58 protein-coding genes, 1 tRNA gene and 1 riboswitch (1 of these 60 cut by a window edge) are annotated in these 55,873 nt (G+C 63.8%); of the genes, 7 read left to right on the forward strand and 52 right to left on the reverse strand.

Annotation, left to right across the window (positions count from 1 at the left end; all coding sequences use genetic code 11):
* Positions 1-400: 400 nt before the first annotated feature.
* The 7 genes from NCR39_RS11960 to NCR39_RS11990 all read right to left on the reverse strand — a co-directional run bounded on the left by NCR39_RS11960 (position 401) and on the right by NCR39_RS11990 (position 5,524).
* Positions 401-476, reverse strand: a tRNA-Thr gene (locus NCR39_RS11960).
* An 18-nt stretch (positions 477-494) separates the two neighbouring features.
* Positions 495-1,010: a ClpXP protease specificity-enhancing factor gene (locus NCR39_RS11965; protein ID WP_250452386.1), complete on the reverse strand. Its 516-nt coding sequence runs from the start codon at positions 1,008-1,010 to the stop codon at positions 495-497.
* 62 nt (positions 1,011-1,072) lie between these two features.
* Positions 1,073-1,684, reverse strand: coding sequence for a glutathione S-transferase N-terminal domain-containing protein (locus tag NCR39_RS11970; RefSeq protein ID WP_008344155.1), 612 nt, complete (start codon positions 1,682-1,684; stop codon positions 1,073-1,075).
* Positions 1,685-1,778: 94 nt separating this feature from the next.
* On the reverse strand, positions 1,779-2,534 hold the full coding sequence (locus NCR39_RS11975) for a cytochrome c1 (RefSeq protein WP_250452387.1): 756 nt from the start codon (positions 2,532-2,534) through the stop codon (positions 1,779-1,781).
* 22 nt (positions 2,535-2,556) lie between these two features.
* Positions 2,557-3,939, reverse strand: a complete 1,383-nt coding sequence (locus NCR39_RS11980) for a cytochrome b (RefSeq protein WP_250452388.1) — start codon at positions 3,937-3,939, stop codon at positions 2,557-2,559.
* Positions 3,940-4,560 (reverse strand): ubiquinol-cytochrome c reductase iron-sulfur subunit, encoded by a 621-nt coding sequence (gene petA, locus NCR39_RS11985; protein ID WP_250452389.1) that lies wholly within the window; start codon positions 4,558-4,560, stop codon positions 3,940-3,942.
* A 217-nt stretch (positions 4,561-4,777) separates the two neighbouring features.
* Entirely contained in the window at positions 4,778-5,524 is a 747-nt protein-coding gene (locus NCR39_RS11990) for a Nif3-like dinuclear metal center hexameric protein (RefSeq protein ID WP_250452390.1), read from the reverse strand.
* 20 nt (positions 5,525-5,544) lie between these two features.
* Between NCR39_RS11990 and NCR39_RS11995 the strand changes: the two genes are divergently transcribed.
* Entirely contained in the window at positions 5,545-6,762 is a 1,218-nt protein-coding gene (locus NCR39_RS11995) for a S1C family serine protease (protein WP_250452391.1), read from the forward strand.
* 113 nt (positions 6,763-6,875) lie between these two features.
* Here NCR39_RS11995 and tatC read toward each other — a convergent pair whose 3' ends face one another.
* The 29 genes from tatC to NCR39_RS12140 all read right to left on the reverse strand — a co-directional run bounded on the left by tatC (position 6,876) and on the right by NCR39_RS12140 (position 28,396).
* Positions 6,876-7,652 (reverse strand): twin-arginine translocase subunit TatC, encoded by a 777-nt coding sequence (gene tatC, locus NCR39_RS12000; protein ID WP_250452392.1) that lies wholly within the window; start codon positions 7,650-7,652, stop codon positions 6,876-6,878.
* Positions 7,653-7,696: 44 nt separating this feature from the next.
* Positions 7,697-8,227 (reverse strand): Sec-independent protein translocase protein TatB, encoded by a 531-nt coding sequence (gene tatB, locus NCR39_RS12005; protein ID WP_250452393.1) that lies wholly within the window; start codon positions 8,225-8,227, stop codon positions 7,697-7,699.
* A 37-nt stretch (positions 8,228-8,264) separates the two neighbouring features.
* On the reverse strand, positions 8,265-8,498 hold the full coding sequence (gene tatA, locus NCR39_RS12010) for a Sec-independent protein translocase subunit TatA (protein ID WP_250452394.1): 234 nt from the start codon (positions 8,496-8,498) through the stop codon (positions 8,265-8,267).
* Positions 8,499-8,651: 153 nt separating this feature from the next.
* Positions 8,652-9,014 (reverse strand): histidine triad nucleotide-binding protein, encoded by a 363-nt coding sequence (locus NCR39_RS12015; RefSeq protein WP_250452395.1) that lies wholly within the window; start codon positions 9,012-9,014, stop codon positions 8,652-8,654.
* A gap of 34 nt (positions 9,015-9,048) precedes the next feature.
* Positions 9,049-9,441, reverse strand: a complete 393-nt coding sequence (locus NCR39_RS12020; RefSeq protein WP_250452396.1) for a DUF4870 family protein — start codon at positions 9,439-9,441, stop codon at positions 9,049-9,051.
* Between the two features lie 43 nt (positions 9,442-9,484).
* Positions 9,485-9,853 carry a phosphoribosyl-ATP diphosphatase gene (locus NCR39_RS12025; protein ID WP_250452397.1) on the reverse strand — a complete coding sequence of 123 codons (369 nt, stop codon included), beginning with the start codon at positions 9,851-9,853 and terminating at the stop codon, positions 9,485-9,487.
* Positions 9,850-10,254, reverse strand: coding sequence for a phosphoribosyl-AMP cyclohydrolase (gene hisI, locus NCR39_RS12030; RefSeq protein ID WP_040050412.1), 405 nt, complete (start codon positions 10,252-10,254; stop codon positions 9,850-9,852). The genes NCR39_RS12025 and hisI overlap by 4 nt, the downstream gene beginning before the upstream one ends.
* Before the next feature lie 2 nt (positions 10,255-10,256).
* The gene (gene hisF, locus NCR39_RS12035) at positions 10,257-11,030 is read right to left on the reverse strand and encodes an imidazole glycerol phosphate synthase subunit HisF (RefSeq protein WP_250452398.1); all 774 of its coding nucleotides are present in this window, start codon (positions 11,028-11,030) and stop codon (positions 10,257-10,259) included.
* An 89-nt stretch (positions 11,031-11,119) separates the two neighbouring features.
* Positions 11,120-11,872: a 1-(5-phosphoribosyl)-5-[(5-phosphoribosylamino)methylideneamino]imidazole-4-carboxamide isomerase gene (hisA, locus tag NCR39_RS12040; RefSeq protein WP_040050414.1), complete on the reverse strand. Its 753-nt coding sequence runs from the start codon at positions 11,870-11,872 to the stop codon at positions 11,120-11,122.
* A gap of 128 nt (positions 11,873-12,000) precedes the next feature.
* The gene (gene hisH, locus NCR39_RS12045; protein WP_250452399.1) at positions 12,001-12,642 is read right to left on the reverse strand and encodes an imidazole glycerol phosphate synthase subunit HisH; all 642 of its coding nucleotides are present in this window, start codon (positions 12,640-12,642) and stop codon (positions 12,001-12,003) included.
* Positions 12,639-13,259, reverse strand: a complete 621-nt coding sequence (locus tag NCR39_RS12050) for a MarC family protein (RefSeq protein WP_250452400.1) — start codon at positions 13,257-13,259, stop codon at positions 12,639-12,641. The genes hisH and NCR39_RS12050 overlap by 4 nt, the downstream gene beginning before the upstream one ends.
* 54 nt (positions 13,260-13,313) lie before the next feature.
* Positions 13,314-13,901, reverse strand: a complete 588-nt coding sequence (gene hisB, locus NCR39_RS12055; protein WP_040050417.1) for an imidazoleglycerol-phosphate dehydratase HisB — start codon at positions 13,899-13,901, stop codon at positions 13,314-13,316.
* Positions 13,902-13,934: 33 nt separating this feature from the next.
* Positions 13,935-15,008, reverse strand: coding sequence for a histidinol-phosphate transaminase (hisC, locus tag NCR39_RS12060; protein ID WP_250452401.1), 1,074 nt, complete (start codon positions 15,006-15,008; stop codon positions 13,935-13,937).
* 61 nt (positions 15,009-15,069) lie between these two features.
* Positions 15,070-16,392, reverse strand: a complete 1,323-nt coding sequence (gene hisD / locus NCR39_RS12065) for a histidinol dehydrogenase (protein ID WP_250452402.1) — start codon at positions 16,390-16,392, stop codon at positions 15,070-15,072.
* Between the two features lie 43 nt (positions 16,393-16,435).
* Positions 16,436-17,128 carry an ATP phosphoribosyltransferase gene (hisG, locus tag NCR39_RS12070; RefSeq protein WP_040050420.1) on the reverse strand — a complete coding sequence of 231 codons (693 nt, stop codon included), beginning with the start codon at positions 17,126-17,128 and terminating at the stop codon, positions 16,436-16,438.
* Positions 17,125-18,396 carry a UDP-N-acetylglucosamine 1-carboxyvinyltransferase gene (gene murA / locus NCR39_RS12075; RefSeq protein WP_250452403.1) on the reverse strand — a complete coding sequence of 424 codons (1,272 nt, stop codon included), beginning with the start codon at positions 18,394-18,396 and terminating at the stop codon, positions 17,125-17,127. The genes hisG and murA overlap by 4 nt, the downstream gene beginning before the upstream one ends.
* A 162-nt stretch (positions 18,397-18,558) precedes the next feature.
* Positions 18,559-18,798 (reverse strand): BolA family protein, encoded by a 240-nt coding sequence (locus tag NCR39_RS12080; RefSeq protein ID WP_035967676.1) that lies wholly within the window; start codon positions 18,796-18,798, stop codon positions 18,559-18,561.
* 20 nt (positions 18,799-18,818) lie between these two features.
* A complete protein-coding gene (locus tag NCR39_RS12085) occupies positions 18,819-19,574 on the reverse strand; it encodes an ABC transporter permease (protein WP_250452404.1) in 756 nt (251 codons plus the stop codon).
* A complete protein-coding gene (locus NCR39_RS12090) occupies positions 19,571-20,497 on the reverse strand; it encodes an ABC transporter ATP-binding protein (RefSeq protein WP_040050422.1) in 927 nt (308 codons plus the stop codon). Before NCR39_RS12090 ends, NCR39_RS12085 begins: the two co-directional genes overlap by 4 nt.
* Before the next feature lie 211 nt (positions 20,498-20,708).
* The gene (locus NCR39_RS12095; protein ID WP_250452405.1) at positions 20,709-20,996 is read right to left on the reverse strand and encodes an STAS domain-containing protein; all 288 of its coding nucleotides are present in this window, start codon (positions 20,994-20,996) and stop codon (positions 20,709-20,711) included.
* Complete coding sequence (locus tag NCR39_RS12100; RefSeq protein WP_250452406.1) at positions 20,993-21,625, reverse strand: MlaC/ttg2D family ABC transporter substrate-binding protein; 633 nt, start codon at positions 21,623-21,625, stop codon at positions 20,993-20,995. The genes NCR39_RS12095 and NCR39_RS12100 overlap by 4 nt, the downstream gene beginning before the upstream one ends.
* A gap of 124 nt (positions 21,626-21,749) precedes the next feature.
* A complete protein-coding gene (locus NCR39_RS12105; protein ID WP_250452407.1) occupies positions 21,750-22,742 on the reverse strand; it encodes an MlaA family lipoprotein in 993 nt (330 codons plus the stop codon).
* A gap of 10 nt (positions 22,743-22,752) precedes the next feature.
* Positions 22,753-23,349 (reverse strand): outer membrane lipid asymmetry maintenance protein MlaD, encoded by a 597-nt coding sequence (gene mlaD / locus NCR39_RS12110; protein ID WP_250452408.1) that lies wholly within the window; start codon positions 23,347-23,349, stop codon positions 22,753-22,755.
* 81 nt (positions 23,350-23,430) lie between these two features.
* A complete protein-coding gene (mlaE, locus tag NCR39_RS12115) occupies positions 23,431-24,198 on the reverse strand; it encodes a lipid asymmetry maintenance ABC transporter permease subunit MlaE (protein ID WP_250452409.1) in 768 nt (255 codons plus the stop codon).
* A complete protein-coding gene (locus NCR39_RS12120) occupies positions 24,195-25,010 on the reverse strand; it encodes an ABC transporter ATP-binding protein (protein WP_250452410.1) in 816 nt (271 codons plus the stop codon). The genes mlaE and NCR39_RS12120 overlap by 4 nt, the downstream gene beginning before the upstream one ends.
* Positions 25,011-25,108: 98 nt before the next feature.
* The gene (gene thiE / locus NCR39_RS12125; protein ID WP_250452411.1) at positions 25,109-26,194 is read right to left on the reverse strand and encodes a thiamine phosphate synthase; all 1,086 of its coding nucleotides are present in this window, start codon (positions 26,192-26,194) and stop codon (positions 25,109-25,111) included.
* Entirely contained in the window at positions 26,191-27,000 is an 810-nt protein-coding gene (locus NCR39_RS12130; RefSeq protein WP_250452412.1) for a thiazole synthase, read from the reverse strand. The genes thiE and NCR39_RS12130 overlap by 4 nt, the downstream gene beginning before the upstream one ends.
* A 21-nt stretch (positions 27,001-27,021) precedes the next feature.
* Positions 27,022-27,219, reverse strand: a complete 198-nt coding sequence (thiS, locus tag NCR39_RS12135; protein ID WP_040050430.1) for a sulfur carrier protein ThiS — start codon at positions 27,217-27,219, stop codon at positions 27,022-27,024.
* Positions 27,220-27,238: 19 nt separating this feature from the next.
* Positions 27,239-28,396: an FAD-dependent oxidoreductase gene (locus NCR39_RS12140; RefSeq protein ID WP_250452413.1), complete on the reverse strand. Its 1,158-nt coding sequence runs from the start codon at positions 28,394-28,396 to the stop codon at positions 27,239-27,241.
* Positions 28,397-28,564: 168 nt separating this feature from the next.
* Positions 28,565-28,677, reverse strand: a riboswitch (TPP riboswitch).
* Between the two features lie 272 nt (positions 28,678-28,949).
* Here NCR39_RS12140 and NCR39_RS12145 point away from each other — a divergent pair.
* From NCR39_RS12145 to NCR39_RS12155, 3 genes are all read left to right on the forward strand, one after another.
* Positions 28,950-30,692, forward strand: coding sequence for an ABC transporter ATP-binding protein/permease (locus NCR39_RS12145; RefSeq protein ID WP_250452414.1), 1,743 nt, complete (start codon positions 28,950-28,952; stop codon positions 30,690-30,692).
* 138 nt (positions 30,693-30,830) lie between these two features.
* The gene (locus tag NCR39_RS12150) at positions 30,831-31,313 is read left to right on the forward strand and encodes a hypothetical protein (protein WP_040050433.1); all 483 of its coding nucleotides are present in this window, start codon (positions 30,831-30,833) and stop codon (positions 31,311-31,313) included.
* 1 nt (position 31,314) lies between these two features.
* Positions 31,315-32,100 (forward strand): DUF1828 domain-containing protein, encoded by a 786-nt coding sequence (locus tag NCR39_RS12155; protein ID WP_250452415.1) that lies wholly within the window; start codon positions 31,315-31,317, stop codon positions 32,098-32,100.
* Positions 32,101-32,152: 52 nt separating this feature from the next.
* Here the strand turns inward: NCR39_RS12155 and NCR39_RS12160 are convergent, their stop codons facing one another.
* The 3 genes from NCR39_RS12160 to NCR39_RS12170 all read right to left on the reverse strand — a co-directional run bounded on the left by NCR39_RS12160 (position 32,153) and on the right by NCR39_RS12170 (position 39,423).
* On the reverse strand, positions 32,153-33,619 hold the full coding sequence (locus NCR39_RS12160) for a glutamate synthase subunit beta (RefSeq protein WP_250452416.1): 1,467 nt from the start codon (positions 33,617-33,619) through the stop codon (positions 32,153-32,155).
* Positions 33,620-33,695: 76 nt separating this feature from the next.
* Positions 33,696-38,399 carry a glutamate synthase-related protein gene (locus NCR39_RS12165; RefSeq protein WP_250452417.1) on the reverse strand — a complete coding sequence of 1,568 codons (4,704 nt, stop codon included), beginning with the start codon at positions 38,397-38,399 and terminating at the stop codon, positions 33,696-33,698.
* 316 nt (positions 38,400-38,715) lie between these two features.
* On the reverse strand, positions 38,716-39,423 hold the full coding sequence (locus NCR39_RS12170) for a transposase (protein WP_250452418.1): 708 nt from the start codon (positions 39,421-39,423) through the stop codon (positions 38,716-38,718).
* A 205-nt stretch (positions 39,424-39,628) separates the two neighbouring features.
* Here NCR39_RS12170 and NCR39_RS12175 point away from each other — a divergent pair, with 205 nt between their 5' ends.
* Both NCR39_RS12175 and NCR39_RS12180 read left to right on the forward strand, forming a co-directional pair.
* Entirely contained in the window at positions 39,629-40,354 is a 726-nt protein-coding gene (locus tag NCR39_RS12175) for an OmpW/AlkL family protein (protein ID WP_250452419.1), read from the forward strand.
* A 267-nt stretch (positions 40,355-40,621) separates the two neighbouring features.
* The gene (locus tag NCR39_RS12180) at positions 40,622-40,999 is read left to right on the forward strand and encodes an ElaB/YgaM/YqjD family protein (protein ID WP_250452420.1); all 378 of its coding nucleotides are present in this window, start codon (positions 40,622-40,624) and stop codon (positions 40,997-40,999) included.
* A 7-nt stretch (positions 41,000-41,006) separates the two neighbouring features.
* Here NCR39_RS12180 and ugpQ read toward each other — a convergent pair whose 3' ends face one another.
* The 12 genes from ugpQ to pilM form a co-directional block, all read right to left on the reverse strand.
* Entirely contained in the window at positions 41,007-41,762 is a 756-nt protein-coding gene (gene ugpQ / locus NCR39_RS12185) for a glycerophosphodiester phosphodiesterase (RefSeq protein WP_250452421.1), read from the reverse strand.
* A 13-nt stretch (positions 41,763-41,775) separates the two neighbouring features.
* On the reverse strand, positions 41,776-42,870 hold the full coding sequence (locus NCR39_RS12190) for a sn-glycerol-3-phosphate import ATP-binding protein UgpC (protein WP_250452422.1): 1,095 nt from the start codon (positions 42,868-42,870) through the stop codon (positions 41,776-41,778).
* 18 nt (positions 42,871-42,888) lie between these two features.
* The gene (ugpE, locus tag NCR39_RS12195) at positions 42,889-43,734 is read right to left on the reverse strand and encodes a sn-glycerol-3-phosphate ABC transporter permease UgpE (protein ID WP_250452423.1); all 846 of its coding nucleotides are present in this window, start codon (positions 43,732-43,734) and stop codon (positions 42,889-42,891) included.
* On the reverse strand, positions 43,731-44,615 hold the full coding sequence (gene ugpA, locus NCR39_RS12200) for a sn-glycerol-3-phosphate ABC transporter permease UgpA (RefSeq protein WP_250452424.1): 885 nt from the start codon (positions 44,613-44,615) through the stop codon (positions 43,731-43,733). Before ugpA ends, ugpE begins: the two co-directional genes overlap by 4 nt.
* 69 nt (positions 44,616-44,684) lie before the next feature.
* Positions 44,685-46,010 carry a sn-glycerol-3-phosphate ABC transporter substrate-binding protein UgpB gene (gene ugpB, locus NCR39_RS12205; protein ID WP_250452425.1) on the reverse strand — a complete coding sequence of 442 codons (1,326 nt, stop codon included), beginning with the start codon at positions 46,008-46,010 and terminating at the stop codon, positions 44,685-44,687.
* Positions 46,011-46,055: 45 nt separating this feature from the next.
* Entirely contained in the window at positions 46,056-47,270 is a 1,215-nt protein-coding gene (locus NCR39_RS12210) for a deoxyguanosinetriphosphate triphosphohydrolase (protein WP_250452426.1), read from the reverse strand.
* A 47-nt stretch (positions 47,271-47,317) separates the two neighbouring features.
* Entirely contained in the window at positions 47,318-48,415 is a 1,098-nt protein-coding gene (gene aroB / locus NCR39_RS12215; RefSeq protein WP_250452427.1) for a 3-dehydroquinate synthase, read from the reverse strand.
* Complete coding sequence (locus NCR39_RS12220) at positions 48,415-48,966, reverse strand: shikimate kinase (protein ID WP_250452428.1); 552 nt, start codon at positions 48,964-48,966, stop codon at positions 48,415-48,417. The genes aroB and NCR39_RS12220 overlap by 1 nt, the downstream gene beginning before the upstream one ends.
* 83 nt (positions 48,967-49,049) lie before the next feature.
* Complete coding sequence (locus NCR39_RS12225; protein WP_250452452.1) at positions 49,050-50,528, reverse strand: type IV pilus secretin PilQ; 1,479 nt, start codon at positions 50,526-50,528, stop codon at positions 49,050-49,052.
* 26 nt (positions 50,529-50,554) lie between these two features.
* Positions 50,555-51,436: a type 4a pilus biogenesis protein PilO gene (locus NCR39_RS12230; RefSeq protein ID WP_250452429.1), complete on the reverse strand. Its 882-nt coding sequence runs from the start codon at positions 51,434-51,436 to the stop codon at positions 50,555-50,557.
* Between the two features lie 128 nt (positions 51,437-51,564).
* Positions 51,565-52,122: a PilN domain-containing protein gene (locus NCR39_RS12235; protein WP_250452430.1), complete on the reverse strand. Its 558-nt coding sequence runs from the start codon at positions 52,120-52,122 to the stop codon at positions 51,565-51,567.
* On the reverse strand, positions 52,119-53,120 hold the full coding sequence (pilM, locus tag NCR39_RS12240) for a type IV pilus biogenesis protein PilM (protein WP_250452431.1): 1,002 nt from the start codon (positions 53,118-53,120) through the stop codon (positions 52,119-52,121). Before pilM ends, NCR39_RS12235 begins: the two co-directional genes overlap by 4 nt.
* 251 nt (positions 53,121-53,371) lie before the next feature.
* Between pilM and NCR39_RS12245 the strand changes: the two genes are divergently transcribed.
* Positions 53,372-55,783: a penicillin-binding protein 1A gene (locus NCR39_RS12245; protein ID WP_250452432.1), complete on the forward strand. Its 2,412-nt coding sequence runs from the start codon at positions 53,372-53,374 to the stop codon at positions 55,781-55,783.
* A gap of 23 nt (positions 55,784-55,806) precedes the next feature.
* Here the strand turns inward: NCR39_RS12245 and cyaY are convergent, their stop codons facing one another.
* On the reverse strand, positions 55,807-55,873 hold the 3' portion of the coding sequence (cyaY, locus tag NCR39_RS12250; RefSeq protein WP_040050451.1) for an iron donor protein CyaY. It continues 251 nt past the right edge of the window; only the last 67 of its 318 coding nucleotides appear in the window; its start codon lies beyond the right edge, outside the window; it ends in the stop codon at positions 55,807-55,809.

Raw genomic sequence — 55,873 nt, forward strand, 5'->3', positions numbered from 1 at the left:
TCAACGTACTGACGATGATTATTGTCCTAAGACAAAAACCTTCCTCTTAATACTTCGTGTGAGACTCTTGATTACTTTTGCTATTGCCGATTCCGAAGAACCGGTCGCACTCGCCATCAAGCGCCCACACTTATCGGCTGTTAGTTTTTAAAGAGCACATCGCCTGACTGCTTACCTCACCGCACCGAGCCTCTTGCTCAGCGCCGCTTCCGTCTGGCGTTTGCTGCGTCAGCAGCAGAGAAACGAGATTATGAACATCGCTTCGGAGTCTGTCAACAAGTTTTTTGCAGCATCTTGTTTGACTCGCCTTTCGGCACTCCTCCCAAGACTCGGATCACATTCCATCCGTTTGAAGTCAAACGGGTCGTGCGAACATCGCACGACCCGTTGACGCTAGTCTTGGTGCCGGCTGCAGGACTCGAACCCGCCACCTGATGATTACAAATCAACTGCTCTACCAGATGAGCTAAGCCGGCGAAGGACGAGATTCTACTCTACTTGACGACTTTGAGGTGCGATCTCACCGCAGATTTTGCGGCGTCCTCGTCGGATGAACCGAGCGCCGGCTCCTCACGAGACGAAGCATTCCCAGCACCCGTCCGCTCATCCGCGGCAGGCTCGGCCGGAGAACGCACGTCGCGCTCCGTGGATCGCGCAGCGCTCGATATACCCGCCGGCTCCATCGCCGAATGGGAAGCTGGCTCGACCGGGAATGCCATGCCCTGCCCGTTCTCTCGTGCGTAGATCGCGAGCACGTTCGCTACCTGCACCTCGATCTTGTGCGACTTGCCCGAGAATCGCGCGCTAAATTCGATCCATTCGTTGCCCATCTGCAGCTGGCTCGTCGCCTCGAAGCTGATGTTCAGCACGATTTCGTCGTTTCGCACGAACTGGCGCGGCACGCGCGTGGCCCCGTCGACCCGAACGGCGATGTGTGGCGTGAAGCCGTTATCCGTGCACCACTCGTAAAGCGCGCGCAGCAAATAAGGCTTGGTGGAAATTTCTTGCATCAACTTTCCTCTGCCGGAGCACGGCCGCACGAACTCGCGCCGCCATGCTCCGCTCTCGCAAACTATCGACGCATCACCTTTTCGGAAGGCGTGAGCGCTTCAATATAAGCCGGACGGCTGAAGATCCGTTCGGCGTACTTCATCAACGGTGCAGCGTTCTTCGACAGCTCGATCCCGTAATGATCCAGACGCCACAACAACGGTGCGATGGCCACGTCGAGCATCGAGAACTCTTCGCCCAGCATGTACTTGTTCTTCAGGAAGATCGGCGCGAGCTGCGTGAGACGGTCGCGGATTGCGCTGCGAGCCTTCTCATGATTCTTCTCCGCGGCCTTGCCCTTTTCGTTTTCGAGCGTGCCGACATGCACGAACAGTTCTTTTTCGAAGTTCAGCAGGAACAGGCGCGCACGCGCACGCTGCACCGGATCGGCCGGCATGAGTTGCGGATGCGGGAACCGCTCGTCGATATATTCGTTGATGATATTCGACTCGTACAGGATCAGGTCGCGCTCGACGAGAATCGGCACCTGTCCGTAAGGGTTCATCACCGCGATGTCTTCCGGCTTGTTGAACAGATCGACGTCGCGGATCTCGAAATCCATGCCCTTTTCGAACAACACCAGCCGGCAGCGCTGGGAGAACGGGCAAGTTGTGCCGGAATACAGAACCATCATGTTTTTAAATTCCCTTCAGTAAACTCGAAGGGCCGGCCGAGGCGGCTTTCCTGGGAAAGCGCCGTCGCACCGACCCACGCCGTCGATTGGCGTGCTATTTGATATCTCTCCAGTATGCCGCGTTCAGGCGCCATGCGAGGAAGCTCAGGAGCGCCAGGAACAGCAAAACCCAGACGCCGAGGCGTTTGCGGGTCTGCTGGGCGGGTTCGGACATCCACGAAAGGTACGAAACCAGATCGGCCACAGCTGAATCATAATCCACGTTCGACATGGCGCCAGGCGTCACCTGAGTGTAACCCACGAATCTCTTTACCTTTTCGCCCGTCTTTTCGTCCGTGTCCGTCGTGAACCGCGCGTCGCGGACGCCCTGCAGCATCCACAGCACGTGCGGCATGCCGACGTTCTCGTACACGCGGTTATTCCAGCCTGTCGGCCGCGTCGGGTCGCGGTAGAAGCTGCGCAGGTAGGTGTAGAGCCAGTCCCGCCCGCGCGCCCGCGCTTCCACCGACAAATCCGGCGGCGACGCACCGAACCACGCCTTGGCGTCGTCGGGACGCATGGCAATGCTCATCGTGTTGCCGATTTTGTCCGTCGTGAACAGCAGATTGTCCTGAATCTCCTTCGGACTGATGCCGAGATCGGTCAGCCGGTTGTAGCGCATCAGGTTCGCACTGTGACAGTTCAGGCAATAGTTTACAAACATTTGGGCGCCATGCTGCAACGACGCAAAATTGTCCGCGTTGTTCGGTGCGGCGTCGAGCACTGCCTCTTCCTGGGCGTGAGCCGGCGCGCCGCCGAATGCGAACATCGCGGCGCCGATCATCGCCATGATTGAGAGCCATTTTCTCATCGTGTTGTCTCCGGACGTGAGCTCAGTGCGGTTTGTAGTTCACTCGCTCGGGCGGCGTTTTGAATCTGCCGCGCGGCGTCCAGAAAGGCATGCCCAGGAAAAACGCGAAATAAATCAGCGCGCAAATCTGTGCGATCAGCGTCCCCGCCGGCGATGGCGGCCTCGTTCCCAGAAAGCCGAGCACGAGGAACGCAAATACGAATATCGCGTAGAAGACTTTGTGGAAAAGCGGTCGATAGCGAATCGATTTGACCGGACTGCGGTCGAGCCACGGCAGGAAAAATAGCGATACGACCGCCGTGCCCATTACCACCACGCCCCAGAATTTCGACTCGGTAAATGCCATGAATACGATCACGACGAGTGCCAGCACCGGCAGCGCAATCCGCCATTTACCGCGCGCCCGCAAGAGCGAAAACAAGCCGAGCAGCGCGATGATGATCATCAACACGATCTTGAACGGATCGGTGGTTGCGCGGAGCATGGCGTAGAACGCGGTGAAATACCAGACGGGCGCGATTTCCGGAGGCGTCTGCAGCGGATTGGCCGGAACGAAGTTATTCGCTTCGAGGAAATAGCCGCCCATTTCCGGCGCGAAGAAGATAATCGCGGCGAAAATCAGCAGGAACACGCACACGCCCATGAAGTCGTGCACCGAGTAATACGGGTGGAACGGAATGCCGTCGAGCGGAATGCCGTCTGCGTCCTTCTTCGCCTTGATTTCGATGCCGTCGGGATTATTCGATCCTACTTCATGCAGCGCGACCAAGTGAGCGACCACGAGTCCGATCAGCACGAGCGGAATGGCGATCACGTGAAACGCGAAAAAGCGGTTCAACGTGACATCCGACACCACATAATCGCCGCGAATCCAGAGCGACAAATCCGGTCCGATGAACGGAATCGCGGAAAACAGATTCACGATCACCTGCGCGCCCCAGAACGACATTTGGCCCCACGGCAGCAGATAGCCGAAGAACGCCTCGGCCATCAGACAGAGGAAAATCGCGCAGCCGAAAATCCACACGAGTTCGCGCGGTTTCCGGTACGAGCCGTAAATGAGCCCGCGGAACATATGCAGATAAACGACGACGAAGAACATCGACGCGCCCGTCGAATGCATATAGCGAATGAGCCAGCCCCACGGCACCTCCCGCATGATGTATTCGACCGATGCAAACGCGAGCGTCGCATCCGGCTTGTAGTTCATCACGAGAAAAATGCCCGTCACGATTTGAATGACGAGCACGAGCAACGCAAGCGAGCCGAAGAAATACCAGAAATTGAAGTTTTTCGGCGCGTAGTATTCGGAAACGTGTTTTTTCCAGGTTGCAGTCAGCGGAAACCGGCGGTCGATCCAGCCCGTCAGGCCCGTCGTCTCGACATCCTTGTCTGCGGTCGCCATTTAAGCCTCTCCCTTTTCGTCCCTGCCAATCACGAGTTGCGTCGCCGAAGTGAACATATACGGAGGTATGTCCAGATTCTGCGGCGCGGGCTTGTTCTTGAAGACGCGGCCCGCCAGGTCATAAGTCGAACCGTGGCATGGACAGAGAAAGCCGCCCGGCCAGTTATCGGGAAGATTGGGTTGAGGGCCTTCGGTAAATCGCGGCGTCGGCGTGCAGCCCAGGTGCGTGCATACCGCGACAGTCACGAGAATGTTTTTATGATCGGCGCGCGATCGATATTCGTTCTTGCAATACTCCGGCAGCGGCATCGAGAATTCCATTTTGGAATTCGGGTCCGCCACTTCGCCGTCGGCCTTCTTGACGTCGGCCAGCATTTCATCGGTGCGATTGACAATCCACACCGGCCGGCCGCGCCACGCGACCGTCATCATTTCTCCTGGCTTCAGTCCGCTGATATCGACCTCGACGGGCGCGCCCGCCGCCTTGGCCTTTTCCGATGGCGCAAACGAACTGACAAAAGGCACTACGGTTGCCACACCTCCGACACCACCTGCTACGGTCGTCGCAATCAGCCAGGTACGGCGGCCGCCGTCGACGCGTTTATCGTCCTTGTCTCGCATCACACGCCCCACTTCTGAGTTGGATTTATACCGTCACATCAGTGTTCCGCCGCTAGTGTGCGCGAATGGAGTTGCCATTTACAAGGCCCGCGCAGTAAAAATCACTCGAAGCCGGCGGCCCTTCCGGGTTTTCCCCACGTTTTCGCGCATTCCCGTGAAGCAATCTTTCAAAGCGATCTCAAGCGTCAAATAAACAGAAAATACTCGTGCGCGCCTATTAAACAGGATTATCGATGTCGATGAACAGATGCTCGATATCGAATTCCTCGGACAGATGCGCGCCGACCGCCTGCACGCCATAGCGTTCGGTGGCGTGATGTCCCGCCGCGATAAACGCGACGCCGGATTCCGTGGCGATATGCATCGTCTGCTCGGAAACTTCGCCGGTCACGTAGACGTCCGCGCCGGCCGCGATCGCATCTTCGAAATAGCCTTGCGCGCCGCCGGTGCACCACGCGACGCGCCGCAATTCGCGGTCGGAATCGCCGAAAACGAGCGGCTTGCGGCCCAGCGCGTTTTCCACCGTCGCGGTGAAGTGCTCGAGCGAAAGCGGCATCGTGAGCGGTGCGACCCAGCCGAGATCCTGATCGCCGAACCGGCCATCCGCGATCAGCCCGAGCCGCGCGCCGAGCTGCGCGTTGTTGCCGAGTTCCGGGTGCGAATCGAGCGGAAGATGGTACGCGAACAGGTTGATGTCGTTGGCGATCAGCGTCTGCAAGCGCCGATGCTTGCGCCCCGTGATCTGCGGCGCCTCGTTGCGCCAGAAGTAGCCGTGATGAACGAGCACGCTGTCCGCGCCCCACTCCAGCGCGGCCTCCAGGAACGCGAGCGACGCCGTCACGCCCGTGGCAAGTTTCTGAACGCGCCGGCCGCCTTCGACCTGCAGGCCGTTCGGGCAATAGTCCTTGAAGCGGCCGATTTCCAGCAGATTGTTCAGATACAATTCGAGTTCGATCCGATCCATGAAATCCTCTATCCCTTCAAATGCTTAGACGCTTCTGGCTGTTTTTTGCCCAAGCGGTCACCGTGCTTTTGGCTCTGATGTTCATCATCGCGACCCTGAAACCGCAGTGGCTTCAACGTCAGGGCCAATTTGGCAAGCAACTCGCCGAGCCGATCGTCGCGCTACAGGAAGTAGCGCCGAGCATCGGCTCGCGTCCGGCTCAGTCGTCGTATGCCGAAGGCGCGCAGAAAGCGATGCCCGCGGTCGTGAACGTGTTCTCCAGCAAGGATGGCAACTTGCCGCCGGACGCGCGCTCGAAAGATCCGCTGTTCCGCTACTTCTTCGGCGACAAGAACCGGCGCAAGAGCGACGAGCCGCCCGCGTCGAATCTCGGCTCAGGGGTCATCGTCAGCTCGGAAGGCTACATTCTAACGAACCAGCATGTCGTGGACGGTGCGGATCAAATTGAAGTCGCGCTCGCGGACGGGCGCACGTCGAGCGCGAAAGTCATCGGCGTCGATCCCGAAACCGACCTCGCGGTGCTCAAAATCAACATGACGAACCTGCCGACCATCACGCTCGGCCGGATGGATCAGGCGCGCGTCGGCGATGTCGTGCTGGCGATCGGCAATCCGTTCGGCGTCGGGCAGACGGTGACGATGGGCATCGTAAGCGCGCTCGGGCGCAATCACCTCGGCATCAACACGTTCGAGAACTTCATCCAGACCGACGCGGCCATCAATCCCGGCAACTCCGGCGGTGCGCTCGTCGACGTGAACGGCAACCTGCTCGGCATCAACACGGCAATCTACTCGCGCAGCGGCGGCTCGCTCGGCATCGGCTTCGCCATTCCCGTCTCCACGGCGCGCAGCGTGCTGGAAAGCATCATCACGACGGGCACGGTCACGCGCGGATGGATCGGCGTGGAACCGCAGGACGTGACGCCGGAGATCGCGGAATCGTTCGGGCTGGATCAGAAGTCGGGCGCGATCGTCGCGGGCGTGCTGCAGGGCGGCCCGGCGGACAAGGCGGGCATCAAGCCGGGCGACATTCTCGTGAGCATCAACGAGGACACGATCACCGACACCACGCGCCTGCTCAACGTCGTCGCGCAGATCAAGCCGGGCACAGCGGTGAAGGTCCACCTGATGCGCAAGAACAAGGAACTGGACGTCAGCGTGACCATCGGCAAGCGGCCCGCACAGCCGCGCGCGCCGCAGATGCCGGACGAAGATCAGGGCGATCAAAGCGACGAGTAAGAAGGCATCGTTCGGAAAAGCAAAAAGGCGGCTTCGAGAAATCGAAGCCGCCTTTTTTCATCGAACGCGGGAATTTGGAAAACGACCAGACGCGACAATCTGCCGCACCCGACCTACTTCACCGCCACTTCCTCGCTCTTGACCGTTTCCTTCCCGACGACAAACCTCGCCGCGACGATTCCGGCCTCGTACAGCACGATGAGCGGAATCGCGAGAATGAGCTGGGAGAAGACATCGGGCGGCGTGACGACCGCCGAGATGATGAACGCGCCGACGATCACGTATGGGCGAATCTGCCTCAGCTTCGGAATGGAGACGACGCCCATGCGCGCGAGCAACACGACGACGATCGGCACTTCGAACGTCACGCCGAACGCCAGAAACATGGTCAGCACGAAGCTCAGGTAATTGTCGATATCCGTCGTCATTTCCGCGCCGAGCGGCGCGTTGTAGTGCGCCATCACGCGGAAAATGGTCGGAAAGACGACGAAATAGGCGAACGCCATGCCGCAGAGAAAGAGCGCGTAGCTGCTGAATACCAGCGGACCGACGAGCTTTTTCTCGTGCTGATAAAGCCCCGGCGCGACGAACGCCCAGATTTGATACAGCACGATAGGCAACGCGATGACGAACGCGACGAGCATCGTCACCTTCATCGGCACGAAGAAGGAGCCGGTGACGTCGGTGACGATCATCTTGCCGTCGCGCGGCAGGTTCTGCATGAGCGGCCGCGCGAGCAGCTTGAAGATATCCGGCGCCCAGTAGACGAGCGAGACGAACACGACGATGACCGCAGCGCCCGCGCGGATGATGCGGTCGCGCAGTTCGACCAGGTGCGAAATGAACGTCTCTTCGACGGGCTCGTCTTTATTTTGTTGCGGGTCGCTCACGCCGGCCCTCGGAATGGATCATCGATGGATGGAATGCGGCCGCGTCAGAAAAACTTCGTCGGACGCCGCAGGCTGGCGGGCGTATGCCGCGCCACGCGCGCCGCGCCCGACTGGACACGCGTGCGGCGCGCGGTCGTGCGTTTGTACCAGCTCGGAACCGCACTCTGTTTGACGCGCCAGTTCTTGCGTTTCGCCGGCACGGGCGCCGCGCTGCCCCACGACCTGCCGATGCCGCCCTCGTCCGCAACCGCCGATTCCCCCTCGCCCGCGATGCTCGGCGACACCGACGTGCCCTGATTCCACACGTCGTTGAGTTCGGATTCGTGGCGCCGCAGATTATCGTGAATCGTCGATTCGACGTTCGACGCCGCCGTCTCGAACTGCGTGCGCATCTTCTTCAGCTCGTCGAGTTCCATCTCGCGCGCCACCTCCGACTTGACGTCGTTGATGTAGCGCTGCGCGCGTCCGAAGAGCGCGCCGGCGGTGCGCGCGACGCCGGGCAGGCGCTCCGGCCCGAGCACCACGAGCGCGACGACGCCGATCAGCGCCATTTTGGTCAGACCGAGATCGAGCATTGAGAAAGAAGTGGAGGGTTGCGGTCAGCGGCCCGGCTTAGCGATAGTCGCCCGAGCGGGTCTTGTCTTTCGCTTCCACGTCCACGGTGCCGTTGCGCGGCAGTTCGCGCTGGTCCGGCGACGCAGGGTTGTCGCCCTCGCGCATGCCTTCCTTGAAGCCCTTCACCGCGCCGCCCAGATCGCCGCCGATGTTACGCAGTTTCTTCGTTCCGAAAACCAGCGCCACGATCAGCAACACGATCAACCAATGCCAAATGCTCAACGAACCCATGAATGAAAACTCTCCTTAGTACGGCCGCCAAACCTTTCCGCGACGGAAGGCTGGCCCGGCGGCCCGAGCCGAAGCACTATCGCTTCAGCCAGCAATAATCGGTCTTGCCCGCCCGATGATGCGTCAAAAAGCTGAAATTACGATGAAACCGTATCAGCCCATCCGCCGCCACGGGCGCTCCCCGGCCAAAAGATGCGCATGAATGTGAAACACCTCCTGCCCGCCGCCCGGCCCGGTGTTGATGACCGTGCGAAAACCCGTGTCGCCCCCGGTGTAGGAGACGCCCAGATCCTTCGCCAGACGGCCAACGAGATTCATCATTCTACCAAGCAACGGAGCGTCACTTTCAGAGCAGTCCGAAAGTGTCTCAATGTGCCGGCGGGGGATGACCAGCACGTGGACCGGCGCGGCCGGGTTGATGTCGTTGAAGGCGACGAATTCGTCGTCCTCATAGACCTTCGTGCTGGGAATCTGCCCGGCGGCGATCTTGCAGAAAATGCAGTTGTCTTGGCTCATGAATGTCCAGTATCCGGAGATCCGGCTTTGCCGATCAGAACCACGCGCGCGGCTCGATCGCTTTGTTTTCGTAGAGGAACAGCCAGCCCTTGATGACGCGATAAAGGGTCCAGATGCCGACCGCGAACAGAATAACGAAACCGATGCCCACGAACAGCAGCGCCACGCCGATCAGATGCCCGAGCACCGCCCACCAGAACGTGCGGATTTGCCACGTGAAGTGCGCTTCGTACGGCGTGCCGATGGTGTCGCCGCGCTTCAGATAATTGATGATGACCGCGACGAGCACGGTCAACCCGCCCGTCAGCCAGTACAGCGCATACAGGGCGTAGAGGATGTGAGTCAGCGTGCGCAGACGGCGCAGGCGTTCGGGCTCGCCCGATTCCTGATACACGGGCGGCGGATACGGCTGGTCGGGCGATCTCATGCTTGCCTCCAACGCTTGCGCGAGAAAGTGGGCGAAATCCTCGTCAGCCGCCGTTCTGCTCGCGCTCGCGCGATTTGCGCAGCGCCTTCTCTTCGATTCCCGACAGGCCTTCGCGCCGCTCCAGTTCGGCGATCACATCGGCCGGGCTCAGGTCGAAATGCGACAGCATCACGAGACAATGGAACCACAAGTCGGCGACTTCTCCGACGAGCGCTTTCGGCGCGCCGCCTTGCCGCGTGTCCTTCGCGGCGAGCACGACTTCCGTCGCTTCCTCGCCGATTTTCTTCAGGACCGCGTCGTCACCTTTATGAAAGAGTCGCGAAACGTAAGATTGTTCCGGGTCGCCGCCCTTGCGGCTGTCGATGACGGCGGCGAGGCGCAGCAGCGTGTCGAGCGTGGTGGCTTGCGTCATTTATAGATGCTTTCTGGGTCTTTCAGGACCGGTTCGACGGCGACCCACTCGCCGCTTTCGGCCGTTCCTTCGAATTTCTGGAAAAAGCAGGAGTGGCGGCCCGTGTGGCAGGCGATTCCCGAAACCTGCTCGACTTTGAGCAGCACGACGTCCTCGTCGCAGTCGAGGCGCACGTCGTGAACGTGCTGTACGTGCCCCGATTCTTCGCCCTTGAACCACAAGCGCTGCCGCGAGCGCGAGAAATATACGGCGCGCTTCAGTTCGATGGTCTTCGCGAGCGCCTCGCGATTCATCCACGCGAACATGAGAACGTCATTGGTCGACGCTTCCTGCGCGATGACCGGCACGAGGCCGTTCGCGTCCCACTTCACTTTGTCGAGCCAGGTGGCTTGGTCGCTCATGGTCAGATCCTCACCGCGATGCCCTGGTCGGCCATGAAGCGCTTCGCTTCGCCGACCGTGTGCTCGCCGTAGTGGAAGATGCTCGCCGCGAGCACGGCGTCGGCGTGGCCATCGACGATGCCATCGGCGAGATGCTGCAGCGAGCCGACGCCGCCAGACGCGATCACCGGAACCGGCACGGCATCGGAAACGGCACGCGTCAGCGCCAGATCGAAGCCGGCCTTGGTGCCGTCGCGATCCATGCTGGTCAGCAGGATTTCGCCCGCGCCGAATTCGGCCATCTTGCGCGCCCATTCGATCGCGTCGATGCCGGTCGCCTTGCGCCCGCCGTGCGTGAACACTTCCCAGCGCGCCGCCTCGCCGTCCGCCGAGACGCGCTTCGCGTCGATGGCGACGACGATGCACTGCGAACCGTGCTTGTCCGACGCGTCGCGCACGAGTTGCGGATTCGCCACCGCCGACGAGTTCATGCTGATCTTGTCCGCGCCCGCGTTGAGCAGGCGCCGGACGTCCTCCACGGCGCGCACGCCGCCGCCGACGGTCAGCGGAATGAAGACCTGCGACGCCACTGCTTCGATGATCGGGAGAATGAGGTCGCGCTGATCGGACGTCGCGGTGATGTCGAGGAACGTGAGTTCGTCCGCGCCCTGATCGTCATAGCGTCGCGCGATTTCCACGGGATCGCCCGCGTCGCGCAGTTCGACGAAATTGACCCCTTTGACGACGCGGCCAGCGGTCACGTCGAGACAGGGGATGATGCGTTTTGCGAGAGCCATGTTCTTGCCACTGCCGGTTCGGTACGAAGTGAGGGCGGCCAGCGCCGCCCGGCGCTGAAGACGTCCGCGCAAGAGGCGAAGCGGCGGATTTAGGCGTCGTCCGCTTCGCGCAGCGCGTCGGCGCGCTGTTGCGCCGCGTTGAAGTCGAGGTCGCCGGAGTAGATCGCGCGGCCGCAGATCACGCCTTCGATGCCTTCGCTCTCGACTTCGCACAGCGACTCGATGTCCGCGATGCTCGACAGCCCGCCGCTCGCGATGACCGGAATCTTCACCGCTTGCGCGAGCCGCACGGTTGCGTCGATGTTGATGCCCTGAAGCATGCCGTCGCGGCCGATGTCCGTATAGATGATGGACTCGCAGCCGTAGTCCTCGAACTTGCGGCCGAGGTCCACGACTTCGTGACCGGTCAGCTTGCTCCAGCCGTCGGTGGCCACTTTGCCGTCTTTCGCGTCCAGCCCGACGATGATGTGCCCGGCAAACGCGGTGCACGCGTCCTGCAAGAAGCCGGGATTCTTCACCGCCGCCGTGCCGATGATCACATAGGCGAGGCCGTCGTCGAGATAGCGTTCGATCGTGTTCAGGTCGCGGATGCCGCCGCCCAGCTGCACGGGAATTTCGCTGCCCACTTCTTCGATGATCGCGCGGATGGCATCGCCGTTTCTCGGCTTGCCCGCGAATGCGCCGTTCAGGTCGACGAGGTGCAGTCTGCGCGCCCCCTTGTCGACCCAATGCCGGGCCATCGCCGCCGGATCCTCTGAGAAAATGGTCGCCTGGTCCATATCGCCCTGCTTGAGGCGCACGCACTGACCGTCTTTAAGATCGATGGCCGGAATGAGCAGCATAGAAATCGCGTAATGTCTGGATGAAATTAATGAGAACGGCCGCGCGGGCCGTCTCGCTAGTGTAGTACAAGTCTTGCAGCACTCCGTCGCGCGCGCGGCTTGGCCGAACGGCTAACGTGCGGTGCCTCTCACGGATTCCAGTGCACGAAGTTTCGGTACAGGCGCAAGCCCGCATCCGCGCTTTTTTCGGGATGGAATTGCGTCGCGAAGATGTTGTCGCGCGCGACCGCCGACGTGAAGGCATCGCCATACAGGGTTTCGCCGGCGGTATGCGCGGGATTGTCCGGCACCACGTGGTAGCTGTGCACGAAGTAGAAGAACGCGCCATCCGCGATGCCGTCCCACACCGGATGCGCCTGCGTCTGACGCACGCGGTTCCAGCCCATCTGCGGCACCTTGAAACGCGACCCGTCGTCCTGCACGCGGCCTTCCAGATCGAAGCGCACCACCTTGCCGGGGAAAAGCCCGAGGCCTTGGGTGTCGCCTTCCTCGCTCCAGTCGAACAGCATCTGCTCGCCGACGCACACGCCGAGCATCGGCTTCTCGCGCGACGCTTGCATCACCGCTTCCTGCAGGCCCGATTCGCCGAGGTGGCCCATGCAGTCGCGCATGGCGCCCTGGCCCGGCAGCACGATGCGATCGGCTGCGTGGATGGCTTGCGGCTGATCGACGATCGCCACGTCCGCATCCGGCGCGGCCTTCTTCAGCGCCTGATAGACCGAGCGCAGATTGCCCATTCCGTAATCAACAATCGCAATCGAAGTTTTCATTTCAAAGTAGGCAACAGGGCCTTCAATCCGTTGACGATGAACTCCACCGCCAGCGCCGACAACATCAATCCCATGAGACGCGTGCCGATGTTGATGCCGGTGCGCCCGACCCAGCGCGCGATCGGCTCGGCGAGATTCAGCGCGCCGAAGCACAGTCCCGCGATGACCGCGCCCAGCACCACGAGCCCGAAGCGGTCATACCAGTGCTGCGCGTTCGCGGCATAGACGATCACCGTGCTGATCGATCCTGGCCCGGTGAGCAGCGGAATCGCGAGCGGCACGACGGCCACGCTGTTGCGCTCCTCGGCTTCCATGCGCTCTTCGGGCGTGGAGCGCGCGTTGCCGACTTGCGCGTTCAGCATGCTGATCGCCATCAGCAACATGATGATGCCGCCGCCGACTTCGAACGATCCGACCGATATCCCGAAGAACGCGATGATCTGCTGCCCGAGCAGCGCGGTCACCGCGATCACGCAGAACACCGAAATGCACGCGACACGGATGGTGTTGCGCTTCTCACCATCGGACTGCTGCGCGGTGAGGCTCAGAAAAAACGGTATCGCGCCGATCGGATTGATCAGCGCGAGCAGGGAGATGAACGACTTGAACAGATCCATCGTGGATGGCCAGCCGGGTTGGGCGCGGCGTCGCGCCGAATCGGCATGCAGCGTTTAAAGACTGCCTTTGGTCGACGGAATTTGCCCCGCCGCGCGTTCGTCGAACTCCACGGCCATGCGCAGCGCGCGGCCGAACGCCTTGAACACGGTCTCGACTTGATGATGCGCGTTGATGCCGCGCAGGTTGTCGATATGCAGCGTGACGCCCGCGTGATTCACGAACCCGCGGAAGAATTCGATGGTGAGATCGACATCGAAATTGCCGATACGCGCGCGCGTGAACGGCACGTTGAACTCCAGTCCCGGCCGCCCCGAAAAGTCGATGACGACGCGCGACAGCGCTTCGTCCAGCGGCACATACGAATGACCGTAGCGGCGGATGCCCTTGCGGTCGCCGATGGCCTTCGCCACCGCTTGCCCGAGGGTGATTCCGGTGTCCTCGACGGTATGGTGATCGTCGATATGGAGGTCGCCATGCGCTTCGATTTCGAGGTCGAACAGGCCGTGTCGGGCGATCTGGTCGAGCATGTGATCGAGGAACGGCACGCCGGTGGCGAGCTTCTGCTTGCCGGTGCCGTCCAGATCGAGCTTCACACGGATCTGCGTTTCGCTGGTGTTGCGAACGACTTCCGCAATGCGCATGGTGTTTCCTTGAGACTTTCGAGAAAGGTGAGCTTATTTCGGCGCGAGCTTCTTGAGCGCCGCGATCATCTGCGCGTTTTCTTCGGCGGTTCCTACCGTCAATCGCACGCAATTTGAAAGCAACGGGTGCATTTTACCCACGTTTTTGACCAGAACCCGCGAAGTTAGCAGCGTTTCGAACGCGAGCGCGGCATCCGGCACGCGCACGAGCAGGAAGTTGCCCGCGCTCGGATACACCGTCATGCCCGGCAGCGCGGCCACTTCGCGCGCGAGTCTCGTCCGTTCTTCGCGCAGCGCGGCGGCCTGCGCGTCGAGCACGTCGAGGTGATCGAGCAGGAAATCGGCGGTGGCCTGCGTCAGCACGTTGATGTTGTACGGCGGGCGCACCTTGTCGAACTGCATGATCCACGCGGGCCGCCCCGCCATGTAGCCCAGGCGAATGCCCGCCAGCCCGAGCTTCGAGACCGTGCGCATCACGACGACGTTGTCGAATTCGGCCGCGCGCGGCATCCACGTCTTTTCGGCGAACGGCTGATACGCCTCGTCGATGACGACGAGACTCTTGCCCGCCGCCGCGATCACGCGTTCGATGTCGGCGTCGTTGTACAGCGTGCCGGTCGGATTGTTTGGATACGCGAGGTAGACGAGCGCCGGCGCATGCTCTTCGATGGCCGCGACGAGCGCGTTCGCATCGAGCGTGAAATCGGCGTTGAGCGGCACGCCGACGAACTCCAGCCCCGCGAACGCCGCCGACATCTGATACATCACGAAGCCCGGCACCGGCGCGACGACCTTCGCGCCCGGCTTCGCGCACGCCACCGACATCATGCTGATCAGTTCGTCCGAGCCGTTGCCGAGCAGCACGTCGCAGGCATCGGGCACGTGCATCGCGCGCTTGAGCTTCGCGAGCAAGTCGGCCGGGCGCGGCGCCGGATAGCGATTCAGCGCGACGCCCGCGAGATGCGCGCCAAGACGCTCGGCGAGATCGGCGGGAAGCGTGTACGGATTTTCCATCGCGTCGAGCTTGATGAGGCCCGTGGAATCGGGCACGGGATAGCTCGTCATCGCGAGGATGTCGGGACGAATGATGTCTTGTGGTGTCGTCATGGTGCCGCCGATGGCGGGTGCGGCGGCTCTCAGGCCGCCTCGTTCATTGAAGCCGGCGAAATCAGCCGAGGTTTTTCATGCGGTATTCGGCGCTCTTCGCATGCGCCTGCAAGCCTTCGCCGTACGCGAGTTCGGCCGCGATTTCGCCGAGCGTCTGCGCGCCGTCCGCGCTCACTTCGATCACGCTCGAGCGCTTCATGAAGTCGTACACGCCGAGCGGCGACGAGAAACGCGCGGTCCGCGATGTCGGCAGCACGTGATTCGGACCGGCGCAGTAATCGCCGAGGCTTTCGCTCGTGTAGCGGCCGAGGAACATCGCGCCTGCGTTGTGAATGCGCGCCGCCCACTGATGCGGATCCAGCGCGGAGATTTCGAGGTGCTCCGGCGCGATGTCGTTGGCGATCGCGCAGGCTTCGGTCATGTCCTTCACCTTGATCAGCGCGCCGCGATCTTCGAGCGAGCGCTGGATGACGTCGCGGCGCGGCATGGCCGGCAGCAATTCGACGATCGCATCTTCCACGCGCTGAATGAACGCCGCGTCGGGGCACAGCAGAATGGACTGCGCGAGTTCGTCGTGCTCGGCTTGCGAGAAGAGGTCCATCGCGACCCAGCGCGGATCGGTGGTGGCGTCGCAGATCACGAGAATCTCGGACGGCCCCGCGATCATGTCGATGCCGACCGTGCCGAACACACGCCGCTTCGCCGATGCGACATACGCGTTGCCCGGCCCGCAAATCTTGTCGACCGCCGGCACGGACTGCGTGCCGTAGGCGAGCGCGCCGACCGCCTGCGCGCCGCCGATGGTGAACACGCGGTCCACGCCGCCGAGCAGCGCCGCCGCCAGCACGAGCGGATTCTTCACGCCGTCGGGCGTCGGCACGACCATCACGATTTCCTTGACGCCCGCGACGCGCGCCGGAATCGCGTTCATCAGCACCGACGACGGATACGCCGCCTTGCCGCCCGGCACGTAGATGCCCGCGCGATCGAGCGGCGTCACTTTCTGGCCGAGCACGGTGCCATCGGCTTCGGTGTACTGCCAGCTATGACTTCCGCATTCGATGCGCTGTTTCTCGTGATACCCGCGCACACGCGCTGCCGCCGCTTCGAGCGCCGCGCGGCGCTTCGGTTCGAGTCCTTCGAGCGCGGCTTCCAGTTCGGACGCAGGCAGTTCCAGCGCCGCGACGCTGTCCGCTTTCAACCGGTCGAACTTGTTGGTGTAGTCGAGCACGGCGGCGTCGCCACGCGTTTTCACGTCCGCGAGAATCTGCGCGACGGCGCGCTCGATGGCTTCGTCCTCGCTCGCTTCGAACGCGAGAACCGCGCGCAGCGCCTTCTGAAAACCGTCGGTGCTGGAATCGAGCTTACGAATCTTGATAGACATGCTGGTTTCCGTTTGCTGTGGCGCGCCGCGCGATGCGGCCGCCCTAGTTGTTCGTTCCTGCCGAGGCGCGTTCGAACGCGTCGAGATACGGCTTGAGCGCCGCGCGTTTCAGCTTCAGCGCCGCCTGATTCACGACGAGACGCGACGAAATCTGCATGATCTCTTCGACCTCGACCAGATTGTTCGCCCGCAGCGTGCCGCCCGAGCTGACCAGATCGACGATCGCATCCGCGAGGCCGACGAGCGGCGCGAGTTCCATCGAACCGTACAGCTTGATCAGATCGACGTGCACGCCCTTCGCGGCGAAGTGCTCGCGCGCCGTCTCCGTGTATTTCGTCGCGACGCGCAGACGCGCGCCCTGCCGCACCGCGTTCGCGTAATCGAAGCCCGCCTTCACCGCCACCGACATCCGGCAGCGCGCGATGTCCAGATCGATCGGCTGATACAGCCCGCTGCCGCCGTGTTCGATCAGCACGTCCTTGCCCGCCACGCCGAAGTCCGCCGCGCCGTATTCGACGTAAGTCGGCACGTCCGTCGCGCGCACGATGATCACGCGCAGGTTCGGATTGGTCGTCGGAAGAATCAGCTTGCGCGAGCTTTCCGGATCTTCGGCCACCTGCACGCCGGCTGCGGCGAGCAGCGGCACGGTTTCCTCGAAGATACGCCCTTTCGACAAGGCGAGCGTGAGCGGCGCGCTCGCCGCGATGGACGATGACGTCTGCGGCAACGAGCTCATTGCTCGCTCCCCGTGCCCTTGATGCGGCGAACGTTCGCGCCCACGGCGGTCAGCTTCGACTCCATGCGGTCGTAGCCGCGATCCAGATGGTAGATGCGATCGATCAGCGTTTCGCCGTCCGCGCACATCGCCGCGATCACGAGACTCGCCGATGCGCGCAGATCGGTGGCCATCACCTTCGCGCCGGACAGTTGCTCGACGCCGCTCACGAGCGCCGTGTTGCCGTCGATGGTGATGCGCGCGCCCAGACGATTCAGCTCCTGCACGTGCATGAAGCGGTTCTCGAAGATGGTTTCGACCACTTGCGACGTGCCGCCCGCGATCGCATTGAGCGCCATGAATTGCGCCTGCATGTCGGTCGGGAACGCCGGATACTCGGACGTGCGGATATTGACCGCTTCCGGACGCTTGCTCATGCGAACGCGCATCCAGTCGTTGCCTTCCTCGATGGAAACGCCCGCTTCGCGCAGCTTCGCCGTGACCGCGTCGAGCAGCGACGGGGTCACGTGGCGCAGCGTGACATCGCCGCCCGCGGCCGCGACCGCGCACAGGAACGTGCCCGCTTCGATGCGGTCCGGCACCACGGCATGACGCGCGCCGTGCAGCTTCTCGACGCCCTGGATCACGAGACGATCCGTGCCGATGCCGTCGATCTTCGCGCCCATCGCGACGAGCAGATTCGCGAGGTCGCTCACTTCCGGCTCGCGCGCCGCGTTCTCGATGATCGTTTCGCCGTCCGCCAGCACCGCCGCCATCAGCAGGTTTTCGGTGCCCGTGACGGTGATCATGTCGGTGACGATGCGCGCGCCCTTCAACCGCTTCGCCCGCGCTTCGATGAAGCCGTGCTCGATGTTGATCTCGGCGCCCATCGCCTGCAGGCCCTTGATGTGCTGATCGACCGGACGCGCGCCGATCGCGCAGCCGCCCGGCAGCGACACCTTCGCTTCGCCGAATCGCGCGACGAGCGGCCCGAGCACGAGAATCGACGCGCGCATGGTCTTGACCATCTCGTAAGGCGCGACGAGCTTGTCCACCTTCGATGCGTTCAGCGTCACGCGGCCGTCGTTCATCGCTTCGGATTGCACGCCCATCTGGCGCAGCAGTTCGAGCGTCGTGCGCACGTCCTTCAGATTCGGAACGTTCGACAGATGGACGTCCTCGGCGGTGAGAAGGCTCGCGCACAGAATCGGCAAAGCCGCGTTCTTCGCGCCCGATACGGTGATTTCGCCGGAGAGCTTCGTGCCCCCTGTGATGACCAGTTTGTCCATGGTTGCGTGTCCTTCGACCGAGCGTCCTGCTGCGGAGCCCGATTCGGCGCCGCGGTTATCTTGAATGATTCGCACTGTTTCCTGCCGGTGATGCCGGGTGTTGCGGTGTTGCTGATGTGATGCTTAGGGATGCCGTGACCTGCGTGGCTTCGCCGGATGGACTCAGGCCGATTTCCATTCGTCGGGCGTGAGCGTCTTCATGCTGAGCGCATGAATCTCCTCGCGCATGCGTTCGCCGAGCGCCGCATAGACCAGTTGATGACGCGCGATCAGCCGCTTGCCGACGAACGCATCGCTCACGATGGTCGCGAAAAAGTGCTGACCGTCGCCTTCCACTTCCAGGTGCTGGCACTGCAAGCCGCCAGCGATGTAATCCTTCACTTGCTCCGGGGTCGGCAACATGAAAGTGTCCTTGAGATGAGTTAGTGACGCAGCTTGTAGCCGCTCGCGAGCAGACGCACGGCGATCAGCGCGAGCACGGCCAGAAAACCGCCGACGATGCCGAAGCTCACCAGCGGATTGACATCCGAGAGGCCGAAGAAGCCATAGCGAAAGCCGTCGATCATGTAGAAGAACGGGTTCAGATGCGACACCGCGCGCCACACGGGCGGCAGCGTATGCGTCGAATAGAACACGCCCGAGAGAAACGTGAGCGGCATGATCAGGAAGTTCTGGAACGCGGCGAGCTGATCGAACTTGTCGGCCCAGATGCCGGCGATCAGGCCGAGCGTGCCGAGAATCGCCGAACCGAGCATCGCGAATGCAATGATGTAGAGCGGCGCCGCGAAAGACATCGGGATGAACCATATCGTCACGATGAACACGCCAAGCCCGACGCACAGCCCGCGCACGACCGACGCCAGCACGTAGGCGAAGAACATCTCCCAATGCGCGATGGGCGGCAGCAGCACGAACACGAGATTGCCGGTGATCTTCGACTGGATCAGCGACGACGAACTGTTCGCGAACGCGTTCTGCAGCACGCTCATCATCACGAGGCCGGGCACGAGGAAGCTCGTATAGCCGACGCCCGGATACACCTGCACATGCCCCGACAGCGCGTGACCGAAGATGGTGAGATAGAGCAGCGCGGTCACGATGGGCGCGAGCACGGTCTGGAACGACACTTTCCAGAAGCGCAGCAGCTCCTTGTAGAACAACGTCTGAAAGCCGCTCATGACAGGCCCTCGACGACTTCCGGTTCCTTCATGACCTGCATGAACACGTCCTCGAGGTCGGCCTTGCGCACTTCGATTTCGTCGAACGTGCAGCCGGCCGCGCGGCATTTCGCGAGAATCGGCTCCACTTCGTCGTAGGTCGACAGACGCAGCAAATGCTGCGCGCCCGATACCGCGTGCGGATCGACTTCGAGCGAGCGCAGTTCCGCAGGCAGCACGCCGTTCGAAAAACGCAGATACAACTGCATGCCGGAGAAGCGCTGCAAGAGCGTGCTCGTGCGTTCGAGCGCGACGACTTCGCCGCGGCGAAGCATGGCGAGCCGGTCGCACAGCGATTCGGCTTCTTCGAGGTAATGCGTCGTCAGCACGATGGTGTGGCCTTCGCGATTCAGCCGCGAGATGAATTTCCACAGCGTTTGCCGAAGCTCGACATCGACGCCGGCCGTCGGTTCGTCCAGCACGATCACCGGCGGCCGATGCACCAGCGCCTGCGCCACCAGCACGCGGCGCTTCATCCCGCCGGACAGCGCGCGCGTGTTGACGTCGGCTTTCTCGGTGAGATCGAGATTCGCCATGACTTCATCGATCCAGTCGTCGTTGTTGCGCAAGCCGAAATAGCCCGACTGGATGCGCAGCGACTCGCGCACGGTGAAGAACGGATCGAACACCAGTTCCTGCGGGACGACGCCGAGCGCACGCCGCGCCGCGCGAAAATCGCTGACGACGTCGTGGCCGCGAACGGCGATCGTGCCGCTATCGGCACGCGCAAGTCCGGCGAGAATGCTGATCAGCGTGGTTTTGCCTGCGCCGTTGGGACCGAGCAGGCCGAAGAACTCGCCCTCTTCCACCGTGAGGCTCACGCCTTTGAGCGCCTGGAGGTCTTTATAGCGCTTCCTGACGTTTCGGATTTCTATGGCTGACATTGACAGTGCACGCGCCTCGTGCGGCCGTGCCTCGATTGGCGGATTGTCGCTTGACGGACCCGGACTCGATCGAAATGGGGCCGGGTTTGGGCCCGAAAAAACGTTTGATTATAGGGCAAAGCGGTGGGGCCCGACGTCGGAGCCGTCCTGTTTGCGGCGGGATCACGCTTCTTGAGCGCGCCGCCGCGCCTGAGAGAAAGTCAGGACAGGATCAATGTCGGAAGGTGAGCAGCGTGTCGACGCCATAGGCTTGCGCGAGACTGGCGAGCCCGGAAGGAAAGTTGACGATATCGAGCGCGACGCCGCGTGCGGTCGCTGCGCGCTGCCATGCGAGCAGCACGGCGAGCGCGGATGAATCGAACTGGCGCAGCGGCGCGCAGTCCACTTCGGTCGCGCCGGCAGCGATGCGCGAAAGACCCGCTTCGAGCGCGGACTTCGCGCTCTCGTGGGTCAGGGTCGCGGCCGTTTGAAAGCGGCCGCCGGTGGCGACTGAACTCACGACGAAGCCTTGCCGCTCGCGAGTTGCTGGTTACGCTGCGTCAGGAAGTCGAGCAGACCGCTGACGCCGTGTTGCGAAATCTGCTCGCTGAACTGCTGCTGATACGCCTGGATGAGCCACGCGCCGAGCACGTTGATGTCATACACGCGCCAGCCTTGCGGCGTCTTGTACAGGCGATAGTCGAGTTCGACCGGCGAGCCGTTGTTCATCACGACCGAGCGGACCACGACGTCCGTATCTTCCGGCGATGCACGGAACGGCTTGTACTGAACCGTCTGGTTGCGAACCTGGCTCAGCGCGCCCGAGTACGTGCGAATCAGCAGCATCTTGAATTGCTCGACGATCTGCTTTTGCTGTTCCGGCGTCGCCGAATTCCAGTTGCGGCCCATCACGAGACGCGTGGTGCGCGTGAAATCCGTGTACGGCAGGATCTTCTGATTGACGAGTTCGGTGATGCGCTGAACGTTGCCCGACTGAAGCTGCGGGTCGGACTTGATCTGATCGAGCACTTGCTGCGTGACCGTCTTGATCATCGCGTCAGGCGAGTTCGTATCGACGGTTTGCGCCGAGGCCGCGCCGCAAAACGCCATGAACAGGGCAAACAAGGGAAGCAAAAAGAATTTTTTCATCGCGATTCCTGCAAGAAAGTGGCTTGGGTTGGATTGCGCTCACCGGACCGGAGTTCAGCGAGCGCACAGCCCAAGCTGTAAAAAACGCTGTCAGTTATGTTACCGCGCGTTAGCGCAAGCACGCTCAACGCAAGCGGAACGAAGGGAAGCCCGGCGGAGCGCGCGGCGGGACGTACTGATTGCCCGGCACCGTCGCGCTGCCTCCGGAACTGGCCGCATTCGGCGCCACGGCAGTTGCCGAAGCAGGAGCCGCGCCCGACGCCGCTTCAGCAGCCTCGGCACCCGACGCAGCCGATGCCGCCGCAGGCGGAACCGCCGTCGCCGATGCACCGACGGCGCCCGCTGCGCCCACCGCGCCCGCCGTGCCTTCCGGTTCGGCATAAGTCGGAAGCGGCGCTTCGTCGTAGTTCGGCGCAGCCTCGGTGCCGGTATCGCGGCTTTCGCCGATCAGATACTGACGCCGCTGCAGATAGGCGTTGCGCACGAAGGAATACTTGTCGAGCGCGGCGTCGGCGAGCACGTCCGTCGCGCCGAGCAGGTTCGCGCGCACGTTGACGAGATTCACGCCGTAGAGCGCCCAGCTCACCGAATCGGGGCTCACGTAGCTGAGCGGATTGCCGAAATAATCGACGACGAGCCCGCTCGTATCGCGCACCGTGCTCGGCCCGAGCAGCGGCAACACGACATACGGCCCCGGCGGCACGCCGTAATGGCCGAGCGTCAGGCCGAAGTCGCCCGAGTGCTTCGGCAGCTTCGCGACGGTCGCGACGTCGAACAGGCCGCCGACGCCGAAGAGCGTATTGATCGCGACGCGCATGATGTCCGACACGCCATCCGCGATCTTCAGTTGCAGCAGATTGTTCGCCGCGATGTAGACGTCGCCGATGTTCGAGAAGAAGTTCGTGACGCTATTGCGCACCGGCTCCGGAACCGCCCACACGTATGCCTTCGCGACAGGCTTCAACGCGACCTGGTCGACCTTGTCGTTGATCGTGAACATCGTCCGGTTGTAGCTTTCGAACGGATCGCCTTTGGTCGGCGTCGTAACCGTCGCGCAACCGGCGAGCGTCACCACCGCCGCCGATACCAGCACGCGCCGCAGCCCCATCGCGTACATACGATTCTCCTTATTGCGCGGCGCCTGATGCCGCGCTTGCCGCACTCGCCGCCGATGCGGCCGGCGCCGGTTCGGGCGCCGCGCCCATCGCGCTGGCGGCCCCGGGGAACGCCGGTGCGGGCGCGGCCGGCGTCGCCGCCTTCGATGCGCCCGAATCCGCCGCCTTGTTGTAGAGGAACTGACCGATCAGGTTTTCGAGCACGACGGCCGATTGCGTCATCGTGATCGTGTCGCCGTTCTTGAGCATCTGATCGTCGCCGCCCGGCTCCAGACCGATGTACTGCTCGCCGAGCAGACCGGAGGTCAGAATCTTCGCGGACGAATCTTTCGGAAACTGATACTGCTTGTCGATATCGATGGTCACGACCGCCTGGTACGTGTTCGCATCGAAACCGATCGAGCCGACGCGCCCGACCGTCACGCCCGCGCTCTTCACGGGCGCGCGCGGCTTGAGCCCGCCGATGTTGTCGAACTTGAGCCGAACCGCATAGGTTTGCTGGAACGACAGGGAACTCATGTTGCCGGCCTTCAGCGCGAGAAACAGCAGCGCCACGAAACCGAGCACCACGAAGAGGCCGACCCAAAAGTCGAGAGCAGTCTTTTTCATCGTCTTTCCAAAGAGAATCTTGTCGCGGAGCGCGTGTGACGGTATGTGCCCTTCACAACGCCCACGTCCGCGCCGTGGCCATCAGCTGAACATCAAGGCGGTCAGCAGGAAATCGAGGCCGAGCACCGCCAGCGACGCATACACGACCGTCTTGGTGGTCGCGCGCGAGACGCCTTCGGGCGTCGGCCGGGCTTCGTAGCCCTGGAACAACGCGATGAACGTCACCGCGAAACCGAACACGACGCTCTTCACGACGCCGTTGCCGACATCGCGCCAGACGTCCACGCCGCCTTGCATCTGCGACCAGAACGCGCCCGGATCCACGCCGATCAGCAACACGCCGACCACGTAGCCGCCGATCACGCCGACCGCGCTGAAAATGGCCGCGAGCACCGGCATGGCGATGATGCCCGCCCACATGCGCGGCGCGACGACCACCTTCATGGGATCGACGGCCATCATTTCCATCGCCGTGAGTTGCTCGCCGGCTTTCATCAGCCCGATTTCCGCCGTCAGCGACGTGCCCGCGCGCCCCGCGAACAGCAGCGCGGTGACGACCGGCCCAAGCTCGCGCACGAGCGAAAGCGCCACGAGCAGCCCGAGCGCCTGCTCGGAACCGTAGCGATTCAGCGTGTAATAGCCCTGCAGCCCGAGCACGAAACCGACGAACAGGCCCGACACCGCGATGATGACAAGCGAATAATTGCCGACGAAGTGGATCTGCTTCGTGACAAGGCGCGGACGGCGCAACAGCGGGAAGAATTCGAGGACGAGGCGCACGAGCATGCGCATGGCGTAGCCGGCGGTGCCGAAGCCGTCGAGCACCCAGCGTCCGATTGCGCTGATCATGCCTTGCCTCCGATGCCGAAATCCGCCGCGAGCGGCTGGCTCGCGTAGTGGAACTTGAACGGGCCGTCCGGCGTGCCGTCGATGAACTGGCGCACCGTGGGGTCCTGCGACGCGCGCAGTTGCGCCGGCGTGCCTTCCGCGTGAATGCCGCCATTCGCGATGAAGTACACGTAATCCGCGATGGCGAACGATTCGGGCACGTCGTGCGTGACGAGAATGGAGGTGGCGCCGAGCGCGTCGTTGATCGTGCGGATCAGCTTCGCGGTGATGCCGAGCGAGATGGGATCGAGACCGGCGAACGGCTCGTCGTACATCATGAGTTCGGGGTCGAGCGCGATGGCGCGGGCAAGCGCCACGCGCCGCGCCATGCCGCCCGAAATCTCCGACGGCGCGAGGTCGCGCGCGCCGCGCAAGCCGACCGCGTTGAGCTTCATCAGCACGAGATCGCGGATGAGTTCTTCCGGCAGATCGGTGTGCTCGCGCAGCGGGAACGCGACGTTCTCGAACACCGTCTGGTCGGTGAAGAGCGCGCCGAACTGGAACAGCATGCCCATCTTGCGGCGCAGCGCGTAAAGACCTTCACGCGTCTGCGCGCCGACGTCCTGGCCGTCGTACAGCACCTGGCCACGGCTCGCCTTGACGAGACCGCCGACCAGCCGCAGCGTCGTGGTCTTTCCGCAGCCGGAGCCGCCCATGACCGCGACCACCTGGCCACGCGGGAATCGCATGTTCAGGTTCGACAGGACGAGCCGGTCGCCGTAACCGAAGTCGACGTCGCGTAGCTCTAACAGAGTCTCTGAAGAGGCTGGCACTGGGTAACAAATTCCGTTGACGCAAAACGCCGCATTATAGGGCCTGCGTGCAATCGGTGCTTCGCCCTATGCTCCGAGGCCTTGATTTTTCGGAACTGTCAGCATTGACGTGCAAACTTCTGTTGCAGCGACGAAACCGCCGCAGCCGTGTCCGGCGCTTCCGTCACGGCGCGCACGACCGCCGCGCTGCCGACGCCCGTCGCGAGCACGTCGTCCATCACGTTGCCGTCGATTCCGCCGATCGCGACGAGCGGCACGCGGCCCGCGAGCAACTGCACGTATCGGCGAAGGCGCGCGAGTCCTTGCGGCTTCGTCGGCATGACCTTGGTCGTCGTCGGGAAGACCGCGCCGAGCGCGAGGTAGCTCGGGCGGAAATGCAGCGCGCGCAGCATTTCGTAGTAGCCGTGCGTCGAAAGGCCGAGGCGCAGCCCGGCGCGCGCGATCGCGTTCAGATCGGCGGTCTGCACGTCTTCCTGGCCGAGGTGCACGCCGTACGCGCCCGCCGCGATCGCCGCGCGCCAGTGATCGTTGATGAAAAGCTGCGCCTGATGCCGACGCCCCGCCGCCACCGACCGCTCGATCTCGCGCTGGAGGTCGTCGGCGTCGGTGCTCTTGCGGCGCAACTGCGCGGTGACCACGCCCAGGCCGAGCACGCGCTCGATCCATTCGCCGCTCGGCAGCACGGGATACAGCCCCAGCTTATCCGGGCACGATGGAAAGCCCGGCTCCGGCGCGGGCGGCAGGTCGCCGACGCGGGGGAACGTCGCGAAATCGACGGGCCATGCGTCCTCTTTGGCGTCGTCGCCGGTGCGCCAGGCGAGCGCCAGCACGAGCGCATCGTGCGGCTCGAAGTTGCAGTCGAGAAACGCGGCGAGCGCGGCCAGCCAGTCGTCGGACCGCTCGCCTTCCAGCACGAAACGGTCGCCGCCGCGCGTCAGCGTCACGCGATCACCCTGTGCTTCCAGGACCGCCGCGCCGCCGCGTTCGAGCGCTTCGACATCGGCGTCATGCGCTTCCGTGAAGACGATCAAATCCTGCGCGCCCGGCGATTCGGGCGGCGTCAGGCAGATGCGCCAGCGCGTCGCCGCCGCGGGCCAGTCGCCGAGTCGCGCGCGGATTCGCTCCGCGACTTCCGTGAGTTCGTCCGCCGGCGGCCAGAACACTTCGCGTCCGAGCAAGCTCATGCCGCACCTCCGTCCTGATGCCAGAACGGCATGCCGACGACCGGCGTGCTCGCCTGCGCGCTGTCGCGCTCGGCCATCGGTCCGGCGAGAAACGCGGTGCGCCCGGCCTCGACGCCCAGCGCGAACGCGCGCGCCATCTGCGGCGGAAACGTCGCCTGCGAGACGGCCGTGTTGAGCAGCACGCCGTCGAAGCCCCACTCCATCACCTGACACGCATGCGACGGCACGCCGAGGCCGGCATCGACGATCAGCGGAACGTCCGGCAGCCGCTCGCGCAACGTGCGCAGGCCGTAGGGATTCGTCACGCCCTTGCCGGTGCCGATGGGCGCGCCCCACGGCATCAGCGCTTCGCAACCCGCGTCGAGCAGACGCCGGCCGATCACGAGATCTTCGGTGCAGTACGGCAGCACCTTGAAGCCGTCGCGCACGAGCTTCGCGGCGGCTTCGACGAGACCGATCGGGTCGGGCTGCAGCGTGTAGTCGTCGCCGATCAGTTCGAGCTTGATCCACGGCGTATCGAACACTTCGCGCGCCATGTAGGCGGTCGTCAGCACTTCGTCGACGCTCTGACAGCCCGCCGTGTTCGGCAGGAGCGCGACGCCGTGGCGCTTGAGGACATCGAAGAAGCCGGCCTCGCCGGTCTCCGACTGGCGGCGCAGCGCGACGGTCACCATGCCGGGACGCGCGGCGTCGATGGAATCCGACAGCGACTGCAGCGACGGATAACGCGATGTCCCGAGCAGCACGCGGCTCGGGAAAGTCTGGCCGTAGAGCGTGAGCGCGTCGGCGGCGGATTGTGTGGTCATGATCGTGTCCCTGTATTGGACTCAGCCGCCCGCGACGGGCGAAACGATGTCGAGCTTGTCGCCCGGCGAAAGCGTCTTCGTGCCGTGCTCGCCGCGCGCGACGAACTGGCCGTTCAGCGCCACGGCAAACGGCGGCTTCGCGCCGAACGCGGCGAGCGCGTCGGTGACGGTCGCCGCATCGGGCAAGATGAATTCGCGCTGATTGATGTGGATGTCCATGCTTTGTCTCAAATGTCCGTCACACGGTCGCGACGGTCGCGACGGTCGCCGTCTCGAACGCGCCGTGCAGCAGTTCGGACCAGCGCGCGCGGCGGCGGAAGTCGTCGAAGGAAGCGGCGTCGCGCACGGTCTCGCCGATGAGCGCATCCGCGAGCGCGCAGGCCGAATCCGCGACTTCGGGCGCGATCATGAAGCCGTGCCGATACAGCCCGTTCACGCGAACGGTCCGCGCGCCGTCCCACACGATGGCCGGCCGATGGTCCGGCAGCGTCGGCCGGCATTGCGAATTCAGTTCGAGGATGCGCGCCTCGCCGAAGCCCGGATGCACGGCGAACGCCGCGCTCAGCAATTCGAGCGCCGATCGCACGCTCACGGGCGACATGTCTTCGCCTTCGACTTCGGTGGCGCCGATCACGTAGAGGTCGTTTTCTTTCGGCGCGATGTAGAGCGGATAACGCGGATGCAGCAGCCGCACGGGACGCGTCAAGCCGATGCCCGGCGCATGCACGCGCGCCACTTCGCCGCGAATGCCGCGCAGCGCGGGCCACGCGGGCTTGCCGCCGAGTCCGCGGCAATCGATGATCCAGTGCGCGTCGGGCATCGCATCGACGGGCGTGTTCCAGTGCGTGCGCACGCCGCGCGCCGCCAGCCCCGCCGCGAGCGCCTTCAGCGCCTGACGGTTGTCGAGCTGGCCTTCGTGCGGCAGCAGCCAGCCTTGCGCGAAACGCGTGCCGAGCGCGGGTTCCGCCTGCGCGACTTGCGCGCCCGCGAGCCTGACGAAACCGCCGTCGAGCAGCGCGGCGGGCGCGTTCGCGCGCAAGCGGCGCTCGAAAAGCGGCGCCTCCGCGCGATCCGCGCCGTGCCAGACGACGAGCGTCCCGTTCTGCTGGAAGAAAACCGGCTCGGGCAAGGCAGCGAGCACGTCCGGCCAGCGCGCGAGCGACGCCGCTCCGAGTTCGACGACCAGCGGCTCCGCGCTCGTCGCTTCGGCGAGCGGCGCGAGCATGGCGGCCGCGACCCACGCCGCCGACTGCGTGCCCGATTCGTCGCCGCGTTCGTACAGCGCGACCTCGTGGCCCGCGCCCGCGAGCTGCCACGCGACGAGCCGCCCGACGAGCCCGCCGCCGATCACGGCGAAATCGGGCTGGTTCGCTGCGGCCTGATCGATGCTATTCACAATCCGATGTCTCCTTTGACGACGCGCGTACGCGGGCGTCGCGAACGAGCGCGCACCCCTGCGTGAAACCAGCGACGAAATCAGCGGAGAGACCGGCCCGGCGTCGAAGCAAGACGCATCGGGCGGAAAGGAAGACTGGAAGAAACTGGAGGAAAGGCGCAAGGCATTGCGCGTTCTCCGGAAACTTCCCTCGCCGGTATTACCCGGATCGGGTGCAAAGGGTCTCTCTCAGCCTCGCCGCGCCCGGTACCGATGCGCGCGAAGCACCCCTGTTTCGCCGTTGGTCATTAGAGCATAAAAGGCAAAGCCGCTGCAAACCGGGATTGCCCGCGCGCACGGGCCGCATCGGTCGCGGGCTGCGGCACTCTGGCACAATGCCCCGAAAGCGGTTCATCGAACGATCGCACCGTATTAAGCGGCAGTTAAGAGAACATCTCAACAATCTGCGAGGCTGGAAGCGGCTCGCGCGCGACATCACCTTCTCGCGCCCATGCCCGATCCGGCCGCGAAACGTGTCAACCCGCCGGCAAGCCGGCGCACCAGCAGAAAGGTCATGGCCAACACAAATTCCGAAAACACGCAGCAGCAGGCGGATCAGGTCTCGGCGTGGAGCCTCATCAAGCCGTACTGGGTATCCGAAGAACGCAAGCTGGCCTGGGGGCTGCTCGTCGCGATCATCGCGATCAACATGACCGTCGTGTGGATCAACGTGCGGCTCAACAGCTGGAACGCGGACTTCTATAACGCGCTGCAGAACAAGAACGTCCGCGATTTTCCGCACTTGCTGCTGATCTTCACCGGCCTCGCGTTCGCGTACATCCTGCTCGCCGTCTACGGGCGATATCTGCGTCAGATGCTCGCGTTCCGCTGGCGGCAATGGCTCACGAACCGGTATCTCGAACAATGGCTCGGCGACCGCGCGTTCTACCGCATCGAGCGCGATCGCCTCGCCGACAACCCCGACCAGCGTATCAGCGACGACCTGCAATCTTTCGCGACGACCACGCTCACGCTGTCGCTCGATCTGCTTTCGACGCTCGTCACGCTCGTCACCTTCATCACGATTCTGTGGACGATCGCGGGCGCGCTCACGTTCTCGCTCGGCGGCACGCCGATCACGATTCCCGGCTACATGGTCTGGGCAGCGGCGCTGTACGCGATTCTCGGCTCGCTCATCATTCAGAAGGTCGGGCATCCGCTGGTGTCGATCAATTATCAGCAGCAGAAGGTGGAAGCGGACTTCCGTTTCGGGCTGATTCGCGTGCGCGAAAACGCGGAACAGATTGCGTTCTACGACGGCATCGCCACCGAAACCGCGAACGCGAAGACCATCTTCCAGCGCATCCGCGACAACTGGTGGCTCATCATGAAGTACACGAAGCGCATGACCTTCGTGCTGAGTTTCTACGGCCAGATCGCGATCATTTTCCCGATCATGGTCGCCGCGCCGCGCTACTTCGCGGGCGCCTTTTCGTTCGGCGTGCTGATGCAGATTTCATCGGCGTTCGGCACGGTCAGCGATTCGTTTTCCTGGTTCATCAACAGTTATTCGACGCTGGTCGAATGGCGCGCCACGGTCAATCGTCTGCGCGAATTCAAGCGCGTGATGCGCTCGACGCATATCCGCGAGGAAACGTCGCCCGCGACGGAACGTGGCGGCATCAATCTGCATTACACGAGCACGACCTCGCTGACGACGACCAATCTGACGCTCGCGTTGCCGAACGGCACGACGCTTTCGCGCGTGGCGGATGTATCGATCGAGCCGGGATCGCGCTGGCTGGTCGTTGGACCGTCGGGATCGGGCAAGAGCACGCTGATGCGCGCGCTCGCGGGCCTGTGGCCGTTCGGCGACGGCACGATCGACGCGCCCGTCGACGCGAAGATGATGTTCATCCCGCAGCAAAGCTATCTGCCGATCGGCACGTTGCGCGCGGCGCTGGCGTATCCGTCGCCGGGCGGCACGTTCACCGACGAGGAATCGCGCGAGGTGTTGCGCGCGTGCAATCTGGAAGCGTATGGCGATCGGCTGGAAGAAAACGCGCACTGGGCGCGGAGCTTGTCGCCGGGCGAGCAGCAACGGCTCGCGGCCGCGCGCGTGCTGCTGCACAAGCCGGACTTCCTGTTCCTCGACGAAGCCACGAGCGCGCTCGATGCGGATAACGAACTGCATATCTACAACACGCTCGTGGACCGGTTGCCGAAGGCGGCGATTCTGAGCGTCGCGCACCGGGAATCGGTGGCGCTGTTTCATGATTACCGGATCGAGATCGAGAGGGCGATGGCGGAGGCTTGATCGCTGCATCGTCGAATTTGAAAAAAGCCGCACCCGCGAGCAATTGCCGGTGCGGTTTTTCTTATTTGTAGGTGCGGTTGAACAGCCGCCGACCGCAGCGCCATAGACTGTCGCGTCTCTTCGACGTAAAGACAGCAGATGGACCTGAAACTATTGACGGACGATGACCTCGAGTCCATGCGCCGCGCGCCCAAGATCATCGTCAACCCGCGTGCGCGGTGGGTGACCAAAGGCGGGCATCGCGAACGGAACTTCATGCTTCACGACACGCGCGATGCAACGCAGAGCTATCGATTGTTCTTGCGCATCTCGCTCACGAATCGCAGCGTCTTTTCGGCCGGACTCGCGCGTGTCTGGCCGACGGAAGAAACGCTCGTCCTCGCGCGCTATAACGGTCCGTACCATCCGCACCGGAACGTACTGGAGCGAACGAAGGTGCCGCCCGGCTGCCACCGGCATCTCGCCACGCACCGCTATATCGTCGCCGACCTCGACCCCGACGGTTTCGCTGAAGCGGTGTCCGGCTACAATTCGCTCGACGGCGCCTTCCAGTGCTTGTGCAAGGACTGTGGCATCGCGTCGCTCGCCTTGCATCCCCTTCAACCTGAACTCGAGTTCTGATATGTCGCGCGATACATCGGACGCCATCAAGCGACTGCTTTGCGAATCGTGGTGCTCGGAGCTCGACGTCGCTGAAGACGGCGATGCCCTCCGCTTGTCCATGCCCCTGCTGGAACCCGACGGCGATTACGTGACCGTTTGGCTGCGGCAAGCGATGGGCGGCTGGCGCATCGAAGATGCCGGCACGACGCTGATGCGCATCTCCTACGACTCAGACTCAGGTTCATTTCTGCGCGGTCCGCGACGCGTCTTGCTCGACAAGACACTCGCCGCATACGGCGCGCGGCTGGCGGACGACGGCCAGATCGTGGCCGAATCGGACGAGCAGTTTCTCGGCATGTCGCTGCTGCGTTTTGGACAAGCGCTCTTGCGCGTGAACGATCTGAAAAGCTCGACCCGCTCGCGCATCGCGTCCACGTTCTTCGACGACCTGAACGCCCGGCTGATGCAGATCGTGGGCGCGGACAACGTGGTGCCGAAATATCATGCACCGGAGGTTCCGGATGCCGCCGACTATCCGATCGACTTTTTCCTGAGAGGCTCGCGCACGCCGCTTTTCGTCTTCGGTGTTCCGAATCAGGAGCGCGCGCGCACGGCGACCATTGTTCTGCAGCATATCGACCAATACATCCCGCATTACGACTCGATCATCGTCTTCCAGGATGCGAGCGTCATTCCGAGCATCGATCTGCGCCGGCTCATGAACGCGGCCAACGACATGGTCGATTCGCTCGATGCAAAAGCGTCGCTCGCGAAGAAGATCCAGCACCGCATGCGCGCAGCATAGAAACGAAAAGGCCACGCAAGCGCGTGGCCTTCTCACTTCTCACCTTCAAGCCTTACCGCGGCAACTCACTACTTCCCATCAAATAAGCATCCACCGACCGCGCGCACTGGCGTCCTTCACGAATCGCCCACACGACGAGCGATTGTCCGCGCCGCATATCGCCGGCGGTGAACACCTTGTCGACCGACGTGTAGTACGCCTTCTCACCTTCCGTCGATGCCCGCACGTTGCCGCGCGCGTCCTTGTCCACGCCGAACGCTTCGAGCACCGGCGACAGCGGCTGCGTGAAGCCCATCGCGAGCAGCACGAGGTCCGCCTTCATCTCGAACTCGGAGCCGGGCACTTCGACCATCTTCCCGCCCTTCCACTCGACGCGCGCCGCGATCAGCTTCTCGACCTTGCCGTTCTTGCCTTCGAAGCGCTTCGTCGCGACCGACCAGTCGCGCTCGCAACCTTCTTCATGCGACGACGACGTCCGCAGCTTGATCGGCCAATACGGCCACACGAGCGGCTTGTTCTCTTCCTCGGGCGGTTGCGCGAGCAGCTCGAACTGCGTCACGTCCTTCGCGCCATGACGATTCGACGTGCCGACGCAATCCGAACCCGTATCGCCGCCGCCGATCACGACGACATGCTTGCCCTTCGCCATCAGCTGATCCGCGACCTTGTCGCCCGCGTTGACCTTGTTCTGCTGCGGCAGAAACTCCATCGCGTAATGGATGCCTTCCAGCTCGCGCCCCGGCACCGGCAAGTCGCGCGGCGTTTCCGAACCGCCCGCGATCACGACGGCATCGAACTGTTCCTTCAGCTCTTCCGGCGTGACGCTTTCCTTCGCCGTGTTGCCGATGTGCGAAGGCAGCGCGTCCTTGCCGACGAACACGTTCGTGCGGAACGACACGCCTTCCGCTTCCATCTGGCGCATGCGGCGATCGATCAGCCATTTCTCCAGCTTGAAATCGGGGATGCCGTAGCGCAGCAATCCGCCGATGCGATCGTTCTTCTCGAACACGACGACATCGTGCCCCGCGCGCGCCAGTTGCTGCGCGACTGCGAGCCCCGCCGGACCCGAACCGACGACGGCCACTTTCTTGCCCGTCTTGTGCTTCGCGGGCTGCGGCGCGACCCAGCCTTCTTCCCACGCCTTGTCGATGATCTTGCGCTCGATCGACTTGATGCCGACCGGATCTTCATTGATGCCGAGCGTGCATGCCGCTTCGCACGGCGCCGGGCAAATGCGGCCCGTGAACTCGGGGAAATTGTTCGTCGAATGCAGCACGTCGATCGCGGTTTTCCAGTCCTGGCGGAAGACGAGATCGTTGAAGTCCGGAATGATGTTGTTCACCGGACAGCCGTTGTTGCAGAACGGAATGCCGCAATCCATGCAGCGCGCGCCCTGAACCTTGGCGTCGTCGTCGGTCAGCGCGGCGACGAATTCCTTGTAGTGCTTGACGCGGGTCAGCGGTGCTTCGTACGCCTCGTGGCGGCGCTCGAACTCGAGAAAACCGGTTGCCTTGCCCATTTCTTTCTCTGTATTTGGTGAGGATCGCGCTCTCCGATGCCGTGCACCGGAGAGCCTTGCTTTAATTGTTTCGAGCTTAGGCCGCGAGCGCTTCCTTCGCCTTCTTCGCGCCGAGTTCGCCGAGCGCGCGCTTGTATTCGGTCGGGAAGACCTTCACGAACTGACGGCGCGACGCATCCCAGTTTTCGAGCAGCGCCTTCGCACGCGGCGATCCGGTGAACTGGAAGTGACGCTCGACGAGACCCTTGAGCAGCGCTTCGTCGGTCTGGCCGGTGTGCCACAGCGCGCGATCCACCGTGCGCTCCTGTTCCGCTTGCTGCAGGAGCGGATCGAGCGCGACCATCGACTTGTTGCACTTGGCGGCGAACGTGCCGTCCGGGTCGTACACGAACGCGATACCGCCCGACATGCCCGCCGCGAAGTTGCGTCCCGTCTCGCCGAGCACGACGACCGTGCCGCCCGTCATGTATTCGCAGCCGTGATCGCCCGTGCCTTCGACGACCGCCGTCGCGCCCGAGTTACGCACGCAGAAGCGCTCGCCCGCGACGCCGCGGAAATACGATTCGCCTTCGATCGCGCCGTACATCACCGTGTTGCCGCAGATGATGTTTTCCTCGGACTTGCCACGGAAGTCGTTCGTCGGCCGAATGATGATGCGCCCGCCCGACAGACCCTTGCCGACGTAGTCGTTGCCGTCGCCGACGAGATCCAGCGTCACGCCCTTCGCGAGGAACGCGCCGAAGCTCTGGCCCGCCGTGCCTTTCAACTGAATATGGATGGTGTCGTCGGGCAGACCGTCGTGGCCGTACTTCTTCGCGATCAGGCCGGACAGCATCGCGCCGACCGTGCGGTTCACGTTGCGCACCGGCTGGATGAACGAGACGTGCTCGCCCTTCTCGATCGCCGCCTTCGACTTCTCGATCAGCACGTGATCGAGCGCCTTGTCGAGACCGTGATCCTGCACATCGACGTGCTTGCGCGCGACTTCGTTCGCCACCGGCACCTGATAGAAGATGCGCGAGAAGTCGAGACCCTTCGCCTTCCAGTGCTCGACGCCCTTCTTCGTGTCGAGCAGATCGACGCGGCCGATGAGATCGTCGAACTTGCGCAGGCCCAGTTGCGCCATGATTTCGCGCACTTCTTCCGCGACGAAGAAGAAGTAGTTGACGACATGCTCCGGCTGGCCCGTGAACTTCGCGCGCAGCACCGGGTCTTGCGTGGCGACGCCGACCGGGCACGTGTTCAGATGGCACTTGCGCATCATGATGCAGCCTTCGACGACGAGCGGCGCCGTCGCGAAGCCGAATTCGTCCGCGCCGAGCAGCGCGCCGATCACGACGTCGCGGCCGGTCTTCATCTGACCGTCGGCCTGCACGCGGATACGGCCGCGCAGGCGGTTCAGCACCAGCGTCTGCTGCGTTTCGGCGAGGCCGAGTTCCCACGGCGTGCCCGCGTGCTTGAGCGACGACAGGGGCGACGCGCCCGTGCCGCCGTCATGACCCGCGATCACGACGTGATCCGCCTTCGCCTTCGCCACGCCCGCCGCCACGGTGCCGACGCCGACTTCGGACACGAGCTTCACCGAAATGCTCGACGACGCATTCACGTTCTTCAGATCGTGAATGAGCTGCGCGAGGTCTTCGATCGAATAGATGTCGTGGTGCGGCGGCGGCGAAATCAGCCCGACGCCCGGCACCGAATAACGCAGCTTGCCGATGTAATCCGACACCTTGTGGCCGGGCAACTGGCCGCCTTCGCCGGGCTTCGCGCCCTGCGCCATCTTGATCTGGATCTGATCCGCCGACGACAGATACTCCGCCGTCACGCCGAAGCGGCCCGACGCGACTTGCTTGATCTTCGAGCGCAGCGAATCGCCGTCCTTCAGCGGGATGTCGGTGACGACTTCCTTGCCGATGATCGATTGCAGCGTGTCGCCGTTCTTGATCGGAATGCCGCGCAGTTCGTTGCGATAACGCGTTTCGTCCTCGCCGCCTTCGCCCGTGTTCGACTTGCCGCCGATGCGGTTCATCGCGACCGCGAGCGTGGCGTGCGCTTCCGTGCTGATCGAGCCGAGCGACATCGCGCCGGTCGCGAAGCGCTTCACGATGTCCTTCGCCGATTCCACTTCGTCCAGCGCAATGGCCTTCGCCGGATCGAGCCTGAATTCGAACAGGCCGCGGAACGTCATGTGACGGCGCGTCTGGTCGTTGATCAGATGCGCGTATTCCTTGTACGTCTGGTACGAATTGCTGCGCGCCGAATGTTGCAGCTTGGCGATGGCATCCGGCGTCCACATGTGCTCTTCGCCGCGCACGCGGTACGCGTACTCGCCGCCCGCATCGAGCATGTTGGCGAGGACCGGGTTGTCGCCGAACGCCTCGCGATGCAGGCGAATGGCTTCCTCGGCCACCTCGAAGATGCCGATGCCGCCGACCTTCGACGCCGTGCCCTTGAAATACTTCTCGACGAGATCCGACGACAGACCGACCGCCTCGAAAATCTGCGCGCCGGTGTAGGACATGTACGTCGAAATGCCCATCTTCGACATGACCTTGTGCAGGCCCTTGCCGACTGCCTTCGTGAAGTTGTAGATGGCCTTGTCCGCCGACAGGTCGCCCTTCAGCCCTTCGGCCATGTTCGCGAGCGTTTCCAGCGCGAGGTACGGATGCACGGCTTCCGCGCCGTAGCCCGCGAGCAGCGCGAAGTGATGCGTTTCGCGCGCCGAACCCGTTTCCACGACGAGACCCGTGCTCGTGCGCAGGCCGTGCTGCACGAGGTGCGTGTGGATCGCGGACGTGGCGAGCAGCGCCGGAATCGCGACGTTATCGCGGTCCATCTTGCGGTCCGACACGATCAGGATGTTGTAGCCGGACTTCACGGCATCGACGGCTTCGGCGCACAGCGACGCGATGCGCGCTTCCACGCCTTCCTTGCCCCACGCCGCCGGATAGCAGATGCTCAGTTCGTACGAGCGGAACTTGCCGCCGGTGTACGTATCGATCGCGCGGATCTTCGCGATGTCCTTGAAGTCGAGCACGGGCTGCGACACTTCGAGGCGCATCGTCGGGTTGATGTTGATGGTGTCGAGCAGGTTCGGCTTCGGCCCGATGAACGAGACGAGCGACATCACCATGTTCTCGCGGATCGGGTCGATCGGCGGGTTCGTCACTTGCGCGAACAACTGCTTGAAGTAGTGATACAGCGTCTTGTTCTTGCTGGACATGACCGCGAGCGGCGAGTCGTTGCCCATCGAGCCGATCGCTTCCTCGCCCGATTGCGCCATCGGCGCCATCAGGAACTTCACGTCTTCCTGCGTGTAGCCGAACGCCTGCTGGCGGTCGAGCAGCGCGGCGGCCTCGCGGCGCTGCGTTTCGACGTCCTCGGCCTTCGGCTCGATTTCGTCGAGCTTGATGCGCACGGCGTCGATCCAGCTCTTGTACGGCTTCGCGTTCGCGAGGTTGTCCTTCAGCTCCTTGTCCTCGATGATGCGGCCCTGCTCCATGTCGATCAGGAACATCTTGCCCGGCTGCAGGCGCCACTTCTTCACGATCTTCGATTCGGGAATGGGCAGCACGCCGGATTCCGACGCGAGGATCACGAGATCGTCGTCGGTCACGAGGTAACGCGCCGGACGCAGGCCGTTGCGGTCCAGCGTCGCGCCGATCTGGCGGCCGTCCGTGAACGCGATCGCGGCGGGGCCGTCCCACGGCTCCATCATCGCGGCGTGATATTCGTAGAACGCGCGGCGGTTGTCGTCCATCAGCGTGTGCTGTTCCCACGCTTCGGGGATCATCATCATCATCGCGTGGACGAGCGGGTAGCCTGCCATCACGAGCAGTTCGAGACAGTTGTCGAACGAAGCCGTGTCCGACTGGCCCGGATAGATCAGCGGCCAGAGCTTCGGCAAGTCGTCGCCGAGCACGTACGACGCGATCGCGCCGGTGCGCGCGTTCAGCCAGTTGACGTTGCCCTTCACGGTGTTGATTTCACCGTTGTGCGCGATCATGCGATACGGGTGCGCGAGTTCCCACGCCGGGAACGTGTTGGTCGAGAAGCGCTGGTGCACGAGCGCGAGCGCCGAGACGACGCGCTCGTCCTGCAGGTCGCGGTAATACACGCCGACCTGACCGGCCAGCAGCAGACCCTTGTAGACGACCGTGCGCGACGACATCGACGGCACGAAGTATTCCTTGCCGTGCTTGAGCTTGAGCGCCTGAATGCGATGGCTCGCCGTCTTGCGGATGATGTACAGCTTGCGTTCGAGCGCGTCCGTCACGACGATGTCCTTGCCGCGCCCGATGAAGATCATGCGGATGAGCGGCTCGCTCGCCTTCACGGCGGGCGAAATCGGCATGTTGCCGTCGACGGGAACATCGCGCCAGCCGAGCACGACTTGCCCCTCGGCCTTCACCGTGCGTTCGAGTTCCTGCTCGCACGCGAGACGCGACGCATGTTCCTTCGGCAGGAAGATCATGCCGACGCCGTATTCGCCGGCCGGCGGCAGCGTCACGCCCTGCTTGGCCATTTCCTCGCGATAGAAACCGTCCGGCACCTGAATCAGGATGCCCGCGCCGTCGCCCATCAGCGGGTCTGCGCCGACCGCGCCCCGGTGATCGAGGTTCTCAAGAATCTTGAGACCCTGCTGAATGATCTCGTGGCTTTTCTTGCCCTTGATGTGAGCGACGAAGCCGACGCCGCAAGCGTCATGTTCGTTGGCAGGGTCGTACATGCCCTGCGCGGCGGGAAGCGAACCGGCTGCCGGCTGCTGATGATCGTTCATGGGGACACCGTCTCTACTGTGAGGGGCCGACTCGGCCGTTGAATCGTTTTTCTGTTGCCCGCGGCGCGATTCGCTGATCGCGCGCCGCGAGGCGGGTGCGCTATGACGCGCTGCACCGCAAAACCGCCGGAAATCGAAATATACGCGACGAATCAAAGCGATGGCAAATAAAACATGATGATCTGGAACCTATTATCGTTATGGTGCAAGAGCGCCCCAATAAATAAGTGCCATATCGAATGAGGCCGAAAATAAACGGCGTTCGCGAGACACGAGACGCCGTTCCTGGATGCCGTTGCCGCCACGCGCCTTATCCCTACTGGGCTTGCGGCGTTTCGCGGACCTTGCGCGGACGCCCGCGCGGCAACGGCGACACGCGCCGGTTCGCCGCCCGCGACGCCCATTCGCGGTAGGCATCGCTGCCGAGCACCCAGCCTTTGAGCGTGGCTTGGAGGAGACGCGTGGTTTCGCGTTCGTCGAGCGGCTGCTCGCACAGTTCCCTGTACGCGTGCTGACGTTCGAAGGGCGTGTTGCCGAGCGACCAGAAAAGCGGGTGATCGGTGATGAGCGCGTCGAGCGTCACGCCGATGTGATGCCGGTAGCTCGACCACTTGTAGTCCTGCGGCGCCGCCGCGAGCTGCGCGCGAACCGGCGCCATTTCGACGACGCGCGTCGCGAGCAGGAAATAGCGCTCGCCTTCGATGACCGTCGCGCGATAGCGTCCCTCCCACAGCGTGCCGCGCCGCATGTAACGCCGGTTGAAGTGCGCGACGTATCGACGCCCGACCGCCTGCATCGCCTTCGGCAGACTGGCCTCGTCGCGCGGCGTCACGAGCAGATGCACGGCCTGCGGCATCAGCGCGTAGGCATGAATGGAAAGGTGATGATCGCGTGAAGCCGTCCTCAAGCAGTCGATGAAAAGCTCGTAGTCCTGGTCGTCGACGAAGGCAGGTTGCTGGTCGAGACCACGCAGGATGACATGCTGCGGCTGTTCGGGAACGTAGAGTCGTGCAAGCCGTGCCATTCTGGATATTCCGTTGGTCGCGTTTGTGTTACCCCGTTCGGGGGCTGACTGGAGACGCCGCTGCTGCGGGGTTCGAGGCGCATGCAAGCGCCGTGCAACGCGTTTCCGAAGCCGCTTGCCACCTAGGGAAAATGCTCTACGGAACCGCTATGGTTAGATTGAAACGTTGTGTTCATAATGGGCGTGCTTTCAGGAGGAGCACAAATTGAAAATAAAACAAGTCGTAACGGGGATCGCAGCATTGGCGTGTGTGTCCACCGTGGCACAGGCCCAATCGGCTGGGTCCATTTATGCAACGGCAGGCTGGTTTCACTTCGCCCCACAGGACAGCAGCGGCCCGCTCAAAGAAACAAGTGTAGGCGGATCTCCCGTCAATATCAGCGTGCCGGGAACGGGCGCCGGCATCAGCAGCGCGGATACGGCGGGCTTCACGCTCGGCTACTTCGTCACCGACCACATCGCCACTGAATTCGAAATCGGCATTCCGCCCAAGTTCGACCTGAACGGCACCGGAACGCTCTCGCAGTACGGCAAGATCGGCAGCGCGAAGCAATGGAGCCCAACGCTGCTTTTCAAATACTTCTTTAATCAACCGCAGGCCAAGTTTCGCCCGTTCGTCGGCGTGGGCGTGACGCGCACCTGGTTCACCGACGCGCAGATCAACAACACGGCGTTCGAAGGCTCCGTTCTGCATGGTCCGACCACGGTCGATACGGATAGTTCGTGGGCACCGGTCTTTAATGTCGGCGCTGTCTACAATTTCACGGAGCACTGGTTCGCGGGCTTTTCCGTCTCGTTCATTCCGTTGAAGGCAACGGCCAAGCTGAGCACGCAAGCGCAAACGCCGGTCGGCACGCTCAACGTTCAGTCGCAGGCAAAGATCACCATCAACCCGATCGTGACGTACCTGCGCGTCGGCTATCGCTTTTGATATCACATGCGGCCACGCGCCGCCTTCGAAATTTCGACTCTACGAAACGCCGTTATGCCATGCTGCATAGCGGCGTTTTGTTTTACACGCGCCTTGTAAATGTGACTCGCGGAGCGCGCGAGACGCCGCAGTAATTACGCATGACGCGCGCCGCACGAGCGTTTGCAACGGGCGATAGCCTTCCCGGCATTCAATTTGCTCAAGACTCCTTCCCCGCGATGTTCGCGGGCACCTCCATCCACGATTCATCCATCGACGGAGCGAACTATGAACGCACTGCCCAACACGCGAGACGCCATCGGAGATTCATGGAACAGCACGAGCCGCCGCGCACGCCGCATGGCGCGCCATGGCCGCGATGCAGCCGAGGATATCGGCGTCGAACTGCGCGCCCTGCTCTCCGAACTCGAAGAAGCGCTGTCGGACGGCGCGTCCGCTGACGCCGCCGCACTGCGCTCGCGCATCAGCGATCAGATCGATTCCGCCCGCGCGCGCCTGAGCGACACGCAAGCCGCCGTCCGCGAGCGCGCCTCCGCCGCATTCGACGACGCCGACGCCTATCTCCACGACAGGCCGTGGCAAACCATCGCGATCGTCGGCGGTCTGGCGCTGGTCGCGGGCATTCTGCTCGCCCGCGCCCGCTGACGCGCGCTCACTTCGACGCATCGTTCAGAAAATCCGCGCCGATGAGGTCGATGCGATCCGTGCAGATTGCATCGACGCCCCATCGCGCGAGGAGCCGCGCCCGCTCCGGCTCGTTCACCGTGTAGGCGAGGACGCGCAACCCGGCGTCCCGAATCTCGCGCACGAGGTTTTCATCGAGCGAACGATGGTCCGCATGCAGCGACACGCAGCCGAGCGCGGCGGTCTCTGCACGCCAGTCCGCCGGCACGCGCTCGTACAACATGCCGCGCGGAAGCGTCGGCGCGGCGTCGCGCGCGGCCTCCAGCGCCGCGTATGAAAACGACGACAACAGCGGTTCGGGCTCGGCATCGTTCCAGAGGCGCGCCGCCTCGCGCGCGACGCGTTCGCCCGTTTCCACTTCGCGCCCCGGACACGGCTTGATCTCGATGTTCGCGGCCATGTTCAGCAAAGCACACCGCTCGCGCACTTCGGCAAGCGTGGGCATATGCGCGCCTGCGAATTCCGGGCCGAACCACGCGCCGGCGTCGAGCGCGCGCAATTGCGCGTAAGTCATCGACTTCGCCGCGCCCTGCCCGTTCGACGTGCGATTCACGTCGTCGTCATGCAGCAGGAACACGACATTGTCCGCGGACAGCTTGGCATCGAACTCGATCATCTTGAGACCGAAACGCGCGCCCGTCTCGATGCCTTCCAGCGTGTTCTCCGGCGCGAGCTTGCCGCCGCCGCGATGCGCGACGATGGCGGGATAAGGCCAGGTTCTCATGTCGAAGCCTCCTTCAGTTCGCGCGCAGCCCGGTGGCCGGATCGAAAAAATGCAGATGCTGCGCCGGCACCGATACGGCCAGCTTCTCGCCGCGCACCGGCCGATGCGCATGCGGCAAGCGCGCCGCCACGTCATGCTTGCCCCACTTGCCGTGCGCGAGATTGTCCGCGCCGAGCAGCTCCGCCGAATCGACTTCGAGCACGGCTTGCGCGGCCTCGCTATTGCCGGGCGTCATGTGCTCAGGCCGAATGCCGACGATCCACTCGCGCCCGTTCATCGCGCCGCCGGCATGGCTCACGTTACCCGCGCCCGCGACCGGCAGCTTCGGCCCGCCGCCCGCTACTTCGAACACCGAACCGTCTTCGGACAAGCGGCCTTCGAGCAAATTCATGGCCGGCGATCCGATGAAGCTCGCCACGAACACGGTTGCCGGACGCTCGTACACGTCGGTCGGCGCGCCGATCTGCTCCGCGTGGCCCTTGTTCATCACGATGACGCGCTGCGCGAGCGTCATGGCTTCGATCTGGTCGTGCGTGACGTACAGGCTCGTGGTCGCGAGGCGCGCGTGCAGCCGCTGAATTTCGAGGCGCATCTGCACGCGCAGCTTCGCATCCAGATTCGACAGCGGTTCGTCGAACAGAAACACGGCCGGTTCGCGCACGATGGCGCGCCCCATTGCGACGCGCTGCCGCTGCCCGCCCGACAACTCGCGCGGCTTGCGCGCGAGCAAATGCTCCAGTTCCAGAATGCGCGCGGCGTTCGCGACACGGCTCTCGATGGTCCCGCGATCCACACCGCCGATCTTGAGCGCATAAGCCATATTCTGCGCGACGCTCATGTGCGGATAAAGTGCGTAATTCTGAAAGACCATCGCGATATCGCGATCTTTCGGTTCCAGCTTGTTCACGACCTTGCCGCCGATCTCGATCGTGCCTTCCGACACGCTTTCGAGTCCCGCGACCATGCGCAGAAGCGTCGACTTGCCGCAGCCGGACGGTCCCACCATCACGACGAACTCGCCGTCGTTGACGGCTACATCGATGCCGTGAAGCACGAACTGCGTGCCGTCGTAAGTCTTCTTGACGCCTTTGAGTGTCAGCGCAGCCATTGATCCCCGCTCTCCCTTTTACTTTTCCGCGTCCACGAGACCGCGCACGAACCAGCGCTGCATCGTCAGCACGACGACGAGCGGCGGCAGCATCGCGAGCAGCGTCGCGCTCATCACGAGATGCCATTCGGTCGCGGTATCGCCCGAGGCGATCATGCTCTTGATGCCGACCACCGCCGTCTGCAGCGACTGTTGATTGGTGATGAGAATCGGCCAGAGGTACTGGTTCCAGCCATAGATAAACGTAATGACGAAGAGCGCCGCGATGTTCGTCTTCGAGAGCGGCAGCACCACGTCCCAGAAAAAACGCAGCGGCCCTGCGCCGTCGATGCGCGCCGCTTCCATCAGCTCGTCGGGCAGCGTCATGAAGAACTGGCGGAAGAGAAACGTCGCCGTCGCGGATGCGATCAGCGGCAGCGTGAGGCCGGCGTACGTGTTGACGAGATGCATCGACGACACGACTTGCACCGTCGGAAAAATGCGCACTTCGACGGGCAGCATCAGCGTGATGAAGATCAGCCAGAACGCGAGGTTCTTCAGCGGGAAGCGGAAGAATACGATGGCATACGCCGAGATGATCGACACCGCGATCTTGCCGATGGCGATGACGAGCGCCATCACGAGGCTGTTGACGAGCATGCGCCCGAACGGCGCGGCCGCGTTGCCGCTGCCGTAGGTCCAGATATGCGCGATGTTCTCGAAGAGATGCGTGCTCGGGATGAGTGAAAGCGGGACGCTGAACACTTCTTTCGCGTTCATCGAGGCCGCGCAGAACGCGACGTACACCGGAAAGACGATCAGCGCGACGCCGAGAATCAGCACCGCGTGACAGAAGATATCGAAGCCGCGACGGTTTTCGATCATGAATATTGCACCCTGCGTTCGACGAAGCGGAATTGCACGATGGTCAGCGCGATGACGATCACCATCAGCACGACCGACTGCGCGCCCGAACTGCCGATGTCGAGTCCCTGGAAGCCTTCCGCGAAGATCTTGTAGATGAGCGTCTTCGTCGATTGCGCGGGGCCGCCGCCGGTAGCGGCATCGATGACGGGGAAGGTACCGAAGAACGCGTAGACGAGATTGACGACGAGCAGGAAGAAGCTCGTCGGCGACAGGAGCGGCAGCGCGATGCCGAAGAAGCGTCGCACGGGACCGGCGCCGTCGATGGCGGCGGCTTCGATCAGCGATTGCGGAATCGCCTGCAGGCCGGCGTAGAAGAACAGGAAGTTATAGCTGACCTGCTTCCAGACGGACGCGAGCACCACGAGAAACATGGCTTGCGTGCCGTTGAGCGCGTGATTCCACACGACGCCCTGCTTCGCGAGCGCATACGTCACGAGCCCGATGCTCGGATTGAACAGGAACGACCACAGCACCGCCGCGATCGCGGGCGCGACGGCGTACGGCCAGATCAAAAGCGTCTGGTACGCCTTCGCGCCGCGCGTCACGCGATCGGCGCATGCGGCGAGCAGCAGCGAAATCGCGAGGCCGGACACGGTGACGAGCGCGCAGAAGATCATCGTCGTGCTGAACGACGACAGATACAGCGGGTCCGCGAAAAGCTGCCGGAAGTTCGCGAGGCCGACGAATTCGCTCGACGTGCCGAACGCGTCCTGGCTTTGCGTCGCCTGCCAGAGCGCGACGCCCGCGGGCCAGAGAAAGAAGAGCGCGGTGATCGCGAGCTGCGGCGCGACGAGCAGGTACGGCAACACGCTCGTGTCGAAACGAGACCGTTTTTCCATCGGTATGTCCTGAACGGCGCCCGCGAATTCGGCGCGGGCGCATGCCTTTAGATTGGCGTTCGACGCGGCTTAACCGCCGCTCTTCTCGAAGCGGCGCAGCAGTTCGTCGCCGCGCTGCACGGAAGAATCGAGCGCCTGCTGCGGCGTCTTCTTGTCGGCCCAGACCTGCTCCAGCTCTTCATCGACGATGGTGCGAATCTGCGGCATGTTGCCGAGGCGCAGGCCCTTCGTGTAGGCGAGCGGCGGCTTGTTCAGCATCTGCTTGATGGCGATGTCGGCGCCGGGATTCTTGTCGTAGAAGCCCTGCTTTTGCGTGAGTTCATAAGCGGCGGTGGTGACGGGCAGATAACCCGTGTCCTGATGCCACTTCGCCGCGACTTGGGGCGACGCCAGATACGCGAGGAACTTCGCGACGCCCTTATACACGGCCGGATCTTTGCCCGACAGCACCCACAGACTCGCGCCGCCGATGATCGCGTTTTGCGGCGCGCCCTTCACGCTGGGATCGTAGGGCATCATGCCGACGCCGTAGTCGAACTTCGCGTACTTCTGGATGGTCGCGCGCGAGCCCGACGAGTTCGTGATGATCCCGCAGTCGCCGCTATAGAACTTGGATACCGGCTCGTCCTTGCGGCCCACATAGGTGAACGTGCCTTCCTTCGCCATCTTCTGCAGGAACTGGATGTGCGCGACCTGCAGCGGCTTGTTGAATTCGAGCTTCGCGTCGAGGCCGTCGAAGCCGTTGTTCTTCGATGCAAACGGCGCCGCGTGCCACGCGCTGTAGTTCTCGAGCTGAATCCAGCTTTGCCAGCCCGACGAATACCCGCACGAATAGCCCGCCGCCTTCAGCTTCTTCGCGTCGGCTTCGACATCGGCCCAGGTCTTCGGCGGCTGGTTCGGATCGAGGCCGGCCTTCTTGAACGCGTCCTTGTTGTAGTAGAGGACGGGCGTGGAACTGTTGAAGGGCATCGAGATGAGATGGCCGGTCTTCGCGTCGCTGTAATAACCGGCGATGGTCGGCACGAACGCCTTTTCGTCGAGCGGCACGCCCGCCTGCTTGAACACGTCGGAGACCGGGAGCACGGCCTTCTTCGCCTGCATCATCGTCGCGGTGCCGACTTCGTAGACTTGCAGGATCGCGGGCGCGTTGCCGCTGCGATACGCCGCGATGCCCGCCGCCAGCGTCTGGTCGTAGGTGCCCTTGAAGACCGGGACGATCGTGTAATCGCTCTGCGACGCGTTGAAGTCCTTCGCGATGTCGTTCACGCGCTCGCCGAGGGCGGCTTCCATGGCGTGCCAGAACTGGATTTCCGTCGCGGCGTGGGCCGCCGTGCTGGCGCCGAAAGCCAGAATGGCCGCAGCCGAAATCGAGCGGAACGAGGGCGTGCATTTCATCGATGAGTCTCCTTATTGCGGATTCGCGCGTGGAAAAGCGCGATCCTAGTTGTTGTCGATGACAAACAGACGTTGGTATTCCTTCAGTGCGTAACGGTCCGTCATTCCCGCGATGTAATGCGCGACGAGCCGCGCCTGCGTGCTGTCGTGGCCGGGCGCGGCGGCGTCGTTCGCCGATTCCTCCGCGACGGCGAGACGCGCCTGATAAGCCGGCGGCAAGAGGCGCGGGTCTTCGGTGAAGGCGTCGAAGAGACCGGTGACGACGCGCTTCGCCTTGTTGGCCATGCGCATCACGCGGTAATGGCGGTAGAGGTTCTTGAAGAGAAAGCGCTTGAGCGCGGCGGCTTGCGCGGCGACTTCATCGCTATGCGCGACGAGCGTCGGCGCATTGCGCACGTCGTCGATGGAAGCGGGCGCCACGCGCGCGAGATTGCGGCTCGTGGTCTCGATCAGATCGACGATCAGCGTGTTGATGATCCGGCGGATGGTCTCGTGAATGAGCCTGCGGCCTTCGATGTCCGGAAACTCCGCGCGCGCCGCGTCGAAGTGCGTGTGCCAGAGACTGACTTCGGAGAGCTGGTCGAGCGTGAGCAGGCCGGAGCGCAGGCCGTCGTCGACATCGTGATTGTTGTATGCGATTTCATCCGCGACGTTCGCGATCTGCGCTTCGAGCGACGGCTGCTTGCCGGTGAGAAAGCGTTCGCCGAGCGCGCCGAGCTTGCGTGCGTTCTCGCGCGAACAATGCTTGAGAATGCCTTCGCGCGTTTCGAAACACAGGTTCAGGCCATCGAACGCGCCGTAATGCTCTTCGAGCTGATCGACCACGGCCAGGCTCTGCAGATTGTGTTCGAAGCCGCCGTGATCGCGCATGCATTCGTGCAGCGCATCCTGCCCGGCGTGGCCGAAAGGCGTGTGGCCGAGATCGTGTGCGAGCGATATCGCTTCGACCAGATCTTCGTTCAGCCGCAGATTGCGCGCGACCGAACGGGCGATCTGCGCGACTTCGAGGCTATGCGTGAGACGCGTGCGAAAGAGGTCGCCTTCGTGATTGACGAAGACCTGCGTCTTGTATTCGAGCCGGCGAAAAGCCGTCGAATGCACGATGCGATCGCGGTCGCGCTGGAACTCGGTTCGCGCGGCAGGCGGCGCTTCCGCATACCGGCGACCGCGCGATGTCGAGGAACGCGCCGCATACGGCGCGAGATGGGCTTCGAGCGCCAGTTGCGACGGCGCTCCGAATTCGGCTTCTGTTTCGCTCACCGGCTGCTCCGCATCGTCGTGGTTCCGGCTGCTGCGTGATTGATCGGTCAGACGCTGGCTGCGAGCGTCGCGCGCACCGCCTGATCCGGCGCGCTCGTGATTTCAGTCGCGCCGAAGCGGGTCAGCAGAATGAATTTGATCTCGCCGGCTTCGGCTTTCTTGTCGACTTTCATCAGGTCGACATAGCGATCGTCGCCGAGCTTCGGCCCGACGACCGGCAGCTTCGCCGCCTCGATCACGCGCACGAGCCGCCGGCGCGCGGCGTCGTCGAGCTTGCCGAGGCGCACGGAAAGATCCGCCGCCATGACCATGCCGCAACCGACCGCTTCGCCGTGCAGCCATTCGCCGTAGCCGAGTCCGGCTTCGATCGCGTGACCGAACGTATGGCCGAAGTTGAGGATGGCGCGCTGCCCGCCTTCGCGTTCGTCGGATGCCACGACCGACGCCTTGATCTCGCAGGAACGCTTGACCGCATGCGCGAGCGCGCTTTCGTCGCGGGCATTCAGCGCGCCGATGTTCGCTTCGATCCAGTCGAAGAATTCGGCATCGGCAATCGCGCCGGTCTTGATGACTTCCGCGATGCCCGCCGCCAGTTCGCGCTCGGGCAGCGTGTGCAGCGCGCCGATATCCGCGATGACGGCCTGCGGCTGATAGAACGCGCCGATCATGTTCTTGCCGAGCGGATGATTGATGCCCGTCTTGCCGCCGACCGACGAATCCACTTGCGCGAGCAGCGTGGTCGGCACCTGGATGAACGGCACGCCGCGCATGTAGCACGCGGCCGCGAAGCCGGTCATGTCGCCGACGACGCCGCCGCCCAGCGCGATCAGCGTCGTCTTGCGATCCGCGCGATCGGTCAGAAGCGCGTCGAAGATGGTGTTGAGCGTTTCCCAGTTCTTGTGCGCTTCGCCGTCCGGCAGAACGACGGTCGTCACTTTCTTGCCGAGCGGTTCGAGCGCGGCGCGGAGTGCGTCGCCATAGAGCGGATCGACGGTGGAATTGGTGACGATGGCCACCGACGCGCCCTTGATATGCGGCGCGAAAAGCTCCGTGCGGCCGATCAGCCCCGCACCGATATGAATGGGATAGGCGCGCTCGCCCAGTTCGACGTTGACGGTGATCGTTGGGGTAATCATGGCGGACATTATGACTCAGCCGACTTGATGACGCCGGCCACCTCCAGTTGCATCAGGACCATGTTGACGAGCGCGTTGACGGTCGGCCGCCCGGTCTCGACAACGAAATGCGCGCACTCGTGATAGAGCGGATCGCGCGTCTGAAACAGCGCTTCGAGCTTGCCGCGCGGATCTTCGGTTTGCAGCAGCGGCCGGTTCTTGTCGCGGCGCGTGCGCTGCCAGAGATCGTGAGGATTCGCGCGCAGATAGATGACGATGCCGCGATTCTTCAGATGTTCGCGATTATCGGACCGCAGCACCGCGCCGCCGCCCGTCGCGAGCACGATGCCGCTCTTCTGCGACAGCTCGTCGATGACATTGGCCTCGCGCTGCCGGAAACCCGCCTCGCCTTCCAGCTCCCAGATCACGGGGATGCGCGCGCCGGTGCGCGCTTCGATCTCCAGATCGGAATCGATGAACGAGCGCTGCAAGCGGCGCGCAACCGCGCGGCCCACGGTGGTTTTACCCGCCCCCATGAGTCCGACGAAAAAGATGTTCGCGTTCGCGTGCCCTTCCTGCAACCTTGATCCTTTGACAATATGCAATTTGTTCGTGCGGCAGCTTAAGGGCAAACCGCCCGCTTTGTCGAGTCGCGCGGCCGGCCTCATCCCTTTGCTGCCACCACATGCGGCGTGATCAGGATGACCAGCTCGCTATGCGACTTGCGCCGCGCATCGTGACGAAAGAGCCAGCCGATCAGCGGCAGCTTCGAGAGGCCCGGCACGCCGGTGACGTCGACACGTTCGTCCTCTGAATAGATACCGCCGATCGCGACCGTCCCGCCGTCCTCCACCTCCACGCGCGTCTGCACGTGCTTCGTGTTGATGGCCGGCCCCGCCGCCGTCTGCTCGCCGACGCTGTCTTTCGCCACGTCCAGATCGAGGATGACGTGCCCGTGCGGCGTGATTTGCGGCTCGACCTCCAGTTTGAGCGCAGCGCGTCGAAACTGCACGCCCGACACGCCATTGCCGACTTTCGCCTGATACGGCAGCTCGGTGCCCTGCTCGACGACCGCCTTCGCGCGATCCGCCGTCACGACGCGCGGCCGCGAAACGATCTGTCCCCGCCCTTCGGCTTCGAGCGCGCTGAGTTCGATATCGAGCAGCCGCGTGGCTTGCGCGGCGAACAGCGTGAGCCCGGCGGTCGCGGCGTCGAAGCCGTTGAGGGGACGCGCCGACAGATCGTATACCACGCCGTCCTTGCCGCCCGCGACGCCGCGCGCCGAATCGCCCGTCGGCGCGACGCCCAGCTTCACGCCGAGATTGCGCGACAGCCCGGTCTCGCCCTCGACGATCCGCGCCTCGATCATCACCTGCGGCGTCGGCTTGTCGATGGAGGCGATCAGATCCGCGATCTGCCGCACGCGCGCATCGAGATCGGTGACGAAGAGCAGATTGGTGCGCGCATCGGCGATGGCGGAGCCGCGCTTGGACAGCACGCGCTGCGTGCCGGAGCCGGTCAGCAGCTTGCGCACGTCCTCCGCGCGCGGATAGCGCAGCGTGAACGTGCGGCTCGCGAGCGGTTCGAGGTCCGCCGCACGGGCGTGCGCCTCGTAGCGCAGCTTTTCGCGCGCGGCGAGTTCGGCGAGCGGCGCGACCCAGATCACGTTGCCGTGCTGCTCCATCGCGAGGCCGTTGACTTCGAGGAGCGTATCGAACGCGCGCCGCCACGGCACGGCGACGAGGTTGATCGACACCTGCCCGCGCACCTTTTCGCTCGCGATGATGTTGAGGCTCGTGAAGCGCGCGAACGCTTGCAACGCGGCGCTCAGGTCGGCGTTTTTCAGGTCGAGGGTGATCGGCTTGCCGTCGTCGTTCTTCGAACCGCTCAGGCGTTCGAGTTCCGGCAGCGGCACGGGCGGACCTTCGAGCGGCTCGGCGGTGTCGGCGGCGGGCTTTTCCGCGTTCGCCGCTTGCGACGCGGACGACGCCGGCGACACCGGCGGCACGGTCGTATCGATCGCGAATTGATCGGTCGGAAGCGTATCGAGCGATGCGGGCAGCGGTGGCAACGGCGCGACCGGTGCATCGTCGGTTTCGGCCGCCATTGCCGCGCGCGCGACGAAGATCGCCGTCACGCCCATCGTCCGGATGATGCGAAGCGCCTTGTTCACTTGCGATCCTCCGCGAACGTCAGCGTGCGCGATGCGCCATCGGCGCTCGCGAGTTGTATCACGCGTGGCTGGACGCGTTCGAGCCGCTCATCGCCGATCTTCTGGCCCGGTTCGTAATGTTCGATGTTCTTCGCGCTCTGCACGAGCGCCATCGCGCGACGGCGTTCCACCATGGTGCCGACGAGCAGCATGCCCGCGTCGCGCGCCAGGCCGCTTGCGCCGTCTTTGCCGAACGGATCGACGACGAACGCATCCGTGCGCGCGGGCGCGGCGAGCGCAACGGCGGGCAGCGTTTCGTGGATGCGCAGCGTCGCGTCGATCGTCAGCGCGCCGGGCTGACGCTTGATCTGCACGGCTTCCGGCACGACCAGACGCGGCAGGCCGGCGAGCGCTTCGAGAAAGCGGCGGATTTCGGGAAATGCGCCTTCCGCGCGAAGCGTGAGCGCGCGCTCGGACGTCTGCGGCGTCGCGGGCTGTGTAACGCCTTTGGCCGATTGCGGCTCGATTTCCGTCACGCGCAGTCCGCTTTGCGCGGCGAGCGCGGCCACGGCGTGAAGCGCGTCGGCGGCGGTCCACGTCGCGGGCGTGAGGCTTCCGGACGCAACGCGCGCCCTCAGTTCCGGCAATTGCGCGACGATCGTCCGCGCGTCGGCGGCCTTGCGCTGGGTCGCGGCGAGCGCGCTCTGGGCGGCATCGCGCTGACTCAGGCCGGAAGCAAGCCAGGCTTGCAAGCCGAGCGCGAAGACGGCCGCGAACAGCGCGAGCGCCGTCAGCGCGGTGCGTCGCGCCGACCACTCGTGCAGCGGACGGAGAATCGACTGGCGAATACGCGCGGACGAACGCGAACGCGCGGGCAAAGTCATCGTCATGGTGTTCATTGCGTGTTCCTTCTTGTTGAGGCGGTTGTTCTGCTGTCGCGCGTCTTGCTGTCTGCCGACACCTTTGCCGATACGGCAGCCGCGCTGCGCTCGCCCGCCCCGTAACGCACGAGCGCGGTGAATTCGTATCAGTCGATGGACGGCGCCGCCGCATCGCGCTTCGCGGACGGCACGGCTTCCAAGCGCCGCTTCATCTCGACAACCTCCACCGACTGCACGCCGCGCAAGTCCTCCAGACGCTTGAGCCAGCGCGACGCCGTCTGCGAATCGGGCGCGAGTGCGGAAAGCTCGACTTCATCGGCACGCTGCGAAACCCGCTGCAAGACGACGTCCGTGCGCGGCGGCGCATCCGCGAGCGCTTCCAGCAGCGCGAGAAAGCGGTCGCGCGGCGCAACGAGCGGTTGCGCGGTTTCACGCGCACGGCGTCGCTCGGCGTCGGCGTGAACGAGCCGCGCGTGCTCGTCGATCGCCGCACTCGACGTGCGCAACGTCGCTTCGATCGCGATGCGCCGGTCGTCGAGACGCATGCGCGCGAACGCGTCCCAGCCGACGACGCCGCCGACAGCCGCGCATCCCGCAAGACTCGCGGCGGCGAGTATCGCGAGGCGCTGCCGTCGCAATGCACGGCGCTTCTGCGAACGGTGAGGCAGCAGGTTGAACCCGTCGGCGATGGCCGCGCCGGTCATTGCAGCACCTCGCGCAACGCAAGCCCGAATGCGGTAGCGAACAGCGGCGAGTGCTTCAGCGCGGCGTCGATGTCGGATGCGCCGTTGCAATACGGCGCCGATTCGAACGGCAGCGCGGGACAGCCGAACATCTTCGCCAGCGCGGGCAACGGCAGGCCCGCGTTCGCCATCAACTGCGTCTGGCCGCCGACGTAGGCGCAATCGACCGGCAGCGTTTCGCCCGCCAGATCGCGCAACGCATCCGCGACGCTCGCGTACTCCGGCGCGGGATAGCGCCCCTCGCTTTCGACGTCGCCCGCATTGACGATCCACGCGTGCAGCCCCGCGCTTTCGAGCCAGCAGACGAGATAACGCGCGTCGGGACCGAGTTCGACGCGGCCCGAATGACGCATCGCCCGCAACGCCGCAGCCGGTTCGCCGTCGATCGCACAGAGCGCGATGCCCGCCGCCGCCGCCGACTCGACGCGCGCCTCGACGTGCCGACGCGCCGTCGCGGCGATCGCCACGTGCGTCTGGCCGTCGCCGCGAGTCTCGACGGACCAGTCCACCGCGAGCGCGCCGCGCTCCATGCCCGAAACGCGCTCCGCCTCGGCGAGCACTGCCGGTTCGAGCAAGCCGCACGGATCGCCGCCGATTGCGCTCATGTCCGCGTGGCGCGCATCCATCAGCCGCGCGAGCGGGACACGCGTGGTGAGCGTCGCCGATGCGGGCAGGCCCATCGAGCAGCGCAGCGCGCGCCACGCGCCGTCTTGCGGCATGCGGCCGACCGCTTCGCGCAACGCGGCGACGACGGCCGCGCGATCGACGAAATCGCCGCCGACGACCGCGCCCGCCGCAATCGGCACCGCATCCAGATGCTCGACGCACACCGTCGAATCCCGTTTCAGCCGCCGGCTGAGCACCGCGAGCCGCACCGCGTCCTCGCTCACGTCAATGCCCGCCGCGAATCGCCGCGTGGCCGTCAGTACCTTGCCGCGCAACACGTTTTCCTTTTCCATGACCGCTCCTCGTTCACTCGCGCGCCGAACCGTTCGCGCGCTTTTCGATGGAGGAATTGTCGTGACGGCGGCGCACGGCGAACATTCGGCCGAATGGCTAACGCGAGCGATGACACGATGTTTTCGCGGGGCATCGCGCGTATCTTGATGGTGTGGAAAACGACGCGCGACGCACCGGACCGGAGGCCCAGTGCCTAGGAAATTCCTGAAACCCGGACGGCTATAATCCCGGGACTGTTTTTGGTGGTGCTATGCAATCTTCTTCTTCGACCAATCCGCCCGCTACGCCGCCCGAAGGCCCGAAAAAGCCTCGGCGCTCGTGGTTTTCGCGGCTGCTTTTAGGCTTTCTCGTCAGCGTGTTCGCGCTCTTCGTGTGTGCCGGACTCGTGCTCGGCTACGCGCTCGTCGTCGCGATGCCGAACCTGCCATCGCTCGATGCGCTGACCGACTATCGCCCGAAGGTGCCGCTGCGCATCTACACGGCGGATCACGTTCTGATCGGCGAATTCGGCGAGGAACGGCGCAGCGTCGTGCGCATTCAGGACGTGCCGGATCGCCTGAAGAAAGCGGTGCTCGCCATCGAGGACGCGCGTTTCTATGATCACGGCGGCGTCGATGTGATGGGCATCGTGCGCGCGGGATCGGTCGCGCTGTCGAACGGCCACGCATCGCAGGGCGCGAGCACGATCACCATGCAGGTCGCGCGCAACTTCTTCCTGTCGAGCGAGAAGACCTACACGCGCAAGATTTACGAAATGCTGCTCGCGTACAAGATCGAACGCGCGCTGACGAAAGATCAGATTCTCGAGGTGTATATGAATCAGATCTATCTCGGGCAGCGCGCGTACGGTTTCGCGAGCGCGGCGCGCGTGTATTTCGGCAAGGACCTGAAGGACATTTCGCTCGCGGAAGCCGCGATGCTCGCCGGTCTGCCGAAAGCGCCGTCGGCGTATAACCCGGTCGTGAATCCGAAGCGCGCGAAGGTCCGGCAGGAGTACATCCTTCAGCGCATGCGCGAGCTGAACTTCATCACGCAGGACGAGTACGAGCAGGCGGTGAAGCAGCCGCTCATCGTGAAGGGACAGGGGCGCGAGTTCAGCGTCCACGCGGAGTACGTCGCGGAAATGGTGCGCCAGATGATGTACGCGCAATACCGCGAGGAAGCGTACACGCGCGGCCTGAACGTCGTGACCACGATCGATTCCGCCGACCAGGACACCGCCTACCACGCGCTGCGCAAGGGGCTGATGGACTATGAACGGCGTCACGGCTATCGCGGGCCGGAGGGTTTCATCGATCTGCCCAAGGACCCGGACGACCGCGAGCAGGCCATCGACGACGCGCTCGCCGAGCATCCCGACAACGGCGAGATCGTCGCGGCAGTGGTCACGTCGGCGAGCCCGAAGGAAGTGAAAGCGAGCTTCATCGACGGCAACGTGGCCACGATCAGCGGCAGCGACCTGCGTTTCGTCGCGAACGCGCTGTCGGCGCGCGCGCAGCCGAACCAGCGCATTCGTCCGGGCGCGATCGTGCGCCTCGCCAAGAACGACGACGGCGACTGGACCATCACGCAACTGCCGCAAGTCGAGGGCGCGCTCATTTCGATCGTGCCGCAGGACGGCGCGATCCGCGCGCTCGTCGGCGGTTTCGACTTCAACAAGAACAAGTTCAATCACGTCACGCAGGCGTGGCGTCAGCCGGGATCGAGCTTCAAGCCGTTCATCTATTCGGCGTCGCTCGAGAAAGGCTTGTCGCCGGCCACGATCATCAACGACGGACCGCTCTTCTTCAGCGCCGCCGAAACCGGCGGACAGGCGTGGGAACCGAAGAACTACGGCGGCGGCTTCGACGGCCCGATGACCATGCGCACCGCGCTGCAGAAGTCGAAGAACATGGTGTCGATCCGCATTCTGAACACCATCGGCACCAAGTACGCGCAGCAGTACATCACGCGCTTCGGGTTCGATGCGGACCGTCATCCCGCCTATCTGCCGATGGCGCTCGGCGCGGGTCTCGTCACGCCGCTGCAAATGGCGGCGGGCTACGCGGTGTTCGCGAACGGCGGTTATCGCGTGAATCCGTATCTGATCGCCGATATCACCGATCCGCGCGGCGCGGTGGTGTCGCATCCGCAGCCGCTCGTCGCGCAAGAAAGCGCGCCGCTCGCCATCACGCCGCGCAACGCGTTCGTCATGAACAGCCTGCTGCAAAGCGTCGCGCAGCACGGCACGGCCGCGAAGACGAATCAGATGAAGCGCGGCGACCTCGCCGGCAAGACCGGCACGACGAACGATTCGCGCGACGCCTGGTTCGCAGGCTACCAGCGTTCGCTCGTGGCGATTGCGTGGATCGGCTACGACAACCCGCGCAGCCTGGGCGACCGCGAAACCGGCGGCGGTCTCGCGCTGCCCGTCTGGATGGAGTACATGGGCCGCGCGCTGCAAGGCGTGCCCGAATACAAGCCGATGATGCCGCCCGACATCAAACCGCTCGGCGGCGAGCTTTACTACGACGACATGACGCCGGGCCACGGCTTCATCGCGACGATCGGCGTGAGTCAGGCGCCGCCGCAGGAAGGCGGAGTGTCGGGCGTGACCGCGCCGACGCCGGATGTCGGCGAGCAGGAAAAGCAGGACATCATGAATCTGTTCAAGGGTCAGTGACCCTTCTCGACCTCACGAGCCGGTCACGCTGAAAAGCGGATCGGCTCGCCTGCCTGTTCGGTCGAATACTTGCTCAGCGTGGCGAAGAAC

It is taken from the genome of Caballeronia sp. ATUFL_M2_KS44 (assembly GCF_023630965.1).
Taxonomy (GTDB): Bacteria; Pseudomonadota; Gammaproteobacteria; order Burkholderiales; family Burkholderiaceae; genus Caballeronia; species Caballeronia concitans.

Excerpts from the sequence above, each read along its gene's own strand:
- NCR39_RS11965 (WP_250452386.1), bottom strand. The coding sequence starts at position 1,010 with ATGCAAGAAATTTCCACCAAGCCTTATTTGCTGCGCGCGCTTTACGAG.
- NCR39_RS11970 (WP_008344155.1), bottom strand. The coding sequence starts at position 1,684 with ATGATGGTTCTGTATTCCGGCACAACTTGCCCGTTCTCCCAGCGCTGC.
- NCR39_RS11975 (WP_250452387.1), bottom strand. The coding sequence starts at position 2,534 with ATGAGAAAATGGCTCTCAATCATGGCGATGATCGGCGCCGCGATGTTC.
- NCR39_RS11980 (WP_250452388.1), bottom strand. The coding sequence starts at position 3,939 with ATGGCGACCGCAGACAAGGATGTCGAGACGACGGGCCTGACGGGCTGG.
- petA (WP_250452389.1), bottom strand. The coding sequence starts at position 4,560 with ATGCGAGACAAGGACGATAAACGCGTCGACGGCGGCCGCCGTACCTGG.
- NCR39_RS11990 (WP_250452390.1), bottom strand. The coding sequence starts at position 5,524 with ATGGATCGGATCGAACTCGAATTGTATCTGAACAATCTGCTGGAAATC.
- NCR39_RS11995 (WP_250452391.1), top strand. The coding sequence starts at position 5,545 with ATGCTTAGACGCTTCTGGCTGTTTTTTGCCCAAGCGGTCACCGTGCTT.
- tatB (WP_250452393.1), bottom strand. The coding sequence starts at position 8,227 with ATGCTCGATCTCGGTCTGACCAAAATGGCGCTGATCGGCGTCGTCGCG.
- tatA (WP_250452394.1), bottom strand. The coding sequence starts at position 8,498 with ATGGGTTCGTTGAGCATTTGGCATTGGTTGATCGTGTTGCTGATCGTG.
- NCR39_RS12015 (WP_250452395.1), bottom strand. The coding sequence starts at position 9,014 with ATGAGCCAAGACAACTGCATTTTCTGCAAGATCGCCGCCGGGCAGATT.
- NCR39_RS12020 (WP_250452396.1), bottom strand. The coding sequence starts at position 9,441 with ATGAGATCGCCCGACCAGCCGTATCCGCCGCCCGTGTATCAGGAATCG.
- NCR39_RS12025 (WP_250452397.1), bottom strand. The coding sequence starts at position 9,853 with ATGACGCAAGCCACCACGCTCGACACGCTGCTGCGCCTCGCCGCCGTC.
- hisI (WP_040050412.1), bottom strand. The coding sequence starts at position 10,254 with ATGAGCGACCAAGCCACCTGGCTCGACAAAGTGAAGTGGGACGCGAAC.
- hisF (WP_250452398.1), bottom strand. The coding sequence starts at position 11,030 with ATGGCTCTCGCAAAACGCATCATCCCCTGTCTCGACGTGACCGCTGGC.
- hisA (WP_040050414.1), bottom strand. The coding sequence starts at position 11,872 with ATGCTGCTCATTCCGGCCATCGATCTTAAAGACGGTCAGTGCGTGCGC.
- hisH (WP_250452399.1), bottom strand. The coding sequence starts at position 12,642 with ATGAAAACTTCGATTGCGATTGTTGATTACGGAATGGGCAATCTGCGC.
- NCR39_RS12050 (WP_250452400.1), bottom strand. The coding sequence starts at position 13,259 with ATGGATCTGTTCAAGTCGTTCATCTCCCTGCTCGCGCTGATCAATCCG.
- hisB (WP_040050417.1), bottom strand. The coding sequence starts at position 13,901 with ATGCGCATTGCGGAAGTCGTTCGCAACACCAGCGAAACGCAGATCCGT.
- hisC (WP_250452401.1), bottom strand. The coding sequence starts at position 15,008 with ATGACGACACCACAAGACATCATTCGTCCCGACATCCTCGCGATGACG.
- hisD (WP_250452402.1), bottom strand. The coding sequence starts at position 16,392 with ATGTCTATCAAGATTCGTAAGCTCGATTCCAGCACCGACGGTTTTCAG.
- hisG (WP_040050420.1), bottom strand. The coding sequence starts at position 17,128 with ATGAGCTCGTTGCCGCAGACGTCATCGTCCATCGCGGCGAGCGCGCCG.
- murA (WP_250452403.1), bottom strand. The coding sequence starts at position 18,396 with ATGGACAAACTGGTCATCACAGGGGGCACGAAGCTCTCCGGCGAAATC.
- NCR39_RS12080 (WP_035967676.1), bottom strand. The coding sequence starts at position 18,798 with ATGTTGCCGACCCCGGAGCAAGTGAAGGATTACATCGCTGGCGGCTTG.
- NCR39_RS12085 (WP_250452404.1), bottom strand. The coding sequence starts at position 19,574 with ATGAGCGGCTTTCAGACGTTGTTCTACAAGGAGCTGCTGCGCTTCTGG.
- NCR39_RS12090 (WP_040050422.1), bottom strand. The coding sequence starts at position 20,497 with ATGTCAGCCATAGAAATCCGAAACGTCAGGAAGCGCTATAAAGACCTC.
- NCR39_RS12100 (WP_250452406.1), bottom strand. The coding sequence starts at position 21,625 with ATGAAAAAATTCTTTTTGCTTCCCTTGTTTGCCCTGTTCATGGCGTTT.
- NCR39_RS12105 (WP_250452407.1), bottom strand. The coding sequence starts at position 22,742 with ATGTACGCGATGGGGCTGCGGCGCGTGCTGGTATCGGCGGCGGTGGTG.
- mlaD (WP_250452408.1), bottom strand. The coding sequence starts at position 23,349 with ATGAAAAAGACTGCTCTCGACTTTTGGGTCGGCCTCTTCGTGGTGCTC.
- mlaE (WP_250452409.1), bottom strand. The coding sequence starts at position 24,198 with ATGATCAGCGCAATCGGACGCTGGGTGCTCGACGGCTTCGGCACCGCC.
- thiE (WP_250452411.1), bottom strand. The coding sequence starts at position 26,194 with ATGAGCTTGCTCGGACGCGAAGTGTTCTGGCCGCCGGCGGACGAACTC.
- NCR39_RS12130 (WP_250452412.1), bottom strand. The coding sequence starts at position 27,000 with ATGACCACACAATCCGCCGCCGACGCGCTCACGCTCTACGGCCAGACT.
- thiS (WP_040050430.1), bottom strand. The coding sequence starts at position 27,219 with ATGGACATCCACATCAATCAGCGCGAATTCATCTTGCCCGATGCGGCG.
- NCR39_RS12145 (WP_250452414.1), top strand. The coding sequence starts at position 28,950 with ATGGCCAACACAAATTCCGAAAACACGCAGCAGCAGGCGGATCAGGTC.
- NCR39_RS12150 (WP_040050433.1), top strand. The coding sequence starts at position 30,831 with ATGGACCTGAAACTATTGACGGACGATGACCTCGAGTCCATGCGCCGC.
- NCR39_RS12155 (WP_250452415.1), top strand. The coding sequence starts at position 31,315 with ATGTCGCGCGATACATCGGACGCCATCAAGCGACTGCTTTGCGAATCG.
- NCR39_RS12160 (WP_250452416.1), bottom strand. The coding sequence starts at position 33,619 with ATGGGCAAGGCAACCGGTTTTCTCGAGTTCGAGCGCCGCCACGAGGCG.
- NCR39_RS12165 (WP_250452417.1), bottom strand. The coding sequence starts at position 38,399 with ATGAACGATCATCAGCAGCCGGCAGCCGGTTCGCTTCCCGCCGCGCAG.
- NCR39_RS12170 (WP_250452418.1), bottom strand. The coding sequence starts at position 39,423 with ATGGCACGGCTTGCACGACTCTACGTTCCCGAACAGCCGCAGCATGTC.
- NCR39_RS12180 (WP_250452420.1), top strand. The coding sequence starts at position 40,622 with ATGAACGCACTGCCCAACACGCGAGACGCCATCGGAGATTCATGGAAC.
- ugpQ (WP_250452421.1), bottom strand. The coding sequence starts at position 41,762 with ATGAGAACCTGGCCTTATCCCGCCATCGTCGCGCATCGCGGCGGCGGC.
- NCR39_RS12190 (WP_250452422.1), bottom strand. The coding sequence starts at position 42,870 with ATGGCTGCGCTGACACTCAAAGGCGTCAAGAAGACTTACGACGGCACG.
- ugpE (WP_250452423.1), bottom strand. The coding sequence starts at position 43,734 with ATGATCGAAAACCGTCGCGGCTTCGATATCTTCTGTCACGCGGTGCTG.
- ugpA (WP_250452424.1), bottom strand. The coding sequence starts at position 44,615 with ATGGAAAAACGGTCTCGTTTCGACACGAGCGTGTTGCCGTACCTGCTC.
- ugpB (WP_250452425.1), bottom strand. The coding sequence starts at position 46,010 with ATGAAATGCACGCCCTCGTTCCGCTCGATTTCGGCTGCGGCCATTCTG.
- aroB (WP_250452427.1), bottom strand. The coding sequence starts at position 48,415 with ATGTCCGCCATGATTACCCCAACGATCACCGTCAACGTCGAACTGGGC.
- NCR39_RS12225 (WP_250452452.1), bottom strand. The coding sequence starts at position 50,528 with ATGGGCGTGACGGCGATCTTCGTCGCGCGCGCGGCAATGGCGGCCGAA.
- NCR39_RS12230 (WP_250452429.1), bottom strand. The coding sequence starts at position 51,436 with ATGAACACCATGACGATGACTTTGCCCGCGCGTTCGCGTTCGTCCGCG.
- NCR39_RS12235 (WP_250452430.1), bottom strand. The coding sequence starts at position 52,122 with ATGACCGGCGCGGCCATCGCCGACGGGTTCAACCTGCTGCCTCACCGT.
- pilM (WP_250452431.1), bottom strand. The coding sequence starts at position 53,120 with ATGGAAAAGGAAAACGTGTTGCGCGGCAAGGTACTGACGGCCACGCGG.
- NCR39_RS12245 (WP_250452432.1), top strand. The coding sequence starts at position 53,372 with ATGCAATCTTCTTCTTCGACCAATCCGCCCGCTACGCCGCCCGAAGGC.